At 69.2% G+C, this 55,360-nt stretch carries 52 protein-coding genes (1 of these 52 running past the window's edge); 12 read left to right on the top strand and 40 right to left on the bottom strand.

The genetic code is table 11. The features are described from left to right. The 6 genes from DER72_RS04165 to DER72_RS04140 all read right to left on the bottom strand — a co-directional run. Window positions 1-2,609 carry the 5' portion of a formate dehydrogenase subunit alpha gene (locus tag DER72_RS04165; protein ID WP_110068732.1) on the bottom strand. Its footprint begins 244 nt before the window's first position, so only the first 2,609 of its 2,853 coding nucleotides appear in the window; it begins with the start codon at window positions 2,607-2,609; its stop codon lies off the left edge, out of view. A gap of 31 nt (window positions 2,610-2,640) precedes the next feature. Continuing rightward, entirely contained in the window at window positions 2,641-2,844 is a 204-nt protein-coding gene (locus DER72_RS04160) for a twin-arginine translocation signal domain-containing protein (RefSeq protein ID WP_110068731.1), read from the bottom strand. Between the two features lie 76 nt (window positions 2,845-2,920). After that, window positions 2,921-3,553 carry a molecular chaperone gene (locus tag DER72_RS04155; RefSeq protein ID WP_110068730.1) on the bottom strand — a complete coding sequence of 211 codons (633 nt, stop codon included), beginning with the start codon at window positions 3,551-3,553 and terminating at the stop codon, window positions 2,921-2,923. Window positions 3,554-3,555: 2 nt separating this feature from the next. After that, complete coding sequence (locus DER72_RS04150) at window positions 3,556-5,265, bottom strand: 4Fe-4S dicluster domain-containing protein (RefSeq protein ID WP_110068729.1); 1,710 nt, start codon at window positions 5,263-5,265, stop codon at window positions 3,556-3,558. Window positions 5,266-5,299: 34 nt separating this feature from the next. Next, window positions 5,300-5,833 (bottom strand): DUF3306 domain-containing protein, encoded by a 534-nt coding sequence (locus DER72_RS04145; RefSeq protein WP_110068728.1) that lies wholly within the window; start codon window positions 5,831-5,833, stop codon window positions 5,300-5,302. Further along, the gene (locus DER72_RS04140) at window positions 5,830-6,261 is read right to left on the bottom strand and encodes a DUF3305 domain-containing protein (RefSeq protein WP_249322116.1); all 432 of its coding nucleotides are present in this window, start codon (window positions 6,259-6,261) and stop codon (window positions 5,830-5,832) included. The genes DER72_RS04145 and DER72_RS04140 overlap by 4 nt, the downstream gene beginning before the upstream one ends. Window positions 6,262-6,393: 132 nt before the next feature. On the opposite strand from DER72_RS04140, the gene DER72_RS04135 reads away from it, so the two are divergent. Continuing rightward, the gene (locus tag DER72_RS04135; protein WP_110068727.1) at window positions 6,394-7,245 is read left to right on the top strand and encodes a formate dehydrogenase accessory sulfurtransferase FdhD; all 852 of its coding nucleotides are present in this window, start codon (window positions 6,394-6,396) and stop codon (window positions 7,243-7,245) included. Between the two features lies 1 nt (window position 7,246). Here the strand turns inward: DER72_RS04135 and DER72_RS04130 are convergent, their stop codons facing one another. Both DER72_RS04130 and DER72_RS04125 read right to left on the bottom strand, forming a co-directional pair. Next, window positions 7,247-7,879 (bottom strand): helix-turn-helix domain-containing protein, encoded by a 633-nt coding sequence (locus tag DER72_RS04130; protein ID WP_110068726.1) that lies wholly within the window; start codon window positions 7,877-7,879, stop codon window positions 7,247-7,249. Window positions 7,880-8,003: 124 nt separating this feature from the next. Next, window positions 8,004-8,957 carry a histone deacetylase family protein gene (locus DER72_RS04125; RefSeq protein WP_110068725.1) on the bottom strand — a complete coding sequence of 318 codons (954 nt, stop codon included), beginning with the start codon at window positions 8,955-8,957 and terminating at the stop codon, window positions 8,004-8,006. 115 nt (window positions 8,958-9,072) lie between these two features. Between DER72_RS04125 and DER72_RS04120 the strand changes: the two genes are divergently transcribed. Next, window positions 9,073-11,820: a bifunctional acetate--CoA ligase family protein/GNAT family N-acetyltransferase gene (locus tag DER72_RS04120; protein ID WP_110068724.1), complete on the top strand. Its 2,748-nt coding sequence runs from the start codon at window positions 9,073-9,075 to the stop codon at window positions 11,818-11,820. A gap of 95 nt (window positions 11,821-11,915) precedes the next feature. Here the strand turns inward: DER72_RS04120 and pdxH are convergent, their stop codons facing one another. From pdxH to DER72_RS04105, 3 genes are all read right to left on the bottom strand, one after another. Then, window positions 11,916-12,557 carry a pyridoxamine 5'-phosphate oxidase gene (gene pdxH, locus DER72_RS04115; RefSeq protein ID WP_110068723.1) on the bottom strand — a complete coding sequence of 214 codons (642 nt, stop codon included), beginning with the start codon at window positions 12,555-12,557 and terminating at the stop codon, window positions 11,916-11,918. Window positions 12,558-12,666: 109 nt separating this feature from the next. Further along, window positions 12,667-13,014 (bottom strand): branched-chain amino acid transporter permease, encoded by a 348-nt coding sequence (locus DER72_RS04110; protein WP_110068722.1) that lies wholly within the window; start codon window positions 13,012-13,014, stop codon window positions 12,667-12,669. After that, window positions 13,011-13,715 carry an AzlC family ABC transporter permease gene (locus DER72_RS04105; protein WP_249322117.1) on the bottom strand — a complete coding sequence of 235 codons (705 nt, stop codon included), beginning with the start codon at window positions 13,713-13,715 and terminating at the stop codon, window positions 13,011-13,013. Before DER72_RS04105 ends, DER72_RS04110 begins: the two co-directional genes overlap by 4 nt. Window positions 13,716-13,841: 126 nt before the next feature. Here DER72_RS04105 and DER72_RS04100 point away from each other — a divergent pair, with 126 nt between their 5' ends. Beyond that, window positions 13,842-14,528, top strand: a complete 687-nt coding sequence (locus DER72_RS04100) for a cytochrome b/b6 domain-containing protein (protein WP_110068721.1) — start codon at window positions 13,842-13,844, stop codon at window positions 14,526-14,528. A 109-nt stretch (window positions 14,529-14,637) separates the two neighbouring features. Here the strand turns inward: DER72_RS04100 and DER72_RS04095 are convergent, their stop codons facing one another. From DER72_RS04095 to DER72_RS04080, 4 genes are all read right to left on the bottom strand, one after another. Then, window positions 14,638-15,030 (bottom strand): DUF2069 domain-containing protein, encoded by a 393-nt coding sequence (locus DER72_RS04095; RefSeq protein ID WP_110068720.1) that lies wholly within the window; start codon window positions 15,028-15,030, stop codon window positions 14,638-14,640. Then, window positions 15,030-15,653 carry an NAD(P)H:quinone oxidoreductase gene (gene wrbA / locus DER72_RS04090; protein WP_110068719.1) on the bottom strand — a complete coding sequence of 208 codons (624 nt, stop codon included), beginning with the start codon at window positions 15,651-15,653 and terminating at the stop codon, window positions 15,030-15,032. The genes DER72_RS04095 and wrbA overlap by 1 nt, the downstream gene beginning before the upstream one ends. A gap of 34 nt (window positions 15,654-15,687) precedes the next feature. After that, window positions 15,688-16,035: an arsenate reductase (glutaredoxin) gene (gene arsC, locus DER72_RS04085; protein ID WP_110068718.1), complete on the bottom strand. Its 348-nt coding sequence runs from the start codon at window positions 16,033-16,035 to the stop codon at window positions 15,688-15,690. An 83-nt stretch (window positions 16,036-16,118) separates the two neighbouring features. Next, on the bottom strand, window positions 16,119-16,562 hold the full coding sequence (locus DER72_RS04080; protein ID WP_110068717.1) for a gamma-glutamylcyclotransferase family protein: 444 nt from the start codon (window positions 16,560-16,562) through the stop codon (window positions 16,119-16,121). 117 nt (window positions 16,563-16,679) lie between these two features. Between DER72_RS04080 and smrA the strand changes: the two genes are divergently transcribed. Beyond that, window positions 16,680-17,294: a DNA endonuclease SmrA gene (gene smrA, locus DER72_RS04075; protein ID WP_375153257.1), complete on the top strand. Its 615-nt coding sequence runs from the start codon at window positions 16,680-16,682 to the stop codon at window positions 17,292-17,294. Window positions 17,295-17,561: 267 nt separating this feature from the next. Here smrA and DER72_RS04070 read toward each other — a convergent pair whose 3' ends face one another. From DER72_RS04070 to metH, 4 genes are all read right to left on the bottom strand, one after another. Next, the gene (locus DER72_RS04070) at window positions 17,562-18,110 is read right to left on the bottom strand and encodes a DUF934 domain-containing protein (protein WP_110068715.1); all 549 of its coding nucleotides are present in this window, start codon (window positions 18,108-18,110) and stop codon (window positions 17,562-17,564) included. After that, a complete protein-coding gene (locus tag DER72_RS04065; RefSeq protein WP_110068714.1) occupies window positions 18,103-19,755 on the bottom strand; it encodes a nitrite/sulfite reductase in 1,653 nt (550 codons plus the stop codon). Before DER72_RS04065 ends, DER72_RS04070 begins: the two co-directional genes overlap by 8 nt. A 136-nt stretch (window positions 19,756-19,891) precedes the next feature. Further along, window positions 19,892-21,220, bottom strand: coding sequence for an MATE family efflux transporter (locus DER72_RS04060; protein WP_110068713.1), 1,329 nt, complete (start codon window positions 21,218-21,220; stop codon window positions 19,892-19,894). A gap of 48 nt (window positions 21,221-21,268) precedes the next feature. Continuing rightward, the gene (gene metH, locus DER72_RS04055; RefSeq protein ID WP_110068712.1) at window positions 21,269-24,982 is read right to left on the bottom strand and encodes a methionine synthase; all 3,714 of its coding nucleotides are present in this window, start codon (window positions 24,980-24,982) and stop codon (window positions 21,269-21,271) included. A 299-nt stretch (window positions 24,983-25,281) separates the two neighbouring features. On the opposite strand from metH, the gene nfuA reads away from it, so the two are divergent. Beyond that, window positions 25,282-25,872, top strand: a complete 591-nt coding sequence (gene nfuA / locus DER72_RS04050) for a Fe-S biogenesis protein NfuA (RefSeq protein ID WP_110068711.1) — start codon at window positions 25,282-25,284, stop codon at window positions 25,870-25,872. A gap of 174 nt (window positions 25,873-26,046) precedes the next feature. Here the strand turns inward: nfuA and DER72_RS04045 are convergent, their stop codons facing one another. Further along, window positions 26,047-27,075, bottom strand: a complete 1,029-nt coding sequence (locus DER72_RS04045) for a DNA-binding protein (protein ID WP_110068710.1) — start codon at window positions 27,073-27,075, stop codon at window positions 26,047-26,049. A 238-nt stretch (window positions 27,076-27,313) separates the two neighbouring features. On the opposite strand from DER72_RS04045, the gene DER72_RS04040 reads away from it, so the two are divergent. After that, window positions 27,314-28,498, top strand: coding sequence for a tyrosine-type recombinase/integrase (locus DER72_RS04040; protein ID WP_375153256.1), 1,185 nt, complete (start codon window positions 27,314-27,316; stop codon window positions 28,496-28,498). A gap of 28 nt (window positions 28,499-28,526) precedes the next feature. Then, window positions 28,527-28,952 (top strand): SufE family protein, encoded by a 426-nt coding sequence (locus DER72_RS04035; protein ID WP_110068709.1) that lies wholly within the window; start codon window positions 28,527-28,529, stop codon window positions 28,950-28,952. Window positions 28,953-28,980: 28 nt separating this feature from the next. Here DER72_RS04035 and yidD read toward each other — a convergent pair whose 3' ends face one another. The 10 genes from yidD to gorA form a co-directional block, all read right to left on the bottom strand. Next, window positions 28,981-29,346 (bottom strand): membrane protein insertion efficiency factor YidD, encoded by a 366-nt coding sequence (yidD, locus tag DER72_RS04030; protein ID WP_110068708.1) that lies wholly within the window; start codon window positions 29,344-29,346, stop codon window positions 28,981-28,983. Between the two features lie 2 nt (window positions 29,347-29,348). After that, window positions 29,349-29,795, bottom strand: coding sequence for a phosphoribosyl-AMP cyclohydrolase (gene hisI / locus DER72_RS04025; protein WP_110068707.1), 447 nt, complete (start codon window positions 29,793-29,795; stop codon window positions 29,349-29,351). 44 nt (window positions 29,796-29,839) lie between these two features. After that, window positions 29,840-30,283 (bottom strand): transcriptional repressor, encoded by a 444-nt coding sequence (locus DER72_RS04020; protein ID WP_110068706.1) that lies wholly within the window; start codon window positions 30,281-30,283, stop codon window positions 29,840-29,842. Window positions 30,284-30,350: 67 nt separating this feature from the next. After that, window positions 30,351-31,349, bottom strand: a complete 999-nt coding sequence (locus DER72_RS04015) for an alpha-L-glutamate ligase-like protein (RefSeq protein ID WP_110068705.1) — start codon at window positions 31,347-31,349, stop codon at window positions 30,351-30,353. Continuing rightward, window positions 31,346-32,851 carry a UUP1 family membrane protein gene (locus DER72_RS04010; protein WP_110068704.1) on the bottom strand — a complete coding sequence of 502 codons (1,506 nt, stop codon included), beginning with the start codon at window positions 32,849-32,851 and terminating at the stop codon, window positions 31,346-31,348. The genes DER72_RS04015 and DER72_RS04010 overlap by 4 nt, the downstream gene beginning before the upstream one ends. 47 nt (window positions 32,852-32,898) lie before the next feature. Continuing rightward, window positions 32,899-33,738: an ATP-dependent zinc protease gene (locus DER72_RS04005; protein WP_110068703.1), complete on the bottom strand. Its 840-nt coding sequence runs from the start codon at window positions 33,736-33,738 to the stop codon at window positions 32,899-32,901. 336 nt (window positions 33,739-34,074) lie between these two features. Further along, a complete protein-coding gene (locus tag DER72_RS04000; protein ID WP_110068702.1) occupies window positions 34,075-34,470 on the bottom strand; it encodes an ectoine synthase in 396 nt (131 codons plus the stop codon). A gap of 88 nt (window positions 34,471-34,558) precedes the next feature. Continuing rightward, the gene (gene ectB, locus DER72_RS03995; protein WP_110068701.1) at window positions 34,559-35,824 is read right to left on the bottom strand and encodes a diaminobutyrate--2-oxoglutarate transaminase; all 1,266 of its coding nucleotides are present in this window, start codon (window positions 35,822-35,824) and stop codon (window positions 34,559-34,561) included. A 92-nt stretch (window positions 35,825-35,916) separates the two neighbouring features. Beyond that, the gene (gene ectA, locus DER72_RS03990; protein WP_110068700.1) at window positions 35,917-36,495 is read right to left on the bottom strand and encodes a diaminobutyrate acetyltransferase; all 579 of its coding nucleotides are present in this window, start codon (window positions 36,493-36,495) and stop codon (window positions 35,917-35,919) included. Between the two features lie 277 nt (window positions 36,496-36,772). Next, the gene (gorA, locus tag DER72_RS03985) at window positions 36,773-38,152 is read right to left on the bottom strand and encodes a glutathione-disulfide reductase (RefSeq protein ID WP_110068699.1); all 1,380 of its coding nucleotides are present in this window, start codon (window positions 38,150-38,152) and stop codon (window positions 36,773-36,775) included. 165 nt (window positions 38,153-38,317) lie between these two features. On the opposite strand from gorA, the gene can reads away from it, so the two are divergent. Beyond that, window positions 38,318-38,965 carry a carbonate dehydratase gene (can, locus tag DER72_RS03980; RefSeq protein WP_110068698.1) on the top strand — a complete coding sequence of 216 codons (648 nt, stop codon included), beginning with the start codon at window positions 38,318-38,320 and terminating at the stop codon, window positions 38,963-38,965. Here the strand turns inward: can and DER72_RS03975 are convergent. Beyond that, a complete protein-coding gene (locus DER72_RS03975) occupies window positions 38,962-39,447 on the bottom strand; it encodes a cytochrome c (protein WP_110068697.1) in 486 nt (161 codons plus the stop codon). The genes can and DER72_RS03975 overlap by 4 nt on opposite strands. Window positions 39,448-39,589: 142 nt before the next feature. Between DER72_RS03975 and pepQ the strand changes: the two genes are divergently transcribed. Continuing rightward, window positions 39,590-40,885, top strand: a complete 1,296-nt coding sequence (gene pepQ, locus DER72_RS03970; protein WP_110068696.1) for a Xaa-Pro dipeptidase — start codon at window positions 39,590-39,592, stop codon at window positions 40,883-40,885. A gap of 102 nt (window positions 40,886-40,987) precedes the next feature. On the opposite strand, the gene msrA is transcribed toward pepQ, so the two are convergent. Genes msrA through DER72_RS16570 form a run of 4 tightly spaced genes read right to left on the bottom strand, consistent with a single transcriptional unit; the run spans window position 40,988 to window position 48,368 of the window. After that, complete coding sequence (gene msrA, locus DER72_RS03965; RefSeq protein ID WP_110068695.1) at window positions 40,988-41,518, bottom strand: peptide-methionine (S)-S-oxide reductase MsrA; 531 nt, start codon at window positions 41,516-41,518, stop codon at window positions 40,988-40,990. 24 nt (window positions 41,519-41,542) lie between these two features. Then, on the bottom strand, window positions 41,543-45,565 hold the full coding sequence (locus tag DER72_RS03960; RefSeq protein ID WP_258306185.1) for a translocation/assembly module TamB domain-containing protein: 4,023 nt from the start codon (window positions 45,563-45,565) through the stop codon (window positions 41,543-41,545). Further along, window positions 45,529-47,400: an autotransporter assembly complex family protein gene (locus DER72_RS03955; RefSeq protein ID WP_110068694.1), complete on the bottom strand. Its 1,872-nt coding sequence runs from the start codon at window positions 47,398-47,400 to the stop codon at window positions 45,529-45,531. Before DER72_RS03955 ends, DER72_RS03960 begins: the two co-directional genes overlap by 37 nt. 56 nt (window positions 47,401-47,456) lie before the next feature. Further along, the gene (locus tag DER72_RS16570) at window positions 47,457-48,368 is read right to left on the bottom strand and encodes a hypothetical protein (protein WP_110068693.1); all 912 of its coding nucleotides are present in this window, start codon (window positions 48,366-48,368) and stop codon (window positions 47,457-47,459) included. Window positions 48,369-48,592: 224 nt separating this feature from the next. Between DER72_RS16570 and DER72_RS03945 the strand changes: the two genes are divergently transcribed. Continuing rightward, on the top strand, window positions 48,593-49,174 hold the full coding sequence (locus tag DER72_RS03945) for a superoxide dismutase (protein WP_110068692.1): 582 nt from the start codon (window positions 48,593-48,595) through the stop codon (window positions 49,172-49,174). Window positions 49,175-49,268: 94 nt separating this feature from the next. On the opposite strand, the gene DER72_RS03940 is transcribed toward DER72_RS03945, so the two are convergent. Continuing rightward, complete coding sequence (locus DER72_RS03940; protein WP_110068691.1) at window positions 49,269-50,570, bottom strand: UDP binding domain-containing protein; 1,302 nt, start codon at window positions 50,568-50,570, stop codon at window positions 49,269-49,271. A 4-nt stretch (window positions 50,571-50,574) separates the two neighbouring features. Beyond that, the gene (gene galU / locus DER72_RS03935) at window positions 50,575-51,465 is read right to left on the bottom strand and encodes a UTP--glucose-1-phosphate uridylyltransferase GalU (RefSeq protein WP_110068690.1); all 891 of its coding nucleotides are present in this window, start codon (window positions 51,463-51,465) and stop codon (window positions 50,575-50,577) included. Between the two features lie 230 nt (window positions 51,466-51,695). Here galU and ubiG point away from each other — a divergent pair, with 230 nt between their 5' ends. Continuing rightward, window positions 51,696-52,421, top strand: coding sequence for a bifunctional 2-polyprenyl-6-hydroxyphenol methylase/3-demethylubiquinol 3-O-methyltransferase UbiG (ubiG, locus tag DER72_RS03930; protein WP_110068689.1), 726 nt, complete (start codon window positions 51,696-51,698; stop codon window positions 52,419-52,421). Next, window positions 52,421-53,083, top strand: a complete 663-nt coding sequence (locus DER72_RS03925; protein WP_110068798.1) for an HAD-IA family hydrolase — start codon at window positions 52,421-52,423, stop codon at window positions 53,081-53,083. Before ubiG ends, DER72_RS03925 begins: the two co-directional genes overlap by 1 nt. A gap of 134 nt (window positions 53,084-53,217) precedes the next feature. On the opposite strand, the gene DER72_RS03920 is transcribed toward DER72_RS03925, so the two are convergent. The 3 genes from DER72_RS03920 to pal are packed head-to-tail and all read right to left on the bottom strand — an operon-like array spanning window position 53,218 to window position 55,355. Beyond that, the gene (locus DER72_RS03920) at window positions 53,218-53,982 is read right to left on the bottom strand and encodes a YciK family oxidoreductase (protein WP_110068688.1); all 765 of its coding nucleotides are present in this window, start codon (window positions 53,980-53,982) and stop codon (window positions 53,218-53,220) included. Between the two features lie 16 nt (window positions 53,983-53,998). Then, entirely contained in the window at window positions 53,999-54,775 is a 777-nt protein-coding gene (gene ybgF, locus DER72_RS03915; protein WP_110068687.1) for a tol-pal system protein YbgF, read from the bottom strand. 31 nt (window positions 54,776-54,806) lie between these two features. Further along, the gene (gene pal, locus DER72_RS03910; protein WP_110068686.1) at window positions 54,807-55,355 is read right to left on the bottom strand and encodes a peptidoglycan-associated lipoprotein Pal; all 549 of its coding nucleotides are present in this window, start codon (window positions 55,353-55,355) and stop codon (window positions 54,807-54,809) included. Window positions 55,356-55,360 lie beyond the last annotated feature (5 nt).

Here is a 55,360-nt window from a genome sequence, read left to right as displayed (position 1 = left end):
CCCTCGACCCAGACGGTGTCGCCGTCGCGAATGCCGATGTCGTTGGCATCCGCCGGATTGACCTCGACGAACATCTCCTGCTGCAACTCGGCCAGCCACGACATGGAGCGGGTCTCCTCGCCGCCGCCCTCGTACTCCACCAGGCGCCCCGAGGTGAGGATGATCGGATAGCGGTCGGAGTTGTCGTTCTCCTGGATGCTGCGATAGAGGGTGGGCAGCCGGAACAGTGAGCGAAAGTCGTCCCAGGTGGGGAACTGCTCGACCAGATCGCGACGGGTGGTGTAGAGCGGCTCGCGGTGCTTGGGCACCTGGTCCGGGAAGGTCCACACCACGGCACGCGCCTTGGCGTTGCCGTAGGGGGCGCAGCCGTGCTCGATGGCCACCCGCTGGATGCCCCCGGAGAGGTCCGTCTTCCAGTTCTCGCCCTCGGCGGCAGCCTTCTCCTCGTCGGTGAGGTCGTCCCACCAGCCCAAGTCCTTGAGCATCTGGTCGGTGAACTCGGGATAGCCATCGTCGAGCTCGCCGGCGACCGGGGCCGAGCCCTCGGCCAGCAGGTTCACGCCGTTGCGCTCGATGCCGAAGCGCGCCCGGAAGCCCATGCCGCCCTCCTTGACCGGCACGCTGGGGTCGTAGAGGTTGGGCGAGCCGGGGTGGGCGAACTCCGGCGTGCCCCAGCAGGGCCAGGGCAGGCCGTAATAGTCGCCGTCGGCGGGACCGCCCTCGGCGCGCAGGTTCTCGAAGCTGAAGGTATGCCAGTTCTTCTGGTGCTCCTTGAGTCGCTCCGGGCTCTGGCCGGTGTAGCCGATGGTCCAGGTGCCGCGGTTGATCTCACGCAGGATGTCCTCGATCAGCGGCTCCTTGCCATTGACCTGGATATGGCGAGTGAGCTCATCGGCGAAGCCGAACTTCTCGGCCAGCAGGTACATGATCTCGTGGTCGGGCTTGGACTCGAACAGCGGCTCGATCACCCTGTCGCGCCACTGCAGCGAGCGGTTGGTGGCCGTCACGCTGCCGGTGGTCTCGAACTGCGTGCAGGCGGGCAGCAGATAGACGCCGTCGGTCCGGTCATGCATGACCGCGGCCACCGTGGGGTAGGGGTCGACGATCACCATCATCTCGAGCTTCTGCATGGCGCGGCGCATCTCGGGACCGCGGGTCTGGGAGTTGACCGCATGGCCCCAGTAGAACATCGCCTTGAGTGCGGTGCGCTGCGAGATCGCCTCGTCCTCCTCGAGCACCCCGTCGACCCAGCGGGAGACCGTGATGCCGCTGCTGTTCATGGGCAGGCCGTCGTGGTACTCGGTCTGGTCGAAGCGGCTCTTGAGCCACTCGTAGTCGACGTCCCAGACCCGCGCCCAGTGCTGCCAGGCCCCCTCGGCCAGACCGTAGTAGGCCGGCAGGGAGCTGGAGTCGAGGCCCATGTCGGTGGCGCCCTGGACGTTGTCGTGGCCGCGCAGGATGTTCGCCCCGCCGCCGGACCTGCCGATGTTGCCGAGGGCCAGCTCGAGGATGCAGTAGGCGCGGGTGTTGTTGTTGCCGGTGGTGTGCTGGGTGCCGCCCATGCACCAGACGATGCAGCCCGGCTTCTTGGTGGCCAGGCGCTGGGCCACGTCGCGCATGGTCGCCTCCGGCACGCCGGTGACGTCCTCCACAACCGCCGGGGTGAAGGTCGCCACCTCGGCGCGTACCTCGTCCATGCCGTAGACGCGCTGCTGGATGTACTGGCGATCCTCCCAGCCGTTCTCGAAGATGTGCCACAGGAGGCCCCAGATGAAGGCGACATCGGAGCCGGGGCGGATGCGCACATGGGTATCGGCCTTGGCCGCGGTGCGGGTGAAGCGGGGGTCGGCAACGATGATGTCGCAGTTGTTGCGCTCCTTGGCGATCAGGAAGTGCTGCATCGCCACCGGGTGGGCCTCGGCGGGGTTGGAGCCGATGAACAGCATCGAGCGGCTGTTGTGCATGTCGTTGAGCGAGTTGGTCATCGCCCCGTAGCCCCAGGTGTTGGCCACCCCGGCGACGGTCGTGGAGTGGCAGATGCGCGCCTGGTGGTCGGTATTGTTGGTGCCCCACAGGGAGGCAAACTTGCGCAGCAGGTAGGCCTGCTCATTGTTGAACTTGGCCGAGCCGAGCCAGTAGATGCTGTCGGGGCCGTGGGCCTCGCGCAGGGCCAGGACCTTGTCGCCGATCTCCTCGATGGCTTCGTCCCAGCTCATCCGCTGCCACTGGCCGCCGACCAGCTTCATGGGGTACTTGAGGCGTCGGCTGGAGTGGCCATGCTGCCGCAGCGAGGCCCCCTTGGCGCAGTGGGCGCCGCGGTTGATGGGGTGGTCGAAGGCGGGCTCCTGGCGAGTCCAGATACCCTCCTGCACCTCGGCGTAGGTGCCGCAGCCCACCGAGCAGTGGGAGCAGATGGTGCGCTTGACCTCGACCGGGGAGTCGAGCACCGGTGTCTTGCCGCTTGCCTCGACGGGTCGCATCATCCCGTGGCCCATGAAGCCGGCGGCCGCCAGGCCCCCGGTGGCCGCGCCGCTGCGCTTGAGGAACTGGCGACGGGAGATGCCGAGCCCTGCCGGGCGCGAGGTGTCTTGCTTGCGTGTCAGACGCATGGTGTCTTACCTCCTGACCTGGGCGGGGCGCTCAGTCGCGCAGGGTGGCGTAGTAGGTGCGGATATGCTCGGTTTCCCGGTAGTTCCTCTCCGCCGGTTCGCGCTCAGGGGAAGGTGGGGCGTCTGCCTGGCTGAGGCTGACGTGGCCGATGACAGCGGTGGTGCCGGCCAGGGCGCCACCGGCTCCCAGGGTGCGGAGGAAGCGGCGACGCTGGGCGTCATGGGGTCGGTTCATGGCGTGTTTCCTCGAGTCAGGCAGTGGGACATGTTGTGGGTTGTTATTGGTCGGACCAGTCGCCGGTCTGGTGCGGCTAGCCGGCCGTCGGGTCGATCATGCGCATCGGCGACTCCGCGGCCATGGCCTCGAAGCGCTGCCGTTCCTGCGCCAGAAAGGCGAGGCCCAGGCGCCCACTACCAGCGTAGATAGGGGGGGGCACCCTCGCCAGGTCGCCCAGACAACGCTGGGCCCACGGAGCCAGGTGCCGCTGGAAGAAGGCCGCCTGGTCAGGCGAGCCGCCCTCCACCAGCAGCGCCATCACTTCGAGCAGGGCGCCCAGGTGGTCTTCGGGATCTCGGCTCGCCTCGGCCCGGGCGATGCCCAGCCGGCGCAGGTCGCGGCGCAGGGCCACCAGAGGCTCGTCCATCAGGGTGCCGTGCAGGTACCAGGAGGCGTAGGGCGTGATCTGTCCCTGGATCACCCCGACCAGCAGTTCGAAATGCGCCCGGGCGGCCACCTCGGGGGAGGACATCCGGGCGGCATCGGCCAGCTCCTGCCAGGCGGCGCTCATCTCGCCGCCGTCCTCGTCGGGCTCCAGATGGGCAAGAAAGTCGAGCAGCTCGCTATCCGGCGGCGCGAGCAGGAGACGGGCAAGCAGGCGGTAGATATCGGCACGCAGGGCCTCTCGCTCATCCACCGAGGCCACGGTCTGGCGGTTGTCATGCATGGCTACACCTTCAGCTGGCGTTCGGGGTCGCGGGCGAGCTCCTGCCAGACGTCCTGGACGCGGCAGTCCTCGCACATCTCGAGGCGTGCGCGGGCCTCGCCGGCGAAATAGGGGTGGTCGGCCAGCTTGCGCTGGATGCTGGCGATGGTGCTGGCGGAGGCGAAGGGCTTGCCGCAGCGGATGCAGGCGAAGGCCGGCTCCTCCTTGATCACACGGGTCTCGCACCGCTCGGGCGCGGCGAGGAACCCCGGCGCGAGGCGGATCGCCTGCTCCGGGCAGCCGGCCGCACACAGGCCGCACTGGATGCAGTCGGCCTCGCGGAAGGCCAGGCGCGGGGTGGTGTCGTCGCCGCCGGAGAGCGCCGGGGTGGGACAGAGCGACACGCAGCCCTGGCACAGCGTGCAGCGCTCGGTGTCCACCTCGATGGCGCCGAAGGACGCACCGGCGGGCAGGGCGTGGCTCTCGCCGCTCGGGGCCCCCTGGGCGGCCAGCCAGTCGAGGGTGGCGTTGAGGCGTTCGCGCTTGCCACTCGCAGCCTCGGCCCGGGGGCGCGCGACCAGCGCCGCCTCCCGGGGCAGGGCGTCGCGAGCGCTGCCGTCGTCCTCGATGGAGAGCCACGCCAGGCGCTCGGGGCGGTGCCCGAGAGCCGCGAGCAGCTCCCTGGCCTGGACAACCTGGGCCTCGAGCTGCTGCTGCAGGGTCGGAGGGGTCTCCGCATCACGCTGCAGGCGCACCTCGGCGGCGCCAGCCGCCAGGGCGGCGAGCCAGTGATCGAGCCCGGCGGCGCCGAGCTCCTCCAGCTCGATGTCGAGCACATGGCCGGCCGGCTCGGTGGCTTCACAGCGGCGCCGCGCCGCGGTGACGAAGCGCACCACCGGCTGTTCGCCGCCGGCCTCGGCATAGGCGCCGAGCAGGCCCGCGAGGTAGCCCTCCAGAGGCGCAGGGTGCGGCAGGCGGTACTCGATGGCCCCGGTGGGGCAGGCACTGGCACAGCTGCCCGCCCCGTGGCAGCGGTAAGGGTCGACCTCGATCCAGGCCTCGACCCGGCCCTGGCGGCTGGCCAGGGCATCGGCCGGGCAGGTCTCCAGACAGCGGGTGCAGCCGGGCAGGCCGCTGCGCTGGTGGGCGCAGAGCTCGGCGTTGATCTGAACGTGACGAGGGGCCTCGAAGACGCCGACGGAGGCGGCCAGCGTCTCCAGCGCCTGGTCGACCTCGGCGCTGCCCCAGCGCACGGCATGGTAGCCCGGCGGGGGCAGCTCCAGGGTCAGATGCGGCCGGGTGCCGAGGTCGAGGACCTGGTCGAAGCGGGGCCGCCCCAGGGTGGCCTGGGCCAGGTTCACACTCTCCCCGTCCAGCGCCAGGGTGGCCAGGAAGCGGCCCAGGTAGCCCTCGAGGCGCAGGGCGTCGGCGTTGGCGGCGGTATGGCAGGGCAGGGCGGCGGTAGCCTGCCAGATCTGCTCCAGCGCCGGGTCATCCTCGGCGCTGGAGCGCTCGGTCACCAGCAGGGCGATGCCCGGCAGCCGGTCGATCAGCGTGGCGGCGGCGCGCCGAGCGTCGAGTTCGCTGCCCAGGATCAGCAGATGGCCCTGGCTCTCGAACTCCACGGTCTCGGGAGCCAGGTTGGCCGGCCAGGAGATGCGGCGCCTGGCGGCGTCGCGGGCGGCACGGTTGCGCCGGTCATCCAGCGACGTGAGGGCGATGGGGGGGGGCATGAACACCTCTTGTTGTTGGGGGGTAGGGCTCCTCTCAGTCTTGTCGAGAATCGCTAATATGACCTATGCCACCTTGGTCGCGTCCGACCGGTGCCGCGTCCGGGGCGGGCTCGACCGGAGGGTGAGCCTCGTCGTCGGCGACCCGCGCCTGCTCCTCGTCAGGGGCGGCCTCCTCGATGGCTTCTTCGGGCTCGAGGGCCTCGTTGACCCGCCGGCTCCAGTGTCGCAGGCGTTCGGCGACCTCCCGGGTCATGGGCTCGAGCTGGCTGTAGTCGCCGTCGTAGTCGTCGAGGCCGTCGCGGACCTGGTAGTGGTCGGCCTGCCAGAGGCGGCGAAGGGCACGGCGGCGCAGCGCCTGGCTGACCCCCTCCTGCAGATAGCGGCTGACCTCGCTGCCGGGCGGCAGGCTCTCGGGGTCGGGGAGGGTATCGTCCAGCAGGGGGGGCGGGGCGTCCGGCTCGTCGCTGGCGGCCGCTGCCTCGTGCGGAGGTGGCACCGCCTCCGCCGAGGCGGCGGGCTCGGCCTCCAGGCCGCGCTTGCGGCGCGACCAACGCTCCAGGCGGTTCATGGCTGCGCCTCCCGGGCGCGTCCGGCGCCCTTGCGCTTCTTCTTGCGCTCCTCCACGGGCGCCTCGCCGTGGCGGGCCAGATAGGCCTCGATCCACACCTGGATGGCCAGGGGCATGGGGGCTTCGAGCACCTGCTGCTCGCCGTCCATCCAGGCGGCGGCCACGTCCTGGCTGGCGGTGATGGCGGCGGCGCTGGCGGGGCCGCCGGTAAAGCCGGCGCGCACGAAGAGGCGAGGGTTGCCCGAGGAGAGATTGAAGCGGTAGGCGGCGCGCTCGGTCATGGTGAGCTGCAGCCACAGGGTGGCATCGCCGCCCCGCTCCGGGGTCAGGTCCGCGATGTGCCACTGGGTAGCCCGGAAGCCGTTGATGGTGTGCTCACGGGCCGCCAGGGTGATGCCGACGGGGCGCAGATGGTGGGCGTCTGTCACGGCACGCTCCTGTTGTTGTGGATGGGGGGAGCCGAGGGCGGTGATGGCGGCGGTACTGGAGACAGTAAGGCGCCAGGGTGCCATGATGGTCAAGTCGCCGTCGGCACCCACCCACCACAGACGAGACGCCTCATGCCGTTCACCCGCAGCCATGCCCGCCTGCCCGCCACCCTGGAGATCGAGGTCCTCGACGAGTTCGGCGAGCCCCGTCGCCAGGCCATCGCCGCCGAGCGCGCGCTGACCCTCTATCTCAACAGACGCGAGATTGTCACCCTGATGACCCTGGGCGATGACCCCGAGGCGCTGGTGGTGGGCTACCTGCGCAACCAGGGGCTGCTGACCCGCGGCGACGATCTCGTGGCGGTGCACGTGGACTGGGAGGTCGAGGCCGCGGCGGTGGTGACCCGACACCTGCCGGAGGATCTCGAGGAGCGTCTGGGGCATCGCACCGTGACCACCGGCTGCGGCCAGGGCACGGTGTTCGGCCGACTGCTCGATGCGGTACCTCGCCGCCCCCTGGCCGAGACGCCGCTGCGCCAGTCGACCCTCTATGCGCTGCTGGAGAACCTCGGCGAGTACAACCAGACCTACCGCAGCGCCGGAGCGGTGCACGGCTGTGCGCTGTGCCATCAGGCCCGGGTGCTGGACTTCGTGGAGGACGTGGGCCGCCACAACGCCGTGGATACCCTGGCGGGGCGGCAGTGGCTGGCGGAGGCGGATTCGGGGCAGGCGGATATCTTCTACACCACCGGGCGGCTCACCTCGGAGATGGTGCTCAAGGTGGCCCAGATGGGCATCGGGGTGCTGGTGTCGCGCTCCGGGGTGACCCAGAAGGGGGTCGAGCTCGCCAGCCGTTTCGGGGTGATGCTGATCGCCCGCGCCAAGGGGCGCCACTTCCAGGCGATCCACGCCGGCGAGCGCCTGGTGCTGGATGCCATCCCTCAGCGCCGCCCGGGAGACCGGGCGGCCGGCGCCAGGGGCTGACTCAGGCGGCGTCGACGCGGGTGCAGACCGACAGCACCACGGCATCCTCATCGCTCACCGAGATCAGGGCGTGGCCCATGTCGCTGTCGAAGTAGATGCTGTCGCCCTGCTCGAGCCGCAGCGGCTCGTAGAACTCGGTGTAGAGCAGGATCTCGCCGTCGAGCACCATCAGGAACTCCTCGCCGTCGTGGCGCACCCACTCGCCGAACTCATCGAAGCTGCGCGCCCGCACAATGGTTTTGAAGGGAATCATGCGCTTCTGGGCCAGCTCGCAACTGAGCAGCTCGTGCTCATAGGTGGGGGTGGGGTGCTGCTGCCCGTGGCCGCGGCGGGTCAGGTCGCGGCGGCCCATGGTACGGCTCTGCTGGCGAGGCGGCGTGAGCAGCTGGGGCAGGTCGATACCGAGCCCGCCGATCAGCTTCTGCACGGCGGTGAAGGTGGGCGAGATCTGGTCGTTCTCGATCTTGGAGAGGGTGGAGCGGGCGAGCCCGGTGCGCTGGCTGACGTCTTCCAGGGTCCACTGGTTGGCCAGGCGGATCTCGCGCAGGCGATCGCCGAGGCGCAGCGGTTCGACGAGCGGCTTGCGGCCCGAGGCGATGCGCAGGGCGGCGTCCTGATCGGTGGTGGCGGTCATCGGCAGAAATTCACTATCGGAAACAGGTTTCCTCAAGCTTATCACAGCCCGTCGGCGATAACGTCGTTCTCAGGCCGCCCCGGCGCTGCTGTTGGCGGGGAACGTTTCCCGCCGACAGGAAACCTCAGGCCGAGGGTGCGGGGGCGTCGCCGAAGGGCTGGCCGAGCAGCGCCTTGAGGTGGGCCTCGACGCTGCGGCCCAGGGAGTCCAGGTGATAGCCGCCCTCGAGCACCGAGACCAGCCGGTTATCCGCGTAGAGGGCGGCGATCTCCATGGCCATATGGGTGATCCAGTAGAAGTCCTCCTCCTCTAGGCACAGCTCGGCCATCTCGTCCTCGCGGTGGGCATCGAAGCCCGAGGAGAGCAGCACAAGCTCCGGCTTGAAGCGGTGCAGAGCAGGCAGCCAGTCATCCTCGATGGCGCGGCGGAAGGCGGCGCCGTCGGTGCCGGCCTCCAGCGGGGTATTGACCACGTTCTGCCACTCGCTACGCAGGTAGCGCCAGGGGTAGAAGGGGTACTGAAAGCTGGTACAGACCAGCACATCGGGGTCATCCTTGAAGATGTCGATGGTGCCGTTGCACTGGTGCACGTCGAAGTCGAGGATGGCGATGCGCCGCACCCCGTACTTGGCGCGGGCGTGGGCGGCCCCCACCGCTACGTTGTTGTAGAAGCAGAAGCCCATGGCATCGGTGGCCTCGGCATGGTGGCCGGGGGGGCGCACCGCACAGAAAACGTTGTCGGCCTGCTGGCGAAAGACCTGGTCGACGCCGCGGATCACCGCCCCCGCGGCCACTCGGGCGGCGTTGAGGCTATCCGGGTTCATCATGGTGTCGCTGTCCAGGGTGACGATACCCTCTTCGGGCACGCACTTGTCCAGGGCGCGCAGGTGGCGCAGGGGGTGGACCCGCGCCAGCTCCTCCTCGGTGATCTCGCGGGCCTCGGACTGCATGGTCTGCTGCAGCAGCCCGGAAAGGGACAGCCTGGCGCGGATCGCCTCCAGCCGCAGCGGGCTCTCGGGGTGCTCGGGGCCCATGTGGTGGAGCTGGCAGTGGGGATGGGTGATGTAACCGGTGATCATCGGTGCCTCCAGGCTGACTGGCGTCACTTTACTTGGCCCAATCCCTTGCCAGACAGTGTCAATAGGTCGTACACAGTAGGCAGCCAATCCAGCCACCAGCCGTCGGGAGAGCGTCTTGAGCACCCGTTTCCTGCGTCACTTCTTCGAACCTCGCACCATCGCCGTGATCGGCGCCTCGGAAAAGGCCAGTTCCCTGGGCGGGTTGGTGATCCGTAACCTGCAGGAGGCTGGCTTTCCGGGCACCATCTGGGCGGTGAACCCCAAGGGGTACGAGAGCGTCTTCGGCCAGCCCGCCTTCGCGCGCATCGGCCAGCTTCCCGAGGCCCCGGACCTCGCCGTCATCTGCTCGCCGGTGGCCACGGTGCCGGGGCGCATCGCACGGCTGGGCAGCATCGGGGTGCGCGCCGCCCTGGTGCTCTCCGGTGGCTCCCATCTGGACGAGGTCCGCGACGGCAAGGCCTCGATCCGCCAGCGCATGCTCGATGCCGCTCGCCAGTCGGGGATCCGCGTGCTGGGGCCCGAGTGCATGGGGCTGATCGTGCCGGGCCGCAAGCTCAACGCCTCCTATGCCAACCGGCCGATCAAGGCCGGCAAGGTGGCCTACCTGGGCCAGTCGGGCATGCTCGGCACGGCGATGATCGACTGGGCGGCGGGGCGCGGCGTCGGCTTCTCACACCTGATCACCCTCGGCGACAGCGTCGATGTGATGCTTCCCGACCTGCTCGACTACATCAATCAGTTCTCGCCGACCCAGGCGATCCTGCTCCACCTGGAGAAGATCCACGACGCCCTGCACTTCATGACCGCGCTGCGCGACGCCTCGCGCAACCGCCTGGTGCTGGCCATCAAGAGCGGCCGCACGCCTCAGTCGGACCTTACCGGCCTGCCGCCCACGCCGGGGGTCGCCAACCGCGACCAGATCTTCGATGCGGCCTTCTCCCGGGCCGGGGTGGTGCGCGTCCACGACTCCGACGAGCTCTTCGATGCGCTGATGACCCTGTCGCGCATGAAACCGCTGCGCGGCGACCGCCTGGCGATCGTCTCCAACGGCCTGGGCCCCGCCATGCTGGCCATCGACAAGCTGATCCACGCCGGGGGCAAGCTGGCCTTGTTCACCGAGGAGACGCGCCGCGCCCTCAGGCAGGGCGACTTCGACATGAGCAAGCCAGGGGAGAACCCGGTGGACCTGGGCGGCAACGCCACCCCCGAGAAGTTCGTCGATGCCATCGAGATCGTGGCCGCCGACCCCGGCGTCGATGCCGTGCTGGTGGTGCATGCGCCGACCCGCCTGGCGCCCTCCCGGACCACCGCCGAGGCGGTGGTGGCCAACCGCAAGCGCTTTCGCCGCAACCTGCTGACCAGCTTCATGGGGCTCGAGGAGGCGCTCTCGGCGCGCCACGAGTGCAACCTGGCGGGGATTCCCACCTATGTCTCCCCCGAGAAGGCGATCAGCGCCTTCATGCACATGGTGGACTACCAGCGGGTGCAGGCGCTGCTGCAGGAGACGCCGCCCAGCCTGCCGTTTGCCACCACACCGGACATCCGCGCGCGCTGCCGTACCCTGATCCAGGAGGCCAAGGCCGAGGGGCGCGAGACGCTCTCCCACTCGGAGACCGCCCAGGTGCTGGAGGCCTACGGCATTCCGGTGGCCCAGAGTCGCTACGTGGCAACCCCCGAGGAGGGTGCCGAGGCGGCGGAGGCGTTCGATGGCGCCATGGCGCTCAAGGTGGTGCACGAGGGGAACTGCCGGCCGTTTCGCTATCGCAAGCATCCCCACCGGATCTCGGCGGGGCTGCTGCAGGACCTGAAGAGCCCCGAGCAGGTGGCCGAGGGGATCGCGCTGCTTGGCGAACAGGTGAGCGAGAAGTATCCCGCCTTCAGGGTTCGTGAGTACTGCCTGCAGCCCATGCAGCGCGGCAAGCACTCGCTGCAGGTGTGCGCCGGGGTCACCCGGGACCCGGTGTTCGGCCCGGTGATCGTCTTCGGTATCGGCGGCTACAAGGTCAATATCCTGGCCGACCGCCAGGTGGCGCTGCCCCCCCTCAACATGACCCTGGCCGAGGACATGGTGGACCGCACTCACGCGGCACGCCTGATCCACGAGCACTCCAGCGACCCGCAGCGCGACATCGACCGGCTCTGCCAGCTGCTGGTCAAGCTGTCGCAGATGGCAAGCGACCTGCTGGAGCTGCGCGGCATGGAGATCAACCCGCTGCTGCTCAACCGTGACGAGATGGTGGCGGTGGACTTCGCCATGGACCTGGGGCAGCCGGCGCGCTTCGCGATCATGCCCTACCCGGAGGAGCTGCGAGAGTGGGTGACCCTCAAGAACGGCTGGGAGGTAGAGGTGCGCCCCATCCGGGCCGAGGATGCCCCGCTGATCACCCGCTTCCACGAGCAGCTCTCCGAGGAGAGCATCCGCTTCCGCTACTTCCACAACAAGTCGGACCTGACCCAGCGCGACCTGTCGATGCTCTCGCACATCAATTACGACCGGCAGATGGCCTTCATCGCCGAACACCACCGGGAGGACGGCAGCAAGGAGATGCTTGGCGTGGTGCGGGTCTGGAACGACCCCGACAACATCCGCACCGAGTTCTCGATCATCATCCGCGACGACCTCCAGGGGCTGGGGATCGGCAGCCTGCTGATGAACAAGATGATCGACTACTGCCGCAGCATCGGCACCCTGGAGATGGTCGGCAAGATCATGGTGGACAACCACCCGATGCGCGCCCTGATGAAGCATCTGGGGTTCAGCCAGCGCTACAACATGGAGGAGCAGGTGGTGGATGCGGTGCTGCGCCTCAACGAGCCCCAGAGCGAATGGCAGCGCCATCGCCTGGAAAGCCTGCCCGACTGAGGGCGCCCGGCACGAACTGCCCCAACGCGAGACCCCCGCCGGTGGCGGGGGTCTCGCGTTGCCGATCAGCGGGCCCGTGTTGGCCGCCGGGTCGCTCAGGGGGCCATGCGGAAGTGCTGCCACTGGCCATCGCGGGCCTCGTAGCGGATGCGGTCGTGGAGGCGGCTGGGCTGGCCCTGCCAGAACTCGATCATGGTGGGTACCACGCGGTAGCCGCCCCAGTGCACGGGGCGCGGGATCTCCTGTCCCTCGTAGGCCTGCTCGAAGCGGCTCTGGCGCTCCTCAATCCAGGTGCGTCCGGGGATCACCACGCTCTGGGTGGCCACCCAGGCGCCCAGCTGACTGGCCCGCGGACGGCTGGCGAAATAGGCGTCGGACTCCTCGGCGCTGACCTGTTCGACGCTGCCCTCGACCCGCACCTGGCGCGCCAGGCTGGGCCACCAGAATACCAGGGCGGCATTCGGGACATTGGTGAGCTCGCTGCCCTTGTGGCTGTGGTAGTTGGTGTAGAAGACCAGGCCCTGGTCGTCGATGCCCTTGAGCAGGACGATGCGCGCGTGCGGCAGCCCCTGGCTGTCCACGGTGGCAAGGGTCATGGCGTTGCCGTCATCGCCCTCGCTCTCGAGCGCGAGTGCCAGCCACTCCTCGAACAGCTCCATGGGGTTCTCGGTGGCCTGGGCCTCGTCGAGCTGTCCCCCTTCATAGTCGCGGCGGATATCGGCGATGTTGCGTGTCATGGAAATCTCCTCGAAGTTTCTTGCATGGTCGCCTCTGCGCGCCTTCAGCTCAACACCCTTTACCTTTATCGGGCGGGTTTTGTGACCCTAAGCATATGACGATGCGCGCTCAAGGTGTCCAGCCCAGCTGCACCATGGCCATGTAGGCCGCGGTGCCGCCGATGATGGAGAGCAGGGCGTTGCGCCGCCACAGGTGCAGCGTGACCACCGCCAGGGAGGCCAGGATCATCGGCCAGCCATTGGCCGCGGCGTTGAGCTGGCCCTCGGCCAGCGGGCGGAAGTCGCGCAGCGCATAGATCACCAGGATCATCATCACCGTGGGGGGCAGATAGCGGCCCAGGTGCAGGATCAGCGGGTGCTCGGCCTGACGGGCCAGGGCCACGAAGGGGATCACCCGGGTGGCGAAGGTGGCCAGGGCGCACACCGCGATGAACAGCAGCAGGGTGGTGTGGCTCATGGGCGACTCTCCTGGGGCCGGGCCGGGCGCTGGAACCGGTAGTGGGCCAGCAGTACCAGGCTCGCCGCGCCGATCGCTCCAAGCAGCAGGTGGCGGTCGGGCACCAGCAGCAGGGCTCCGATGCCCGTTGCCAGGGCAATCACGAAGGGCAGCGCCTGGCGCAGCCGGCGCGCCTGCTCCAGGGTGAGCACGATGAAGAGCGCGGTGAGGGCGAACTCGATGCCGCGGCTGTCGAATGCCAGGGTGCTGCCGATCAGCGCCCCGGCCAGGGAGCCGAGCACCCACCAGGCCTGGTTCAGCAGGCCGATGCGAAAGGCCAGGGCATGGTCCCGGGCGCGCTCCGGCGGCAGGGTGGTCAACAGCGAGTAGGTCTCATCGGTGAGCGAGAAGATCAGGTAGGGCTTGCGCCAGCCGGCGCCCTTGAAGCGCCTGAGCAGCGAGAGCCCGTAGAACAGGTGCCGCGAGTTGAGCATCAGGGTGGCCACCGCCACCTCGACCAGGCCGGCACCGGCGGCAAGAAGCGCCACCGCCAGGAACTGGCCGGCCCCGGCGTAGATGGCCAGCGACATCAGCAGGGCGGCCCAGACCGGGATGCCCACCTCGATGGCCAGGATGCCGAAGGCGGCCCCCAGCGGCAGGTAGCCGAACATCACCGGCACGGTCAGCGTGCCGGCCTCGCGCCAGGCGTTGGGCGATGACAAGAGGTACACTCCTTCTGCGGGCCACCGGCATGGGGGTGGTGTCCATGGAATCGCTCATGGTAAGCCAAAAAACTGGCTTTGGCAGCCCCGGGCCGGAGAATCCACTGCAATCAGCAAGGAGGCAAGATGACGCGACTGAAAGTCTGGGATGTGCCGACACGGCTCTTTCACTGGGGGCTGGTCGGCTGCGTGGCGCTGGCGTTCTACACCATGAAGACTGACGGGGCGCCCTTCATCTTCCCGATCGATATCCACGCCCGGGGCGGCTACGTGCTGATCGGCCTGCTGCTGTTCCGCTGGCTGTGGGGCCTGGTGGGCAGCCATCACGCCCGCTTCGGCAGCTTCCTCTATTCGCCGGCCACCCTGTGGGGCTATGCCCGGCGCCTGATGAGCGGGCGTCTGCCCCTCTTCGCCGGCCACAATCCCCTGGGCGGCCTCATGGTGATGGTGATGCTGCTGTCGCTGACCTTCCAGGCCGTCAGCGGCCTCTTCCTGACCGACGACATCTTCTTCAATGCCCCCCTGCATGGCCTGGTGGACCGCAGCACCGCCCGCACCCTGGCCGGGCTGCATCACCTCAACGCCAACCTGCTGATGGGGCTGATCGCGGCGCACCTGCTGGCCCTGGTGGTGCATCGCCTGAAGGGCGAGCGCCTGGTGGGGGCGATGATCACCGGCCGCAAGTCGCTGGCGGGCGAGCCCGAGGACGCCCCGGCCACTGGCGCCCGGGGCCAGCGTCCCGCCCGTCCCTGGCTGGCCCTGGGGGTGATCGCCATCGCCGCGCTGCCGGTGCTCTGGCTCTGGAGCGCCTGATCGCCATCCGTGCGGCAAGGTCATGGCAGATGCAAAAAAGAGCGGGGCGGCACTTAGGCCGCCCCGCGCGATGTTGACGCCGCAACCGCAGCCGGGACCCTGTCTCATCTCAGTTCGCGCGCTGCTGGCGGCTGCGAAAGCGGGCATAGAAGGTGCAGCCGCCGAACAGCGCCAGCGCCGCCAGGGCGATCAGCCAGCCCAGCCAGCCGAGCCCGGGCAGGATCGCGACGTTCACCCCGATCATGAAGTAGAGCAGGCTGACGAAGGCCAGCCAGGCGTGCCCGCGGGGTCGCTTCGCCAGCAGGGAGGGCAGGAACAGCGCCAGTGGCAGCAGGAAGGCCAGCAGTGGACGCAGGTTGCCATCGTCGCGAGCCAGCAGAAGACCCCAGGCCAGCAGGGCCAGAACCAGGATCCCGTAGCTGCCCAGCACCCAGCGGCGCGACCGGTCGGTCAGGTGATCCAGCCCCTTCTCGGCCTCCAGGGTCTCGAGCCAGCGCCTCATCAGCGCTCCTCCCTGGACATCGCCGACAGCGCCAGGGCGAGCCTGGCCAGGCGGCGGCCCTGGGCGTGGGCCAGGTGGCGCTCCCGCTCGTCCAGGGGGCGGTCGCTGCGCTTGCCGGCCAGGTGGCTGGCCCCGTAGGGGGTGCCACCGCTGGTGGTCTCCACCAGCTCGGTCTCGCTGTAGGGCAGGCCTGCATAGAGCATGCCGTGGTGCAGCAGGGGCACCAGCATGGTCAGCAGGGTGCTCTCCTGGCCGCCGTGCAGGCTGGAGGTGGAGGTAAAGGCGGTGGCCGGCTTGTCGATCAGTGCCCCGCCGAGCCACAGCTCGCTGGTGCCGTCGAGGAAGTGCTTGAGGGGGGCGGCCATGTTGCCGAAGCGGGTCGGGCTGCCGATCGCCAGCCCCGCGCAGTGGCGCAGGTCGTCGAGGCTGGCGTAGATGGCCCCCTCGGCGGGAATCTCCGGGTCCACCGCCTCGCAGGTCGGCGAGACCGGCGGCACGCTGCGCAGCCGCGCCTCGATGCCGCGAACGGACTCGACGCCGGCAGCCAGCCGTTCGGCCATGGCGCGGGTGGCGCCGTGGCGGGAGTAGTAGAGGATCAGCACATAGGGCAGGGAGGCGCTCATCGGGGCTCCTGGGTCAGGGAGGGGTGGGAAGGGGTCACTCAAGCAAACGGAGCACGTCCTCGGGCGGGCGGCCGATCACGGCGCGCCGGCCGTCGTCGGCGATGGGGCGCTCCATGAGTCGCGGATGGGCGACGATCGCCGAGATCACCTGCTTGACGTCGCTGGCATCGGCATCCAGCGCCTTCCACTCGGGCTCCTTGGTGCGAATCAGGGCCGAATGGTCGCCGTCGAGGCGGGCGATCAGCGCGCGCAGCTCGTCGGCGTCGAGCGGCGCCTCCAGGTAGCGGCGTACCTCCACCGGCACGCCGCGCTCCTCGAGAAGGGCTAGCGCCTGGCGGGACTTCGAGCAGCGCGGATTGTGGAGGAGGGTGATGGCGGACATGGCGACTCCTTGTCGAGGGCAGTTCGCCGCCGGGACCGGCCCGGGGCGTGGCAGCGGCCATTGTATTCGGCGGCGTGGGGCGCTCACAACCGAGCCCCGTCGAGGGCCTCCTCGGGCAGGCGCCGGTAGACCCAGGCGTCGCTGCCGTCCGCCAGGGTGAGGCACACCCGTTCGTAGCGTAGGCCAAGGCGCTCGTAGCGATCGAGCCGGGCGAGCTCCTCGGCGCTCACCGTGATGACCTCGCCCTCGACGCGCTCACCGGGGGCCTCCTCCAGGTCGAGGGCGCTGCGGCGGAAGCCCTCGAGCGTGGCCGGTCGCGACTCGCCGGCGCGGCCAGTGACGATCCAGCGCACCAGCCCCGAGCGCAGGGTGCCATAGACGAAGACCTCATGAGGCCCCGCCTCGATGGGAGGCAGGTGGTCGGGACGGTCGTAGGTGAAGGGGCTGAGCATGGTGAGCCAGAGCCAGCCGACGAGGGCAAGGGGCAGGCCGAGCAGGGTGGCGAGCAGCAGATGTCGGCGTCGCATGGGGCTCCTTCCGAGAAGGGGGGCGTCCCATCCTGCCATGCCGCGAGGGCATTGTCCGGTCTTCGCCGCCGGGCGGCTTAAGCCGGGCCGAGGGCTCTGCTAGGATGGAGTCTCCCCATGACGATCGTGAGGTGCCCCATGACCCGGCAGGCGTGTTATGACCTCGACTTCCAGGCCCTGATGGGTGACGTACGCCCGCTCTCCCGGGACCTCAATCGCGCCGACCCCGGCCGCACGCGTCGCGCGCCCAGCGAGGCACAGCTGGCCAGGCGGGAAAGCGCCGCCGCTGCGCCAGCAGGCCATGGCTTTCTCTCCGATGATTTCGTCGACCTGGTGCCTCCCTTCGACCCCCTCGAGTACCGGCGCGACGGCATCCAGCAGGGGGTGGTGGACCGCCTGCGCCATGGCGGCTACGCGGACCAGGCGCGCCTGCACCTGCTGCGTCGCCCGCTGGAAGAGTGCCGGCGAGCGCTGCCGCCCTTCATCCACGAGGCCTTCGCCCACGACCTGCGCTCGGTGCTGATCGTCCATGGCCGCGGCCAGGCGATCGACAGCCCGGCCAACGTGCTGCGCTCCTACCTGGCCAAGTGGCTGCTGCAGTTTCCGGAGGTGCAGGCCTACGTCTCCGCCCAGCCATCGGACGGCGGCCTCGGCGCTACCTGGGTGATGCTGCGCAAGAGCGAGCGGGCGAAGGCGGCCAACCGCGAGCGGCAGCAGAAGCGAAGGGGGTAAGCGGGTAATGTAGGTGAGGTTGGTGATTGCGGGGCTTTCCCGGCGCCAGGCCTGTACGGGGGCGCTGTGAATACCTCCCTGTACGCTACTTTTTCCCTGCGGCGCTCTCGCATCCTGCTCCGCTTGCAGGGCCGGTGCTGGCCATCCTTGGCCAGCCCGTTCGGAGCAATGCTCCTCACCCCTGGAAAAAGACCCCCTTCAGGCCTGCCCCCGGCGCCCCGCCTCAAGCGTGAGCAAGCCCTTGCTGGCGACAGGCCCTGATGATGGTCAGGCGAAGGCAGCGGCCTCTTCGCGGGCCTGGGCCCACTCCCGCTCGCGGCGGCGGAACAGCGGCTCCGGCTGGTCCACGGCCGGTTGGTAGGCGCGGCTGAAGGCGCCCAGGGCGCGCTGGGCATCCTCCAGCCACTGGTCCTCGCGCAGCGAGAGGCCATCGAAGCCGCAGCGCGTCATGAAATAGAGCTGATCCACCAGCACGTCGCCCACCGCACGAATCTCGCCGCCAAATCCGTGGCGCTCTCGCAGCAGCCGCGCCAGGCTGTAGCCGCGCCCGTCGGTGAACTTCGGGAAGTCCACGGCGATCAGCGGCGCCTCGGCCAACCGCTCGGCCAGGGCGTCGGTCAACTCGGTGTCGGCCGGGAGCCAGGGGGCCAGGGTGGCGCTCGGTGCGGCCTCGAGCCAGTCGGCGAGGGGCACGATGGCGGCGGCACCGGCCGGCGCCTCGCCCTCGCGAACCAGGGTCCAGGCGTCCGCGGCGGGCTGGCCGCGGAACAGGTAGGGGCGTGACTCGGGGCGTGCGTTGGGGGCTTGATCAGGCATAGACCCGCTCCTTGAAGGGTTTGAGGCCGATACGGCGGTAGGTGTCGAGGAAGGTCTCGCCGTCACTGCGCTCGCCGACGTAGACCTTGAGCAGCTTGTCGATCACCTCGGGCACGCTTTCGCGGCTGAAGGAGGGACCGAGGATCTTGCCCAGCGAGGTGGCGTTGCCCTGGGCGCCGCCGAGCGAGATCTGGTACCACTCCTCGCCCTTCTTGTCGACGCCGAGGATGCCGATGTGCCCCACATGGTGGTGGCCACAGGCGTTCATGCAGCCCGAGATGTTCAGCTCCAGCGGGCCCAGGTCATAGAGGAAGTCGAGGTCATCGAAGCGTTCCTGGATCGCCTGAGCCACCGGGATGGACTTGGCATTGGCCAGGGCGCAGTAGTCGCCCCCCGGGCAGCAGATCAGGTCGGCCAGGGTGCCCACGGTGGGGTTGGCCAGGCCCAGGGCATCCAGGCGCTGCCATAGCTCGTGGAGGCGATCCACCGGCACGTCGGAGAGCACCAGGTTCTGCTCGTGGGTGACCCGTAGCTCGCCGAAGCTGTACTCGTCGGCGAGATCGGCGATCTGGTGCATCTGCTCGGCGGTCACGTCGCCGGGGGACTGACCGGCTCGCTTGAGCGACAGGGTCACCGCCTTGTAGCCGGGCACCTTGTGGCCGGTGACGTTGTTGGTCACGAAGCGGGCGAAGGCGCGATTCTCGCCGCGCAGCCGCTGGAAGGCCTCGATGGCCTCGGCGCTGACCGGGCGGCGTTCGGGGTCGACGAAGTGGCCGGCGACCGCCTCGACGGTTTCGTGGGTGAGGGTCTGGGGGCCATCCTTGAGGTGGGCCCACTCGGCGTCGACCCGGCGGCGGAACTCCTCGATGCCCAGCGCCTTGACCAGGATCTTGATGCGCGCCTTGAACTTGTTGTCGCGGCGACCGAACTGGTTGTAGACCCGCACCAGCGCCTCGAGGTAGGTCAGCAGGTGGCGCCAGGGGAGGTCCTCGCGCACCACGTCGCCGATCATCGGCGTGCGGCCCAGGCCCCCACCGGCCAGCACCCGAACGCGCACCTCGCCGCTGTCGTCGCGCCACAGGCGCAGGCCCACGTCATGGACCTGGATGGCCGCGCGATCCTCTGCGGCACCGGTGACGGCGATCTTGAACTTGCGCGGCAGGTAGGCGAACTCCGGGTGGAAGGTCGACCACTGGCGGATCAGCTCGCACCAGGGGCGCGGATCGACCTCCTCATCCTCGGCCACCCCGGCGAACTGGTCGGTGGTGGTGTTGCGGATGTCGTTGCCGCTGGTCTGGATCGCATGCATCTCCACGCTGGCCAGCTCCGCCAGCATGTCCGGCACCGTCTCGAGCTTCGGCCAGTTCAGCTGCAGGTTGGTGCGGGTGGTGAAGTGGCCATAGCCGCGATCATAGTCGCGTGCCAGGTCGCCGAGCTTGCGCAGCTGATAGGAGGCCAGCATCCCGTAGGGGATGGCGATACGCAGCATGGGGGCGTGACGCTGCACATAGAGCCCATTCTGCACGCGCAGCGGAAGGAACTCCTCCTCGCTGAGGCGGCCGGCCAGATAGCGCTCCATCTGGTCGCGGAACTGGGCGACGCGTTCATTGACGAGGGTCTGGTCGTGGGTGTCGTAGCGGTACATTCAGCCGTTCCTGCTGCAGTGAAGGGTGGCGGAGCCTGAAGGTGCACCATACGCGCCCCGCGTTATACTTGGAAAGAATAAATACTTATAGTTTTTATGCGAAAAGTAATTACCGGACCGCGGCAGGGGCGGCCCGTCACACCCTGAGGCGCTGCCAGCGACGGCGCTGCCAGATCACCGCGAACCAGGCGGAGTTGAGGCAGCGATAGCCGAGCTGCGCCCACCAGATGCCGAGCAGGCCCTGCTCGAGGCCCACGCCGATCCACCACGCCAGCGGCAGGAACACCAGCCACTGCAGGCCGAGGGTGGTGGTCATCACGGTGCGATTGGCGCCGGCGCCGAGCAGCGCCTGGGCCAGCACCAGGGCGGCGGCATCCAGCACGATCATCAGCGCGGTGAGCTGCAGGGGCAGCCGGCCCAGCTCGATCAGCGCCGGGTCATGCAGGAAGAGCCCCAGCACCGCCTCGGGAAACAGGGCCATGGGCAGCGCCAGGGCCGCGAGGCACAGCCAGGCCAGGTGCACCACCTCCCAGCCCCAGCGATGGGCATCGCCATGGGCCTCGCGGCCCAGCGCCTGGCCTACCAGGCTCATGGCGGCCATGCCGAGCCCAACCCCAGGCAGGATCAGCAGCAGCGAGAGGTTCACCAGCACGTGGCCCACGGCGACGCTGCGGGTATCGATCTGGCCGAGGATCCAGAACAGCACCGCGTAGCCGGCGGCGAACCACAGCTGCTGAAAGGAGTGGGGGGTCGCCAGGCGCAGGGTGGTCGCGAAGGTGAAGCGCCGTGGCAGGCCGGCGAGGAAGCCGCTGCCCCTGGCATGGCGCGCGCTGAGAAACGCCCAGATGGCCAGCCCCAGGAACAGCGACAGGCTGGTGCCGGCCCCGGCGCCGGCGGCTCCCATGGCCGGCAGGCCCAGGTAGCCGAAGATCAGCGCCAGGCTCGCCGCTACGTTGACGGCGTGCATCACTAGAATGATGCGCAGGTAGATGCCGGTCTGCTGGATACCGTTCCAGTAGCCGCGAAAGCAGAAGATCATCGCCACGGCGGTAAGCGACACTACCCGCCAGCGGAAGTACTCCACCGCCACGGCGTTAACCGCCGGGTCCTGGTTGATCAGCGCCAGCAGCCGCGGCGCCTGCCACAGGCAGAGCAGCGTGATGGGCAGCGATGCGATGAGCGCGATCACCAGCCCCGCATTGAGCGGCACCGCGCGCCGCTCCCAGGCCTCCTCGCCGTGACGCCGGGCAGTCTGGGCCTGAACCCCGGAGGAGAGGCCGAACACCAGGGCGGTGATCAGGAACATGGCATAGCCGCCGATGCCGACGCCGGCCAGGGGCACCTCGCCCAGCGACCCCACCATGGCGGCGTCGATCAGGTTGATCAGGCTCTGGGAGAGCATGCCGGCGATGATCGGCAGGGCGAGGCGCAGGATCGTCTTGCGGCGAGTGGGCTCGGGCAGCATGGGGGTCCGTCGAGTCAGGGCCCGCAAAGCGGGCCCCTGGGCGGCTGATCAGGCTGGGTCGTAGGAGAGCACCGGCGAGAGCCAGCGCTCCAACTCGTCCAGGGCCATGCCCTTGCGGCTGGCCAGTGCCTCGACCTGGTCGCGGGTGATCTTGCCGGTGGAGAAGTACTTCGACTGGGGATGCGAGAAGTACCAGCCGGCCACCGCAGCGGCGGGCCACATGGCGTAGCTCTCGGTGAGCGTAAGGCCGCTGTTGGCCTCGGCGTCGAGAAGCCGGAAGAGGGTCGCCTTCTCGGTGTGGTCCGGACAGGCCGGGTAGCCGGGGGCGGGGCGGATGCCCTGGTACTTCTCGGCGATCAGCGCCTCGTTGTCCAGCGCCTCCTCCGGCACGTAGCCCCAGATCTCCTTGCGCACCCGCTCGTGCAGGCGCTCGGCGAAGGCCTCGGCCAGGCGGTCGGTGAGCGCCTGGACCATGATAGCGTTGTAGTCGTCACCGGCGGCCTTGTAGCGCTCGGCCAGCTCCTCCACGCCATGCCCGGCGGTGACCGCGAAGCCGCCGATCCAGTCGGGCTTGCCGCTCTCCTTCGGGGCGATGAAGTCGGCCAGGCTGTAGCAGACCCCGTCGCGATTCTTGGTGGTCTGCTGGCGGATATGGTGAAGCCGCTCGATCACCACCTGGCGCGACTCGTCGGCGTAGACCTCGATGACGTCGTCGTCGACGCTGTTGGCCGGCCAGATACCGATCACCCCGCGGGCCTGCACCAGCTTCTCGTCGATCAGCCGGGCGAGCATCGCCTGGGCGTCGCGGAACAGGTTGCGCGCGGCCTCGCCCACCACCGCGTCGTCGAGGATCTTCGGGTACTTGCCGGCCAGCTGCCAGCTCATGAAGAAGGGGGTCCAGTCGATGCGCTCGACCAGCTCCGCGAGATCGTACTCCTCGAACACCGTGAGGCCGGTGACGGCAGGCCGAGGCGGGGTGTAGCTGGTCCAGTCGATGACGAACTTGCGCGCGCGGGCCTCGGCATAGCCGAGATCGGCGGCCTTGGGACGACGCTTGGCGTTGCGCTCGCGGACCTGCTCGTATTCGCTGCGGATCTCGGCCACATAGGCCTCCTTGAGGCCGGGAGAGAGCAGCTTGCCGGCCACGCCCACGGCGCGGGAGGCATCGGGCACATAGACCACCGGGTGCTCGTAGCTGGGCTCGATCTTGACCGCGGTGTGGGCCTTGGAAGTGGTGGCGCCGCCGATCAGCAGCGGGAGGCTGAAGCCCTGGCGCTGCATCTCCTTGGCCACGTGCACCATCTCGTCAAGCGACGGGGTGATCAGCCCGGAGAGGCCGATGATGTCGGCATTTACCTCCCTGGCGGTCTGCAGGATCTTCTCCGCGGGCACCATCACGCCGAGGTCGATCACCTCGTAGTTGTTGCACTGGAGCACCACGCCGACGATGTTCTTGCCGATGTCGTGGACGTCGCCCTTGACCGTGGCCATGACGATCCTGCCCTTGGCCTGGCCGTCGCCCTGGGCCAGCTCGCGCTTCTCCGCCTCGATGTAGGGAATCAGGTAGGCCACCGCCTGCTTCATCACCCGGGCCGACTTGACCACCTGGGGCAGGAACATCTTGCCGGCGCCGAACAGGTCTCCGACCACGTTCATGCCGTCCATCAGGGGGCCCTCGATCACCTCGATGGGGCGTGCCGCGGCGGCTCGGGCCTCCTCGGTGTCCTCCTCAATGTAGGCGGTGATGCCCTTGACCAGAGCATGCTCGATGCGCTTGTTGACCGGCCAGGAGCGCCACTCGAGGTCCTCCTTCTTGGCGCCGCTGGAACCGTCGCCCTTGTACTTGTCGGCCAGATCCACCAGACGTTCGGTACCGTCGGGACGCCGGTTGAGGACCACGTCTTCCACCGCCTCGCGCAGCTCTTCCGGCAGGTCGTCGTAGACCGCCAGCTGGCCGGCGTTGACGATGCCCATGGTCAGGCCGGCGCGGATGGCGTGGTAGAGGAACACCGAGTGGATCGCCTCGCGCACCGGGTTGTTGCCGCGGAAGGAGAAGGAGACGTTGGAGACGCCGCCGGAGACCAGGGCATGGGGCAGGTGTTCACGGATCCAGCGGGTCGCTTCGATGAAGTCGACGGCGTAGTTGTCATGCTCCTCGATGCCGGTGGCGATGGCGAAGATATTGGGGTCGAAGATGATGTCTTCCGGCGGGAAGTCGAGCTCATCGACGAGGATGCGATAAGCGCGCTCGCAGATCTCGGTCTTGCGGGCGAAGGTGTCCGCCTGGCCGACCTCGTCGAAGGCCATCACCACCACGGCGGCACCGTGCCGCCGGCAGATGGTGGCCTGCTCGCGGAAGGCGTCCTCGCCCTCCTTGAGGGAGATGGAGTTGACCACCGCCTTGCCCTGGACGCACTTGAGCCCCGCCTCGATGATCTCCCACTTGGAGGAGTCGATCATGATCGGCACCCGGGCGATGTCCGGTTCGCCGGCGATCAGGTTGAGGAAGCGCACCATCGCCTCCTGGGACTCGAGCATGCCCTCGTCCATGTTGATGTCGATCACCTGGGCGCCGTTCTCCACCTGCTCCAGGGCCACCTCCAGGGCGGTGGTGTAGTCCTCCTCCACGATCAGCCGCTTGAAGCGGGCCGAGCCGGTGACATTGGTGCGCTCGCCGACGTTGACGAACAGCGAGTCCGCCTCGATGTTGAAGGGCTCGAGGCCCGAGAGGCGGCAGGCCCTGGCGATCTCTGGCACCCGGCGCGGTGCCACGCCGTGGATGGCCCGGTGGATGGCCGCGATATGCTCGGGCGTCGAGCCGCAGCAGCCGCCGATGATATTGACCAGGCCACTGGCCGCGAATTCGGCGACGATGGCCGCCATCTCCTCGGGGGTCTGGTCGTATTCGCCGAACTCGTTGGGCAGGCCGGCGTTGGGGTGGGCGGAGACGAAGGTGTCGGCCTTGTTGGAGAGCTCCTCCACATAGGGGCGCAGCTCCTCGGCGCCGAGGGCGCAGTTGAGGCCCACCGAGAGCGGCCGGGCATGGCGGATCGAGTTCCAGAAGGCCTCGGTGGTCTGGCCGGAGAGGGTGCGGCCGGACGCATCGGTGATGGTGCCGGAGATCATCACCGGCAGGCGCTCCCCGCGATCCTCGAACAGCTCCTCCAGGGCGTAGATCGCCGCCTTGGCGTTGAGCGTGTCGAAGATGGTCTCGATCATGATCAGGTCGCTGCCGCCCTCGATCAGCGCCTCGGCCGCCTCGTAGTAATTCTCGCGCAGGGTATCGAAGGTGACGTTGCGCTTGGCCGGGTCGTTGACGTCCGGCGAGAGCGAGGCGGTGCGCGAGGTAGGGCCGAGCACCCCGGCCACGTAGCGGGGCACGCCGGTCTCGGCGGCCACCGCGTCACAAACCTGGCGCGCCAGGCGGGCCGCCTCGCGGTTGAGCTCGACCACCAGCGCTTCCATGCCGTAGTCCGCCTGGGAGAGCCGGGTGCTGTTGAAGGTGTTGGTCTCGACGATGTCGGCACCAGCCTCGAGATACTCGCGATGGATGCGCGCGACCAGCTCCGGGCAGGTGAGCACCAGCAGGTCGTTGTTGCCCTTGAGGTCGGAGGGCCAGTCGATGAAGCGCTCGCCGCGGAAATCGGCTTCGGACAGGCCGGCATTCTGCAGCATGGTGCCCATGCCGCCATCGAGCATGAGGATGCGCTCGTTGAGGCTGTCGATGAGGGAAGCGGTCTGGGCGGTGGGAAGGGCAGCCATGGGCAGGTCTTGTCTCCAGCGAAAGTCGCATCCAGGGGCAGGGCCGCACGGACGCCTCGGGGCGTCTTCTGCCTGCTGCAGCGCTCCGGCAGAGCCGGCGGTGTCAGTCAGGGGCGGCCAGGGATGGCGGCCCATGTTACCAAAAGGCGCGCCCAAAGGCAGGCCGTTGCGCAAAGACCAACCAATTCACTCGGGATTGTCAGTTCCGGCCCGCTGTCTTACCATGGGAGACAGTCAACCCCCGACGCGTGGCCTGCCGAGGGAACGCACCAGGCCGCAGCCCGACCAGCGAGAACATCATGAGCAACCCGATCCAGATCACCGACAGTGCCCAGGACTACCTTGCCGAGCTGCTCGAAAAGCAGAACGTCGAGGGCATCGCCGTGCGCATCTTCATCACGCAGCCCGGCACCCCCTATGCCGAGACCTGCCTGGCCTACTGCCGCCCCGGTGAGGAGGAGCCGACGGATGAGCGTCTCGAGCTGCCGAAACTCGCGGTCTACCTGGACAAGAACAGCCTGCCGTTTCTCGAGGAGGCGGTGGTCGACTTCAACAAGGATCGCATGGGCGGCCAGCTCACCATCAAGGCGCCCAACGCCAAGATGCCCAAGGTCAACGCCGACAGCCCGCTGGAGGACCGCATCAATTACATCCTCTACAGCGAAATCAACCCCGGCCTTGCCGCCCACGGCGGCGAGATCAAGCTGATCGAGCTCACCGAGGAGCAGGTGGCGGTGCTGGCCTTCGGCGGTGGCTGTCAGGGCTGCGCCGCGGTGGACCTGACCCTCAAGGAGGGTGTCGAGAAGACCCTCATGGAGCGCATTCCGGAGCTGGCCGGCATCCGCGACGTGACCGACCATACCGACACCACCAACGCCTACTACCGCTAGGCTCTGCCCGAAAACTGGCTGCGCTCGACCATACGGCGTTAAAAATCAGCTCAAAGTACTCATTTACACCCCGTAAACTCCGTCTTTTCGCTGATTTTTGCCTTGTCTGACCTTCGCTCGCCGACGTTTCAGGCAAAGCCTAGGCAGGCCGGGCGGGCAGGCGCCCGCCCTCGGCTATTTCTCTGAAGGCTCCGCCATGGCGGGGCCTTCGTCGTTGTCGACCTCCTCCTTGCCATCAGGCGTCGGTGGGGTCTGCCACAGGCAGCGATGGAGCTGCTGCTCCAGGTCGCGCAGGCGGCGGGCCTGCTCCTCCAGCAGGCGCTTCTGCTCGTCGATGCGCGCCTGCTGCAGGGCCTGCTCGTGCTGGCGGGTATCGGCCAGGGTCTCGGCCTGGCGGCGCGCCCAGTCGGTCTCCCGGTGCTGCTTCTCCTCCTCGGCCAGGCGCCCGCGGGCCTCCTGCAGCTGCTGCTCCAGGCGCTCCAGGCGGACCGCGACCTGCTTCTCCCGATCCGCGGCGGCCTTCTCGCCGGCCAGGCGTTCCTGGCGCGCCTCGTCCAGCAGCCCCATCAGCCGCGCTTCGGCGCTCTCGTGGCGCTGCTCCTCCCGGGCCAGGCGCTCGCGCTGCGCCGCCTCCAGGGTCTCCATGGCCTGCTGGTGCTCCCGGCCCTGCTGGGCCATCTCGCCGCGGATCCGCTCGAGCAGCCCCTCAAGCTCGGCGTGGCGGGTCTCCAGGCGGTGACCCTTCTCGATGAGCTGTTCCCGCTGCGCCTCGCTGCGGGCCAGGGCCGTGCTGCGCTCCTCCAGGCGCTGCTCGGTGCTGGCCAGGTGGGCCGCCAGGGCCGATTCCCGCTGCTCGGCGTCCTCGGCCTGGCGGCGCGCCTCGGCCACCGCCTCGTCGGCCGCCGCGATGCGACGGTCTGCCTCCTCCCGGTAGTGGGCGAGGGCCTCGTTGGCACTCTCCTGGGCCCTGTGCCACAGCGCCTCTGCCAGCTCCTGCAGGGCCGCCGGCATGCCGCGGGGCGGCGGCACGTCGCGGTTCTCGTCGCGCCGCTGGCGCCACTCGCGCAGATGATCGCTGATGGTGGTGAAGCTGCCGGTGCCCAGCACCTCGCGCACCTTCTGCACGCTGGGCGCCTCGCCCCGTGCCAGCAGGTCATCGATCGCCCGCTGCACGTCCTCGTACTGCACGCCGGTGCGCGCCATATCGCCTCTCCTTGCTCTGCTCTCGCCTGTGGGCCACCTCGAGATGGGGCGCGGCCGCAAGCGCCGATGGGGCGCAGCATATCCCGTGGAGGGGTGAAAGGGAAGATAATTACATAATACGTTATACGTAATTTATGATATGAAATAGGTGATAAAAGCAAGATTACGCGGATTATCTTGATTTTATGTGCATGGAGTCGGGATACTAGGGCGCAAGGACTAGCAGAAGGGGAAAGGGGTGGATCGCCAGACCCGTGACGAGACGAGCAGCGAGCTCCTGCCCGCGCCGGCAGGAGAGCTGCTTCCCGCCGCGCCCCCCGTGCGCAGCGCCCATATCAGTGCGCGCAGCGACGCCGAGGCGGTGGGGCTGTGGCTTGCCGAGTACCGCGCGAGCCCTCGCACGCAGCGCGCCTACCGCCGCGAGGCGCAGCGGCTGTTGCTGTGGCTGGCGGAGCAGGGGCTCAGCCTTGGCGAGGTGCGGCGCGACCATCTGGATGCCTTTGAGGCCTTCCTGGCCGACCCGCGCCCGCGAAAGCGCTGGGTTGGGCCACCCAGGCCGCGCCAGGATGAGGCGTGGCGCCCCTTCCGTGGCCCGCTGGCCCCCGCCAGCCGACGCCAGAGCCTGGTGATCCTGCAGGGGATGTTCGCCTGGCTGGTGGAGGCGGGCTGGGTGGCCCACAACCCCTTCCGACTGATGCGCGACAAGCGCCGACGCCTCGACAACCGCCAGGGAGGGGTCGAGCGCTACCTGGAGCGCCCGCTATGGGAGTGGTTCTGGGCCTGGCTCGGCCGGCCGGTGGAGGAGGGCACTTCGCCCAGGCAGCACTACGAGTGGCAGCGTCGCCGCCTGGCATTCGGCTTCGCCTACCTGTTGGCCCCGCGGATCGGCGAGATGAGCGCGGCCCGCATGGGAGACTTTCACCGCCGCGAGGGGCGCTGGTGGTGGCGAGTGACGGGCAAGGGCAGCAAGACGGCGACCATTCCGGTGCCGCCCGACATGGTCACGCTGCTCACCGAGTGGCGCCGGACACTGGGGCTCGCCGCCGAACCGCTGCCGGACGACGCCACACCGGTGCTGCGCGCCCTGGACGGCCGGCGCGGCCTCGGCGACAACCGGCTTTATCGGCTTATCCGCGAGGCGTTCGGCGAGGCCGCGGAGGCGCTGGAGGCTGAGCAGGGGGAGGAGGGCAGGCCATGGGCCATGCGGCTGCGCGCCGCCACCCCCCACTGGCTACGCCACACCGCACTGACCCACCAGGCCCAGGCCGGGGTGGAGCTGCGCTACCTGGCCGCCACCGCGCGCCATTCGCGGCTGGATACCACGGCGCGCTACCTGCATGCCGAGGACGAGGCCTGGCACCGCCAGCAGTCGGCCCATCGCCTGGCCACAGGGGCGGACGAGGACAGCAACCAGCCGGTATAATCAGCGCGAAAATGACCAAGGAGCCCCCATGACGACCGAAGCCACCACCGAGCAGGCACAACAGGCGCTACTCGAAGAGTTCGAGATGTTCGACAACTGGATGGATCGCTACCAGTACATCATCGACATGGGCAAGGCGCTGCCGGAGTTTCCCGAGGCGTGGAAGAGCGACGAGCTGAAGATCCAGGGGTGCCAGTCCAACGTCTGGATGCGCCATGAGCGCGAAGGAGAGCGGATCCACTTCGACGCCATCTCCGATGCCGCCATCGTCTCCGGGCTGATCGCCGTGCTGATGCGCATCTACAACGACCGGCCAGCCGCCGAGATCCGCGCCACCAGCCCGCACTTCCTCACGGACCTGGGTCTCGACAAGCACCTCTCGCCGACCCGCAGCAACGGCCTTCACGCCATGCTCAAGCGCATCTACGAGGTGGCCGAGCAGGAGGCGGCCTGACACCGGGCTGGCTAGTCAGGCAGGGGACTCACTCTGCCTTCTTCCGCTCCCGCGCCGGATCCGCGGAGTCCCGGGGGCGGAACTGCTCATCCAGCTCCGGGTCCTCACGGCACAGTCGTTCGCTGGGCCCGCCCGGCACCGGGTCGATGCCACCCTCGCAACCGGGGTGACAGCGCACGATGCGCCGCGCGGCCAGTAGCCCGCCCCGCAAGGGGCCATGCACCTGGATCGCCTCCACCGTGTAGTGGGAGCAGCTCGGCCAGTAGCGGCAGCGCGGCCCCAGCAGCGGGCTCAGGGTGACCTGGTAGACCCGCACCAGCGCGACCATCAGCCAGGCCATGCCCCGGCGCAGGGCGCGCAGCAGGCGGACCAGCCAGGCGGTGGGGTAGGGCATCGCTATCCCTTGCCGTTGCCATAGAGGGTGTCGGGATCGATCAGCGGTTCCGCGGTGATGCACGCCTCGTTGTTCTCCAGAGCCACATAGAAGCAGCTGCGCCTGCCGGTGTGGCAGGCCGGACCGGTCTGCTCCACCTGCAGCAGCAGGGTATCGCCGTCGCAGTCCAGGGCGGCGCTCTTCAGGTGCTGCTGCTGGCCGGAGCTCTCGCCCTTGCGCCACAGTTTGCCCCGCGAGCGAGACCAGTAGCAGACCCGGCCGGTGCGCAGGGTCTCCTCCAGCGCCTCACGATTCATCCAGGCCATCATCAGCACCTCGCCGGAATCATGCTGCTGGGCGATGGCGGGAATCAGTCCGTCGGCATTGAAGCCCGCGGCATCGAGGAGCTCGGCCAGGGGGTAGCGGCTATCGTGGGGGGCCCGCTCGAGGGCCTTGAAGGGTTCGCTCATGGTCGGTCCGGCTGGCAGTGGTGGAAAGGGGCAGGGTGGTCGGCTCAAGACGTGGTGTGGCACGCCTCGCAGTGGCCCAGCAGTTCGATGGTCTGGCGCTCCACGCGAAAGCCCAGGTCGCGGGCCCGCCGCGAAAGCTGAGCGTTGACGTCGTCAAGATGCAGCTCCTCGACCCGCCCGCAGAGCCGGCAGATCAGCAGCTGGAAGCCATGGGCGTGCTCCGGGCAGGGGCAGGCCACGTAGGCGTTGAGCGATTCGATGCGGTGCACCAGGCCCTGTTCGATCAGGAAATCCAGGGCACGGTAGACGGTGGGTGGGCGGGCGGCGGCATGCTCCTCGGCCAGGCGGTCGAGCAGGTCATAGGCCTTGAGGCCGCCGGAGGCCTCGGCGATCATCTCCAGCACCCGTCGCCGGATCGGGGTGAAGCGCACGCCGCGCTGCTGGCACTGCTGGGCGGCCTGGTCGAGCAGGGCGCGGGAGTCTGACATGACGACCGTCGTGTGGCGAAATGGAAGGCCTATTCTACGCGCCGCACCGCGGCCCGGCCAGCCGCTGTCAGACGGCCTCGGCCGTCGTCTCGGCGGTGGGCTCGAGTTCGCTGCGTCTGGCGAAGTGGCGTTGGGCGAAGGCCACACGCGCCTCGGGGGAGGCGCCCGGGGCCTGGCGCTCGATCAGGTCGAGCCGGCGGCGCAGCCCCTCGCCGTTGGCCATCTGGATGGCGAGCCCCGGGCGGGCGTTGAGCTCCAGCAGCATGGGCCCCTGGTCGCGGTCCAGCACCATATCGGTGCCGAGGTAGCCAAGCCCGGTCATTTCAAAGCAGCCGGCGGCCAGCAGCAGCAGGGTGCGCCAGTCGGGGATATGCAGGCTGGCCAGTTCGTGGCCGGTATCCGGGTGGTCGACTCGGATGCGATCGAACTGCACGCCGCGGATGGCGGTGCCGGTGGCGATGTCCAGCCCCACCCCCACGGCCCCCTGATGGAGGTTGGCCTTGCCATCCGAGGCCGCGGTGGAGAGCCGCATCATCGCCATCACCGGGTAGCCCAGGAAGACGATGACGCGGATATCGGGCACCCCCTCGTAGGTGTACTCTGAGAGCCGCTCGTCGAAGTTGATCAGCGCCTCGACCACCGCCACGTCGGGCGAGCCGCCCAGGGAGTAGAGCCCCGAGAGGATATTGGAGGTGTGGCGCTCGATGTCCTCCAGGGTGAGCCGGGCGCCACTCGGCTTGACGAAGGCGCCGCCGTCGACGTGGTCGATCACCAGGATCCCCTTGCCACCGCTGCCCTTGGCCGGCTTGATCACGAAGCCGTTGTGGCCGCGCAGCATCTCGTCGAGGTGCTTGACCCCGAACTGGGTCGTCACCGTGCCGATCAGCGCCGGCGTGGTGATGCCGTGCTTCTGGGCCAGCAGCTTGGTCTTGAGCTTGTCGTCCACCAGCGGGTAGAGGCGCCGATCGTTGTAGCGGCCGATGTAGCGGATGTTGCGCCGATTCATGCCGACGATGCCCTTCAGGCGCAGCTTTTCCGGGGTGGTCCAGTTCAACATGGCGCTCAATCCTCGGTCACGGGCTTGAAGCGGCGCAGCTCGAGCAGCCGGTAGCCGGTGTAGTTGCCGAGCAGCAGGATCAGCGCCATCAGGATCAGCTGCACCCCCAGGAAATTGAAGGTGATGTGACGCACCCAGGGGTTGTTCATGGCCAGGTAGGCGAGCACCGCGGTGAGCAGGCTGCCGCCGCCCTGAATCAGCACCTCCTTGGGACCCTCCTCCTCCCAGAGGATCGACATGCGCTCGATGGTCCAGGAGAGGATGATCATGGGGAAGAAGGTGATGGTCAGGCCCGCGTTGAGGCCGAAGCGGTAGGAGAGCACCGAGAAGAGCGAGATGATGGCGATCACCGTGATGATCACCGCCGAGACCCTCGCCACCAGCAGCAGGTTGAGGTAGGAGAGGTAGTTGCGGATCACCAGGCCCACCGCCACCACCAGAAGGAAACCCACCAGCCCGGTGATCAGGGAGGTCTGGATGAAGGCCAGCGCGATCAGCACCGGCATGAAGGTGCCGGAGGTCTTGATGCCCACCAGAATGCGCAGCACCACCACCACCAGGGCACCGATGGGGATCAGCAGAATGGTCTGGAACAGTGCCTGCTCCTCCAGCGGCAGGCTGTGGATGGAGAAGTTGAGCAGGGTGTCCTCGGCCATCTGGCTGCGCACCGCGGCCGCCGCCGGCTGATTGCGGTTGAGCATCGAGAAGGTGACCCGGGAGTTGGTGCCACCCTGGACCTCCAGTACCGCCTGGCCGGAGGACTCCCATAGCAGCAGGTTGTCAGGGCGACCCTGCTCGCCGGTGATGGGGTTGAACAGGCTCCAGCGGTCGCCGTCGAACACCTGGACCCACTGGCTGAGGGACTGGCGGCGACGGCCATCCTCCAGCAGCAGGCCGCTGACCTCCCGGGCCGGCACACCGGCCTGGTTGAGCAGGCGCACCAGCAGCGGGCCGCGCTCGAACTGGGTCAGCAGCAGGCGCGAATTCTCGCCCTGGCGCTCGTCGCCGAAGTCGCGGATCAGCTCCCGGGCGAAGGTGAAGGCATCGGCGCTGCGGTTCCAGGCGCGTTCGATCACCTGGGTCGCCGCGGTGTCGTAGGGGCGCTCCCAGACGATGTCGCGGCGTAGTTCAGGCGGCTCGAGCTTGGTAGGGGCGGCATTCGGGGTCGCCAGTATCTGGGCGGTGTAGTAGAGCTGCTGGGGCCCGGAGGCCTCGCGAATCGACCACTGGGCGCGACGGCCGCCGTTCTCCTCCAGGAAGGCCAGGCCGTAGCCGGGGGACGCGGTGTGTTCGGTGAGCAGCCGATACGCCTGTTGATTCGACGGCAGTGCCATGTTGACCAGCACCGGCCCTCCCTGGGCGGTGAAGCTGACCAGCGCCTCGACCTCCCATACCTCACGCTGTTCGCCGGGGGTCCAGGGGACTTCGAGGGTGATATGACGGTGTACGCTGAGGCCGATGCCGGTCACCAGCAGCAGGCCGACCAGCAGATAGAAGGGGAGTCGTGACATGGGGCTTCCTTGGCGAGTTCAGGACGAGACGGGGCGGACAGGGCGCCTCAGCGCTCCTCGTCTTCCCGATCGTTCTCGTCGGCTTCGGCCTCGTCGGCCGGGCGGCCGCCGGGAAACTCGGGGCGCTCGTGCAGGTAGGTCTCCGCGACATCGATCATCGCGATGTCCATCAGGAAGCGCCGGCCGAGCAGCACCGGGTAGTTGAGGTGCGTACGGTCGTTGAGGGTGAACTCCACGGACTCGCGGATCGGCCCCAGGGTCATCATCAGGCTGACCACCGGGCGAGTTCCCTCGCCGAAGGCCTGCACGATCCGCACCCGGCGCTCCACCGGCGCCTCGATCCACTCGTCGCGCACGCCGTCGACCACCACGTCATCGTCGGTGAGCCCCAGCTTGAAGCGCACCCAGCTGGCGCCGTCGCGCTCGAACCGGGTGATCTCGCTGGCCGAGAGCGACGAGGTGTTGGCGCCGGAATCGACGCGCGCCTTCAGGTAGGTGCCCACATCGGGCAGGCCGATCCACTCGCTGCGACCGACCACGGTCTTGCCGCCCATGGCAGGCTCGACGGTGGCGCACTCCTGGGGAATCAGGGTCGGCTCGCCATCGGTGCGCTCCAGGCGCTCGATATCGGCGCGCAGGTGGCGCACCAGGCTGCCGACCTCACGCACGTCGGCCACCAGGGTGTCCTGGCGGCGGGCGTGCTCACCGAACTGCGCCTGCTGCAGCTCGCAGCGGGCCGCCAGTTCCGACTCGAGTCGGTCGATGCGCAGCGCGAACTCCTCCGGGCCCAGCACGGGCTCCGGTTCCGGCGACTGATGGGTCAGGGCGCAGCCGGAGAGCAACAGGCCGAGGGAGAGGGCTCCGGTGAACAGCAGGGGTCGGGACATGGGGCAGGAGTATTCCTTGTAGCGGTCGCGTGATGATAAGGAGTCGCCGGCCGGCTTGTCCAACCGGGGAGGGCCAAAGGGGGTGAAGATTTCGGCCACAGGAGCGAAAAAGTACCACCGAGGACGGGATGGATCCCCCCGGGAGCTACTGCATTTAACATAATATACATTATGCGCACTTAAAGATGCCGAGGGCGAGTTGACCCTCTCACTCCGGCGTCTCCTCTGGCCGCCGGAGGACCCTCCCGGGGCTAGGATGACAATACCTCTACCAAACGCCCCCGACACCTGAGGTGCCGGGGGCGTCATCATGCGGCCGGGCGCGCAGGCCCCGGCTCAGCCTTCGTCGGCCGGCGCGTAGGAGCCATCCTCGCGGTGGACCTCCTTGCCGGTCAGGCCCGGCGTGAACACACAGGCGAGGTGCATGGTCTTGTGGGCGCGCAGCAGGTGCTCGTCGTGCTGGTCGAGGATATAGATGTCGCCCGGCTTGATCGGCCAGATCTTGCCGTCGGCCAGGGTCTCCACCTCGCCTTCCCCTTCGATGCAGTAGACTGCCTCGAAGTGGTGCTTGTAGTGGATATGGGTCTCGGTGCCTTCGAAGATCCGCGTGATATGGAAGGAGCAGTTGCCACCGTCGTCAGCCAGGCTCAGGCGGGTGCTGTCCCAGTTGCCATTCTCAGCCTTGACCAGGCGGTCGGTCTTGCGGCACTCCTCGAGATTGCGAACGATCATATGATGTCTCCGTAATAGATCCTGTCCGGTCGGGCGCTCTTTCGCCCGAGCCGGTGTCAGCTGCGCGGCTCCCCCGCAGCGCAGCCTATCAGCTCAGCGCCTGTCGCGCGCTCTCCTCGAGGATGGACAGTCCCTGCTCCAGGTCCTCGTCGGTGATGGTCAGCGGGCAGAGGCACTTGACCACTTCGCCATCCTGGCCGCTGGTCTCGATGACTAGGCCGTTCTTGAAGGCCTGGTGGGTGATCTTGTCGGCGATCTCGCCGCTGCCCACGTCGATGCCGCGCATCAGGCCGCGACCGCGCTCGGAGGCCTCGATGCCCTGCTCGCTAATCCATCCGGCAATCTTCTGGAAGCGCTCGGCGACGATTTCGCCCTTGCGCTGCACGTCCTTCGCGAAGCTGTCGTCGCGCCAGTAGTGGTTCAGGGCGGCGGCGGCGGTGGTGAAAGCCAGGGCGAAGCCGCGGAAGGTGCCGTTGTACTGGCCCGGCTTCCAGGCGTCGAGCTCCGGGCGCATCAGCACCTGGGCGAACGGCAGGCCGAGGCCCGAGAGGGACTTGGAGTTGGTGACGATGTCAGGCACTACGCCGGCGTGCTCGAAGCTGAAGAACTTGCCGGTGCGGCCGCAGCCCGCTTGGATGTCGTCGACGATCAGCAGGATGTCGTGGGCGCGGCAGATCTGCTCCAGGCGCTTGAGCCATTCGGGGCTGCAGGCGTTGATGCCGCCCTCCCCCTGCACGGTCTCGACGATCACACCGGCCGGCACGTCGAGGCCGCCGGACTTGTCGGTTAGCAGCTTCTCGAAGTAGTCCAGGGTGTCGGTGCCGTCACCCAGGTAGCCGTCGTAGGGCAGGAAGGTGCCGCCCACCGTCGGCACGCCGCCGGTAGCCTCGCGGAACTTGCGGTTGCCGGTGGTGGCCAGCGCCCCCATGGTCACGCCGTGGAAGCCGTTAGTGAAGGCGACGATGTTGTGACGACCCTTGGCGTTGCGCGCCAGGCGGATGGCCGCCTCCACGGCGTTGGTGCCGGTGGGCCCGGGGAACTGCACCTTGTAGTCCAGCCCGCGGGGCTTGAGGATCACCTCTTCCAGGGTCTCGAGGTAGTGGCGCTTGGCCTCGGTCCAGAAGTCCAGGCCGTGGATGATGTTGTCCTCGGCCAGGTAGTCGAGCAGGGCCTGCTTGATCCGGGGATTGTTGTGGCCATAGTTGAGGGTGCCGGCACCGGCCAGGAAGTCGATGTACTCGCGGCCATTCTCGTCGGTGAGGCGCGCATTCCTGGCCCGGGTGAAGACCACCGGGAAGGAGCGTGAATAGGTACGAACGTCGGACTCCATGCGCTCGAGGATCTGGGTCTGCATTGGCGACCTCCTGTCGGTAGGTGGATAGCGGGGAAAAAAGGCGTGCCCATGCCGTGACCGGTCAGGGGACCGGCCAGGCGTCACGGTGGGGGTCAGATGCGATCGGTCTGGAAGGGGCCGATGCGCACCAGGTTCTCCGGGTCGTGCTCCCCGCCGAGCTGGTCGGTGGAGAAGTACTCGCGACTGTTGAGCGGCGCCTGCCAGCGATCGGCGAGGCGGCGGAACAGCCCCCAGGAAGCCTGGTTGTCGGGAGTGATGGTGGTCTCGAGGTGATGCACGTCGGCCAGTTCGGGGCGTGACATGACGGCCTCGACCAGGCGGCGGGCCAGCCCGGTGCCGCGGGCCTTCTCGCCCACCGCCACCTGCCACAGGAAGTAGGTGTCCGGGGCGTTGCTCTTCACGTAGCCGGAGACGAAGCCGACGATCTCGCCCTCCTCGTCGGTGGCCACCGCGCAGCTGTCGCGGAACTGGGTGGCCAGCAGCAGGTAGGCATAGGCGGAGTTGACGTCCAGCGGGGGGCAGGACTTGACCAGCTCGTAGATGCCCCAGCCATCATCGGGATTGGGCTTGCGGATGAAGAGCGAGGTGCTCTCGGCGCCGACCACGGCATCGGCCACGCTTGGGCGGGCCAGGTCGGCGGAGGGAGTGAAGGGCTCGGTTGTTGTCATCATGGGCAGGTTCGCTGTGCGAATTTGGGAATGATTATACCAGCGGCGGGCGATAATTCAAATTTGGGGTTATTTTCCATGCCATTATCTATAATAAAAAATTATGCAATGTACGCTGTCGACAGCGAAACCGCCTGCCGGGGCCAGAGGAGTCGTGCCCTTCCGCCTATCGCCCTCCTCCGCAGCCTAGTTCAGCCTGCTGTGTTCGGGGCCGCCATCCAAACGCCATCGGGCCACCCGAAGGTGGCCCGATGGGTAGGTACCGTGTAAGGAGGAAGACTCAGCGCCGCGTCAGCGTACGCAGGGTGACGAACTCCTCGGCCCCGGTGGGGTGGATGCCAACGGTGGCGTCGAAATCGGCCTTGGTGAGGCCTGCCCGCACGGCGATGGCGATGCCCTGGATCACCTCCCCGGCCTCCTCGCCCACCATATGGGCGCCCACCACCACGTCGCTTGCGTCATCCACCACCAGTTTCATCAGGCAGCGCTCCTGGCTCCCCGAGAGGGTGTGCTTCATGGGGCGGAAGTCGGTGACGTAGACGCGAATCTCGCCGCACTGCTCGCGGGCCTGCTCCTCGGAGAGCCCCACGGTGCCGATATTCGGGTGGCAGAACACCGCGGTGGCAATGTTGCGGTAGTCCAGGGGGGCCGCCGGCGGGGTGTCGCTGAAGTGGTGGGCCACCAGGTGCATCGCCTCGGCCAGGGCCACCGGGGTCAGTTCGAGGCCGCCGGTGACGTCGCCGATCGCCAGGATCGAGGGCACCGAGCTCTCGAAGCGGTCGTTGACCCTCACATGGCCGCTCTCGGCGAGTTCGACCCCCAGGGCATCGAGACCGAGCCCCGCCAGGTGCGGTCGGCGACCGGTGGCGGCCAGCACGGCGTCCACCTCCAGTACCTCGCCGCTGGTCAGGGTCACCGCCAGGCCGCCTTCGCTGCGCTCGATGCGCTCGATATTGACCTCGAAGCGCAGGTCGACACCCTTGGCGGCCATCTGGTCGCGGGTGAACTCACGCACCTCGCGGTCGAAGCCACGCAGGAACAGCTCGCCGCGGTAGACTAGATGGGTCTGGCTGCCCAGGCCGTTGAAGATACTGGCGAACTCCACGGCGATGTAGCCGCCCCCCAGCACCAGGAAGCGCTCGGGGAAGGCATCGAGATCGAACACCTCGTTGGAGGTCAGGGCCAGCTCGCTGCCCGGGAACTCCGGTACGAAGGGCCAGCCGCCCACCGCCACCAGGATCTTCTCGGCACGGTGGGTCTCGCCGGCTACCTCGACGGTGTGGGCATCAAGGATCCGCGCACGCCCGTTGATCAGGCGGACCCCGGCGCCCTCCAGCAGGCGTCCGTAGATGCCGTTGAGGCGCTTGATCTCGCCGACCTTGTTGTCGCGCAGGGTGGCCCAGTCGAACCGTGGCGCCACGTCGAGCTGCCAGCCGAAGCCGGCGGCGTCCTCGAAGGCGTCATGGAAGTGGGCGGCATAGGAGTAGAGTTTCTTGGGCACACAACCCACGTTCACGCAGGTGCCGCCGAGATAGCGATCCTCGGCCACGGCGACCCGGGCACCAGTGGCCGCGGCGGTACGCGCCGCCCGTACGCCGCCGGAGCCGGCGCCGATGACAAAGAGGTCCCAGTCATAGTGGGAGTCGGTAGGCTCGGACACGAGATTCTCCTGTTGCTTGGGGCCTGGGCCCGATACGATCGTGGCGGCATGATAGCAGCCGACTCCCGGCCCCGGCAGGCGGCGATTTGACCCAGCGCGTCTCGACCGGGTAAAACCCTCCGCCAACGGTCGTACGGCCCCCGCCCCATGATAAGAGCCCCCGCCATGAAGAAGGAAATCCACGGCCTGCTGGAGAACAACCGCCTCTGGGCAGAGAAGGTCTGCCGCGACGACCCGGAGTTCTTTGCCCGCCTCTCTCGGCAGCAGAAGCCCGACTATCTGTGGATCGGCTGCTCCGACAGCCGCGTGCCGGCCAACCAGATCATCTCGCTGCCGCCAGGCGAGGTCTTCGTGCACCGCAACGTCGCCAACCTGGTGCACCACAACGACCTCAACGCCCTCTCGGTGCTGCAGTATGCCATCGATGTGCTGGGCGTGCGCCATATCATGGTGGTGGGCCACTACAGCTGTGGCGGGGTGAAGGCCGCGGTCACCGGTGGCGACCACGGCATGGTGGACATCTGGCTGCACACGGTGCGCGAGCTCTACAGCCGCCACCGTGAGGCGCTGGCGTCGCTCTCCCTTGACGACCAGGTGGACCGCATGTGCGAACTCAACGTCGAGGCCCAGGTGATGAACCTGTGCCGCACCAAGATTATCCAGCACGCCTGGCAGCGTGGCCAGGAGGTCTCGGTGCACGGCTGGGTGTACGGGCTGGCGGATGGCCGGGTCAAGGACCTCGGCTGCAGCCTCTCAGGCCTCGACCAGATCGAGACCCTCTACCACCTCGAGGGCCTCACCCCGGCCGGCTAGTAGCGGTAGCGCCGGTGGCAGCTGCGGCAGGTCAGGCTGAGATCGGACAGCTCCCGGGTCGCCAGGCGGTAGTCCTCCGCCTCGGCGGCCTCGCGCAGGGCCGCGACCCGCTCCTCCAGGGCCGTGAACCCCGCCTCGAACTGCTCCCACTCCTCCCAGATGCGCGCGCGGGCCTCGGAGCCCCGTCCGTGGCTGCCCTCGATGAAGGCGGGCAGCAGGTGTGCGCCGCTGGCGACCTCGGCGAGTTCCGCCAGGCGCGGCGCGGCGCCCCGGGCGTCCTGGTTGTTGACCAGGTCGAAGCGCAGCTGGCGCACCAGCCGCTCGATGCCCTTGAACTCCTCGCGGCGCCAGGTGACGGCCTCGCGCGGATCCTCGAAGCGGGGTCCCTCCCCGTTCGGCGACTCGGCCTGCAGCGGACCGGCCAGCGCCAGGGCCACGCCTGTCGCCAGGACGGCCATCAGCGATTTCCACAGCCTCTGCATCGTGATCCTCCCCGTGTGACTCATGCGCTGCGCATGATGCCAGCCGAACCGTGCCCTGTCTGCCCTGCCCGTCATACCTAAGGAGGGCTACAATGCGACTAGGCAGCGCATCGGCTCACCCACCCGCCAGGATTCCGACCCCATGACCGAACGTGATCGCCAGCAGCACGCTCATCTGAGCGCCCTGACCCAGGCCTACGCCGAAGTGCTGGCGGCCCAGGGGTTCGATGGCGTGCTGCTCTACAGCGGCCGGCCGGCCCGCCATTTCGGCGATGACCAGCATGCCAGCTTCGCCGCCTACGGCCATTTCGTGCACTGGAGCAGCCAGGCGCAGCTCGCCCACAGCTGGCTGCTGATCCGCCCGGGCGAGCCGCCGACCCTCTATCTGCATGCCCCTCAGGACTTCTGGCACCTCCCCGCCGAGCTGCCCGAGGAGCCCTGGGTCACGCGCTTTCGGGTGGTGCGGCGCGAGACGCGCGAGGCGCCGGCGCTGCCCCCCGGGCGCTTCGCGGTGCTGGGGGATCTCGACTGCGGGATGGCAAGGGCGCTGGGCGCCGAAGCCAATCCCCCGGGCCTTGTGGCCGCGCTCGATGAGCTACGCGTGCGCAAGAGCGACTACGAGGTGAGCTGCCTGCGCGAGGCCAACCGCCGCGCCCTGGCCGGCCACCTGGCCGCGCGGGAGGCGTTCGAGGCAGGCGGCGCTGAGTTCGATATCCAGCTGGCGTACCTGGCCGCGGCCCGCCAGCGTGAGAGCGAGCTGCCCTACCCCAACATCGTCGGGCTCAACGCCCACGCCGGGGTGCTCCACTACCAGCACTACGATACGGCGCCGCCACCGGTACGGCACAGCCTGCTACTGGATGGCGGCAGGCGCTTCCGGGGCTACTGCGCCGACATCACCCGCACCTGGGCCGGCCCCGCGGCGGCGCCCGAGTTCGCGCCGCTGATCGAGGGCGTCACCGCGCTGCAGCAGCGGCTGATCGCCGGGCTCGCCCCCGGGGTGAGCTACGTGGGTCTGCACCAGCGGATGCACGAGGAGCTCGCGGCCCTGCTGGTCTTCCACGACCTGGTGGCGGCCTCGCCGGAGGCGGTGCTGGCCAGCGGCCTGACCCGCGCTTTTTGCCCCCACGGGCTCGGCCACCTGCTCGGCGTGCAGGTCCACGACGTGGCCGGCCGGGTGAGTGCCGAGGGCGCGCCGCTACCGCCCCCCGCCGAGCACCCGGCGCTGCGCCTCACCCGGGAACTGGAAGCCGGCATGGTGGTCACCATGGAGCCGGGGCTCTATGTCATCCCCATGCTGCTGGAGGCCCATCGCCACCGGACCGAGGTGAACTGGGGACGGGTGGAGCGCCTGGCGGACCACGGCGGCATCCGCATCGAGGACAACGTGCTGGTGACCGCCGAGGGCCCGGACAACCTCACTCCCCAGGAGGCGTGAGCCCGCCATGACCGGTCAGCTGCATCGCGCTGACTTCGTCCCTCCCGCGGGGCTGCCCAACCGCCACGTCCAGGCCCTGCTGCCCCAGGGCGAGGGTGGCCCTCAGCCCTTGAGCCGGTGGCCGAAGTGCTGGGCCAGCTTCTGGCGCTTGGGGGGAATCACGAACTGGCAGTAGGCATTGCCGGGGTTCTTCGTGAAGTAGTCCTGGTGATAGTCCTCGGCGGGATAGAACACCGCCAGGGGGGCCACCTCGGTGACGATGGGGGCCGCGTAGTCGACCGCCAGCGCATCGATCATCTCCCGAGCCTCCCGGGCCTGCTCCTCGTCCAGGGTGTAGATCACCGAGCGGTACTGGGTACCCACGTCATTGCCCTGGCGGTTTGGCGTGGTGGGGTCATGCAGGGCGAAGAAGATCATCAGCAGGTCGCGAAATCCGATCACCGCCGGGTCATAGGTCAGCTCGACCACCTCGGCGTGGCCGGTGGTGCCGCGGCAGACCGCCTCGTAGGTCGGCGCCGGGTCATCGCCCCCGGCATAGCCACACACCACCTGCTCCACGCCCTCCACCAGGCGGAAGCTGGCATCCAGGCACCAGAAGCAGCCGCCGCCCAGCACGCAGGTTTCCATCGCCATCGTCTCGTCCCTCCCGGGTTGTCGCTATCGGTCTTGCTCGGAGATCCTCGGCGGATCTCCGGGACGGCTGAAGGCGTAGACCAGGTCCACCGCCTGGGCCGCCCCGGAGATCGCCTCCAAGTAGAGGTTGCGCCACAGGGTATAGCGTAGCGTCAGCTCGGCGATCGGCGAGAAGACCCCGACCCCGTAGCTGATGCGCAGGTCATCGGTGAGCTGCCCGGCCACCACCACCTGGCTCTCGTCGCCGGTACCGGCGGTCTCAAGGGCGAGATCGGAGATGCCGAAGGCCTCGCCGATGGCGCCCACGGCACCACCGGTCTGGCCCAGGGTCAGGCCGATCAGGGCCTGGGTCAGGGCGCCGTCGGTATCGCCGCCGTCCGGGGCGCGCCCACGCAACAGGTAGGAGAGCGCCCGCGCCTCGTCCATGGCCGGCTCGGAGAAGACCCGCAGCTGCGGCTCCGCGGCGGTGCCGGTGACGCGCAGCCCGGCGATCACGCCGTCCTGGGTGACGTTGGGGTTGCGGATCGCCTCGAAGCTGAGCAGCGGCTGGTCCGGCGGGCCGCTGAACAGCAGTTGCCCCTCGCGAATCAGCAGGTCCTGGCCGTAGGCCCGGAAGCGGCCGTCCACCAGGCTGACATCGCCGAACAGCTGCACCGGCCCGCTCTGCTGGCGTACCTCCAGGGTGCCGGAGAGGCCGGACTCCAGGCCATAGGCCGACAGCTGCATATCGGGGCCCAGGCGCAGGTTCAGCTGTACATCGACCGCCATGCCGGCGCGGGCCAGGGCCTCGGCGGCCTCCTCACCGGGTTCGCCCGCGGCCGCCTCGGCGGCCCGCTGGGCCTGGCGCCGCGCGCGCTCCTCGTCGCGGCGGGTGATGATGATCTCGTCCGGGCTCGGCGACACGGCGGAGGGCGGCAGCTCGCTCACCTCCAGCCTCGCCCAGGGCACCCGTACCTCGCCACGCACCTGCAGCAGCGAGGGCGTCACCAGCACGGTCACGTCCGGGGCCAGGCGTAGGCGGCCGAAGGCCGGCAGTACCGCCAGCAGCGGCTGGTCGCGGCCATCCAGGGCGATGCTAATGCGCCAGTCGTCGGCGCTGGGCCAGGCGGCATCGCCGCGAATGGCCAGGCGCCCCTCCTCGGCGGCGATGAAGCCGTCGATGCGGCCCTGGTCGCCGCTGAGCGTGATCGCCACCTCCCCGTCGCGGACCTCCACCGGCACATCGGCCCCGCGCAGGCGCAGCCCGGCCAGGTCGATGCGACCGTCCAGGGAGGGCACCTGGGTGGTGCCGGTAATGGCCACCTGGCCGTTCAGGCGCCCCTCCAGGGTCTCCATGCCCGCCACCAGGGTGCGATAGCGATCGAGGCGCAGGTCGTCCAGGCGCAACTGGCCGTCGAGTCGTCCCGCCCCCGCCGGATCGTCGATGGTCAGCGCCAGGCCCACCTGCCCCGCCTCGGCCACGTTCAGGTCGAGGTCCACCTCGGCCCGCGCCTGGGTGGCGGAGATCCGAGCCGTCAGGTGTGAGGCCGGCAGCGACCAGGGCTGGCCGTAGGCATCGAGCCCCTCGACGGCCAGGTCGCTCTCAAGGCGTAGGTCGGCTTGCCAGGCGCTCCCGCCCTGGCGCCACTCGGCCACCAGGTCGAGCTCGCTTCCGCCCTTGAGGGTCCACTCCTCCGGCACCCACTCGTCGAGCAGCGACATGGGCAGGTCACGCAGGGTCAGCGCGGTGCGCCCGCGGCCGGCAGAGGCCTCGAGCGTCTCGACGAGGCAGAGCTCGCCGCCCTGCTCGCGACGCAGGCAGAAGGGCTCGGCTCTGACGCTGCCGGCGGGCAGGTTGGCCTCGAAGGCGATCGCCTCCGCCAGGCGGATGTCGCCGAACTCGGTATCGACCTCCAGCGGCATGAGCGCGCCGCGATAGCGTTCCCGGGCCCCATCGAGCCCACCCTCGAGGGCAAGGGCCGCACGCGACAGGGGCATGCCGCGTGCGGCTTGGGCCACCACGGTCAGGCGATGGTCGGAGAGGCGGCCGTCGACCCCCAGGGTGATCTCGCTGAAGCGCTGGCCGGCGGCGTTGAGGCGCTCGAGCTCGAGGCTCACGTCGAGGGCAGGGTCCTCGATGCCGCTGATATCGGCACTAAGGCGCAGCGAGTCCACCCGATGCTGGGCGAAGGCCAGGTCGTCGCCGCCGAGCTCGAGGTCGAGCTGGGGCGCCTCGAGGCTGCCACCGGCGGCAAAGCGCCCGGCCAGGGTGCCGGAGAGCTCGTCGTGGAGGCTCCGGAGGTTGGGCATGTCCAACTCGCCGGCCAGGTCGATGAGGGCCTCGCTGACCCGGCCGGCGGCATTGAGGCGATTCTCCCCCTGACGGAAGTCGAGGGTGTCGATCTCCCAGCGCATGTCGCTGTTGCCGCTCAGGCGTGCATCGAGGGCCAGTGGCAGCTCCTGGAGAACGCCGCTGATGGAGAGGGTCGGGATGGCCAGCTGCCAGCCCTCTGCCGACTGGGTGAAGCTCGCCGCGATGTCGCCGTCGAGGCGCCCGTCGAGCCCCTCCACGAAGCGCCCGGGCTTCACGCGATCCAGGCGCGCCACGGCCTCCACCGCCAGCTCCTCGGCCCAGTCGACGCGCCCGCGGGTCACCAGGGAGCCGCCGGCGAGGCTAATCGAGAGCGGGGTCCAGGCGAAGTGCTCGAGATCGCCGCTGCCGGCCAGCGCCACCCGGGTGAAGGGGACCTCGGGGCCCTCCACCATCAGCGAGGCGGCCAGCCGGTAGCCGGTCAGGCGACCCTCGGCGCGCAGCGCCAGCTCCTCCACCAGCCAGGGCTCGGGGGCGGCCTCCTCCTCCGACATGGCGCCGGGCAGCGGCCACTGCACCAGGTCGCTGGCCAGGGAGGCGCTGAAGGGCAGCGTCGGCTCCAGCGCATCCAGGCGCGCATCCAGGGCGGCGTTGACTGGCCCCTCCAGCTGCAGCCGCACCAGCAGCTCGGCCAAGCTGCCGTCCAGGGCCAGGTCGATGCGCTGGCCGGCAAGCTCAGGAAGGCGGTCCGGCAACCACAGGGCGCTCTGCAGTCGCGCCTTAAGCGGGTAGTCATCGCGCAGCGAGACCCGCGCCTGGAGGCGGGCATCGGCGTCGCGGCTGCTCACCTCCAGGGGGTGGAGCTCCACGTCGTGACCGCTGGCGGAGAGCGTCAGGGCCAGGCGCCGTATGCCGTACTCCACGGCGCCTTCCACGGCGCTGTCCTCCACCAGCAGCTCCGGGACCTCCAGGCGCAGCGGCAGGTGGATCTCGGGCAGCGCGCGGCGGGGCTGCTCGGCAAGCGGCGTGGCGGCGAGCCCCTCGAGCTCCGCGGCCACTTCCGCCGGCAGCGGCGAGCGCACGGCGATGGCGGCATCGATAGCGGCGGCGGCGATGCGCGGCCCCTCGTGCTCGGCCTCGCTTAGGGCGAGCAGGGCGCCCGGCGACAGGGGCAGCAGCAGCCGCATGCCGGCCAGGCGCGTGGGGCGCAGGGTGACGCTCTGCTCCTCGGCCAGCGCCCCGCTGGTGAAGGTGTCCCAGCGCAGCCGGGTGCCGTCGGCCAGCATCACCTCCACATCGTTGAAGGCCAGGGTGCGCAGTTCCACCGGAAACGGCAGACGGATCTCCTCCAGGGGCTCGCCGGCGAGCGCCGGGTCGTCGTCGCCCTCCTCGCCCGCCCCGACTCGGATCCGAGCGCCGTCCACCGCCAGGGTGTCCAGGCAGAGCCGCCCCTGCAGCAGGCAGTCGTCGGCCCAGGCGAGCTCGAGGCGCTCGAGCGCCACGCGGGCCGGACCGGCCTCGAGCTTGAACCCGTGCAGCACCAGGCGATCGAGCGGCGCGCCCTCATGGCTCTCCAGCTGGTAGACCCCCTGGCGCGCCCCGGCATCCAGCAGCAGCCCCGTGCCCCAGGGGGAGAGCGCCAGGCCCAGGGCCAGGATGGCCAGCCCCAGCAGGGTGAGCGGCAGCAGGATCAGCAGGCGAAACAGGGCCCAGAGCAGGCTCAGAACTCTGGACCGATGGCGAAGTGGATGCGCCACGCATTGTCCTCGTCGTCTAAGGGGTGAGCGATGTCGAAACGGATGGGGCCCACCGGAGAGATCCAGCGAACGCCGAGGCCGGCACCGGTGTTGAGGTCATCGGGCCCCCACTCCTCGAAGGCGTCGCCAGCGTCGACGAAGGCGGCGCCCCACCAGTCGCCGGTCAGCCGTCGCTGCAGCTCCACGCTGGCGGTCAACAGCTGCTGGCCACCGGTCAGCTTGCCCTCCTCGTTGCGGGGCGAGAGGCTCTCGTAGCCATAGCCGCGCACGCTGCGGTCACCGCCGGCGAAGAAGCGCAGCGAGGGGGGGATCTTGCTGAAGTCGTCGGTCTCGATGGCGCCGATGCCCATGCCGGTCACCAGGCGCATGTCGTCGCCTAACAGGCGGATCCACTGGGTCTCACCGGTCATGCGCAGGAAGTCGGCGTCGGAGCCCCAGGCGCCGTCGGAGACCTCGAAGGCGATGCGCTGGCGATCCCCCCAGGTGGGGAAGGTGGGATTGCGGGTCCGGGTCCGCGACCAGCTGACGCCGGGGTAGAAGATCACCACCTGCTCGTCGTCGCCGCCCTGGGCGAAGTCCTCGAAGGTGCTGCGCACGTAGATCGTCTGCACCCAGCGGTTCTCGAACTCCCAGCGCCGCGCGCCCTCGAGGGTCGCCTCCAGCGAGCGAGTATCCTGGTTGTCGCGATGCCGAAAGCCGTACTGGAAGCGGTAGCTGTCGCGCAGCGGATCATCCAGCGGCATGCTGTAGACCCCGGAGAAGCGCTGCTCCGGCGCCGAGATGAAGAGGTCGTGGTCCAGCCCATGGCCATAGCGGTTGATCCACGGCTGGTCCCATGAGAAGCGCAACCGCGGCCCCACGTCAGTGGCGAAGCCCACCCCCACCTCGAACTGGTGACGATCGGCCGGTGTGAGGGTGACGTCGACCGGCACTTCGGGGGGGCCGCGACGCCCCACCGCGGTGGCCGCGTCGACCGCGGCCATGGTCAGGGTCGGTGTCCCGACCTCCGGGGGTGAGGCCTCAAGCTCGCCCCACCAGCCGTCTGCCTCGGCTGACGCGGCGTCGGCGTCACGAAACAGCGCCTCGCCCTCGAGCAGCCGGGGGCGCACGGTGATCGAGCCGAACCAGCGGGTCTGGCCGAGGCGCTGGTTGTAGCGAGCCAGCTCGCCGGCCAGGTAGGGGTCACCGGGGGCGAAGGTCAGCATGTTGCGCAGGCGCTCGGGCTCGATATGGCTGCCGTTCAAGGTGACGTTGCCGAAGCGATAGCGGGGCCCGCTGTCCAGGGCGAGGTAGAGTCGAGCGCTCTCGGCGAAGGGGCGTACCTCCATGCGGCGGTCGATGAAGCGCCAGTCGAAGTAGCCCCGCTCCAGGGAGAGGTTGGCCAGCCGGGCTCGCAGGTGGTCGTAAGGGGCATGCACCAGGGGGTCGCCCACGGCCAGGGGAAAGGCGTCGATGGCCTCCTGGAAGGGAGGGTCCTCGCGGGCATCGCCGGCCAGGCGAAAGGAGAGGCGCTCGATGGTGACGCGGGGGCCGGGGTCGATGGCCAGCTCGACGTGGCGCGGAGGATCGCGCTCGTCGAGGCGCAGCCGGATATCAGGCGCGTAGTAGCCGTAAACCCGCATCGCCTCGCGGGTGCGGCGCTGGGCCTCGCCCTCGACCCGGGCGCGGCTGAACTGCTCGGGGTCCAGCCCGTCCAGGTAGTGGCGGATGTTCTCGGCCACGTTGCCGTCGATGCCGTCGATGCGAACATCCAGGGCAAGGGCCCCGCCCGGCATCAGGGCAAGGGCCGCCACCAGAGTCGCGGCTCCCAGGCGTTTTCCCACATGATCTCCCATCTCTAGACGCCTTCGCTCCATGCGACTCGTGTTCCCGCCCCCATGGCAAGTCGCCATCAGGGACGCAGGGCCTCCAGGCGCGCACTCAGCGCAAGCTGGCTGCGCCGCAGCTCTCCGACTTCCACCGCCAGGGCCGCGAGGCGGGCCGCCAGGGCCTCCTGCGCGCTGACCTCATCATCCCTTGCCGCGGCGAGGGCTTCAACCTCCCTTCCCAAGGCGGCCAACCGCTCGTCGAGGCTCTGACGCTGACGCTCGGCGGCCTCCTCGGCCTCGGCGAGGCGCTCGGCCAGGGCCTGCTGGTCGGCCTCGAGGCGCGCCACGGCCTCGTCCTGGCCGCTCTCGACGGCAAGCTGGCCGAGCCGCTCTTCCAGCGCGTCCAGGCGCCGGCGCTCGCTGGCCTGGGCCTCGACCAGGTCGTCCAGCTGGCCGCGCTGGGCCTCGAGGGCATCGCCCAGGGCGCCCCGCCCCTCGGTTCCGGCGCGCTCCAGGGCATCCAGGGAGAGCTGGGTCGCCGCCAGCATCGCCTCGCGGGTGGCGGCGGCCTCGGCGATGCGTACGAGGCGCTGCTGAAGGGCGTCGTGGCGGGCCTCCTGGGCCTCCAGCCCCGCGGCAAGGTCCTCCTCGAGTACCGCCAGCAGCCCGTCGTGAGCTTCGTCGCGACGCACGAGGGCCGTCAGGCGTGCCTCGATGTCGGTGAGCGCCTCGCCCTCGCCGAGGGCCGCGTCGAAGCGCGCATGGACATTGGAGAGCTCCCCGGAAAGCCGGGCCACTTCGGCATCGAGGCGCGCACGCTCCTCCCAGGCCAGATAGCCCGCCCCGCCCCCGGCGGCGGCCAGCCCCAGGACCAGCAGCCACAGCGGCCATACCCGGGGCGGCGGCGGTCTCCGCCAGCGCCGGGAGGCGAGGCTGGCCTCGGGATCGGGGACGATGGAGGCGGCATGACGGCGGTCCTCATGGCGATCAGCCATGGTCAACTCCTTCTCTGGCGGTGGGCGGGGGGCACAATTGGCGCCCCCTGCGACGGGTGCTATGATGCCGCGGCACCCTGTACAGCGTCGCCGTAGTGTAAGGTTTTTTTGCCCCACGGCGCACGGGGTCCGGCCAACGGAGCGGCCCCCTTGAAGTCCAGGCAAGGAATACCCACCATGGACGATCGCTGTGACTCATTGTGACGACCCGAGGAGAAACCTGAATGGCATTTGAACTGCCCGCCCTGCCGTACGACAAGAACGCTCTGGAGCCGCACATCTCCGCCGAGACCCTCGAGTACCACTACGGCAAGCACCACCAGGCCTACGTGACCAAGCTCAACGAGCTGACCGAAGGCACCGCTGATGCCAGCAAGTCTCTGGAAGAGATCATCAAGTCCTCCTCCGGCGGCCTCTTCAACCAGGCGGCCCAGGTGTGGAACCACACCTTCTACTGGCACTGCCTGGCGCCCAACGGCGGCGGCGAACCCTCAGGCGCCCTGGCCGACGCCATCAACGCCAAGTTCGGCTCCTTCGAGAAGTTCAAGGAGACCTTCAACGCCAACGCCGTGGCCAACTTCGGCTCCGGCTGGACCTGGCTGATCAAGACCGAGGACGGCGGCGTCGACATCGTCAACACCAGCAACGCCGACACCCCGATCGCCCATGGCCAGACCCCGCTGATGACCATCGACGTGTGGGAGCATGCCTACTACATCGACTATCGCAACGCCCGTCCGAAGTACCTGGAGAGCGTGTGGAACGTGCTGAACTGGGAGTTCGTCGCCCAGAACTTCGCCGGCTGATCGGCAAGCACGTCAGGCGTCGCTGACGCCCGATGGAGACGAGCGGCCCCGCCATTGGCGGGGCCGCTTGCTGTGGTGGGAAGGCCCGAGGCGGTCAGGGATCCGCGCGACGTCCGATGCCCCGATAGTGCAGGCCCTGGGCGGCCACCCAGCCCGGGTCGAAGATGTTGCGGCCATCCAGCAGCAGGCCCTCCCCCAGCAGGCCCTCCCCCAGCAGGCCGGCGAGCCGTTCCCAGTCGGGGTTCCAGTAGGCCTTCCATTCGGTCACCAGCATCAGCGCGCAGGCGCCCTCGCAGGCGACGTGGGGATCGCCGTCGAACACCTCCAACAGCGGCTGCTCACCCACCTCCTCCAGCAGTGCCGGAATCGCCGCGGGATCGTGGAGCCGGACCCGCACCCCCTCCGCCCACAGCGCCCGCAGCAGGCGCAGCACCGGGGCATGGTCGATGCGCGCCGTGCCGGGCTTGAACGCCGCACCCCAGATGGCCACGGTGCGCCCCTCGAGGCGACCATGGAAGTGGGACCACAGCTTGCGGAACAGCGTCTCCTTCTTGTGCTCGTTGATGTCGAGCACCTGCTCGAGCAGCGCCGAGCGGCGACCGCTGGCGGACTGGACGTCGGCCAGGCGCATCAGGTCCCGGGAGAAGTTGGGGCCGCCGAAGCCGCAGCCGGGATAGAGATACTCGTAGCCGATGCGGGAATCCGCCCCCATGCCCCGGCGCACGTACTCGACGTCGACGCCCAGGCTGTCGGCCAGGCCGGCCATCTCGTTCATGTAGCTGATGCGGGTGGCCAGCATGCCGTTGATGGCGAACTTGGTGAGCTCGGCGGCGCGGCGCGGCATGCGCTGGATCACCTCGCTGCGGCGGTTGAAGGCCCGCAGCAGCTCACGCATCTGCGCCTCGGCGGTGGCATCGTCGCTGCCGAGCAGCCAGCGCCCGGGGCGCGTGAAGGTGTCCCAGGCGCGCCCCTCCTCCAGCAGGTCCGGCAGGGAGACCGTCCGGCCGCGGCCCTCGAGCTGGGCCTCCAGGCGCTCGGTTTCGCCCACCGGGAAGGTGGAGTTGTTGACCACCAGCAGGGTCGCGGCGCCGCCGGCAAGGGCGGCCAGCAGGGGGGCCAGGTCGCCGCGCTGCCCGGGGGAGACCGCCAGCCAGAGCACCTCCTGGTCGGCGGGGCGCGCCGCCTCGAGGGTCTCGACAAGCCGCAGGCTGCCGCCCTGGCGGCTCTCCTCCAGCTGGGCCAGCAGCCGGGGCTCGCGGCGCAGCCAGTCGGCGTGCTCGAGCTCTGCCCAGGGCGTCTCGGGATGGGGAAGCCAGGTGACGCGATGGCCCACCGAGGAGAGCGCGGCGGCGGCGGTGGCCGCGGCCAGTTCACTGCCATGGATCAGCACACGCATGGCGTCAGGCCTCGTCGGCGTAGCGGGTGAGCAGCTCGCGGAATCCCTCGCCGTAGCGGGCATGGCGGCGTCCGTAGGCGAGGATCGCTTCCAGGTAGCCGAGCTGGTGACCGCAGTCATAGGTCTTGCCGCGCATGCGGAAGGCATCGACGCCCTCGCGCTGGCGGAGGGTCTCGATGGCGTCGGTGAGCTGGATCTCGCCCCCGGCCCCCGGGGCCGTCTCGGCCAGCAGCTGGAAGATGCTGCCGGGCAGCGCGTAGCGGCCGATCACCGCCAGGTTGGAGGGTGCCTCCTCCACCGGCGGCTTCTCCACCACGCCGGCCAGCGGGTGCGACTCGCCGGGTGCGGGTGTCTCGCCCCCGGTATCGACGATGCCGTACTTGTAGGTCAGCTCGCGGGGCACCTCCTCCACCATCAGCTGGGCGCGGCCGCTGGCGTCGAAGGCGCCGAGCATGCAGGCCAGGTCGTTGCGTTCGAGGCCCTCGGCATCCACCAGCACGTCGGGGAGCAGCACCGCGAAGGGCTCGTTGTCACCCACCACCGGGCGGGCGCAGAGCACGGCATGGCCGAGCCCCAGGGGCTCGGGCTGGCGCACGCTGATGATATTGACGTCCTCCGGCACGATGCTGCGCAGCTCGGCGAGCAGCTCGTGCTTGCCCTTGGCCTCGAGGCTCGCCTCCAGCTCGAAGTGCTTGTCGAAGTGGTTCTCGATGGCCGACTTGCTGCCATGGGTCACCAGCACGATATCGCGGATGCCGGCGGCGACCGCCTCCTCGACCACGTACTGGATCACCGGACGGTCAACGATGGTGATCATCTCCTTGGGAATTGCCTTGGAGGCCGGCAGGCAGCGGGTACCGAAGCCGGCGACGGGAAGCACGGCCTTCTTGATCATGGTGAAATCCTTGTCCGTAACGTCATCGTCAGTGAATGGCCACGACGCGGCCGGACCCTGAGAGCCCCGCCGCGTCGCGCCAGGCGACTCCCGCCCCTGGCCATGGGAATGCGGCCTCAAGAGCGGGTAGAATGGTGCCATGATACCGGACGAGCCTGGCCCTGCCACTGTGCCGGCCAGGCAACATCCATGGTTAGGACTGCATCGTGAATCCTGAACGGAGAGCTCAGATGGGCGCAAGTCAGACGCAAGCGGGCAACGTCGACCCCGGCGAGATTGCCAAGTTCGAGGCCCTGGCCAGCCGCTGGTGGGACCCGGAGAGCGAGTTCAAGCCGCTCCATGAGATCAACCCGCTGCGCCTGGACTTCATCGATGCCCGCGCGGGCCTGGCCGGCAAGCGAGTGGTGGACGTGGGCTGCGGCGGCGGCATCCTGGCCGAGGCGATGGCGCACCGCGGCGCCCGGGTCACCGGCATCGATCTCGGCGAGGCGCCCCTGGCGGTGGCCAGGCTGCATGCCGAGGAGAGCGGCGTCGAGGTCGACTATCGCCGCATCAGCGTGGAGGCGCTGGCCGAGGAAAGGCCCGGCGAGTTCGACGTGGTGACCTGCCTGGAGATGCTCGAGCACGTGCCCGATCCGGCTTCGGTGGTGCGCGCCTGCGCCACCCTGGTCAAGCCCGGCGGCCAGCTCTTCTTCTCCACCCTCAACCGCAACCCCAAGGCCTATGCCCTGGCGATCCTCGGTGCGGAATACCTGCTGCGCCTGCTGCCCCGCGGGACCCACGACTACGAGAAGTTCATCCGCCCGGCGGAGCTGGCCGGCTGGTGCCGCGCGGCACACCTCGAGATCCAGGAGCAGAGCGGCCTGGTCTACAACCCGCTGACCCGGCGCTACCGCCTGCACCCCACCGACGTCTCGGTGAACTACCTGATGCACTGCCGCCGGGAGGCCGAGTGATCACCGCGACGCGTCCGGCCGCCCTGCTCTTCGACCTCGACGGCACCCTGGTGGATACCGCGCCGGACCTGGCCCGGGCCACCAATGCCCTGCGCGCCCACCATGGGCTCGCCCCCCTGCCCTATCCGGTGATCCGCGCCCAGGTCTCCAATGGCGGCAGCGCCCTGGTGACCCTGGCACTCGGACTCGCCAGGGAGGCCGAGGGCCACGACGAGGCGCGCACCTTCCTGCTCGCCGCGTACGGCGAGGCGGTGGCCGACGAGAGCCGCGTCTTCCCGCCGCTGGTGCGGCTGCTGGAGCAGTGGGAGGGTGCCGAGCGCCCCTGGGGCATCGTCACCAACAAGCCGCGGGCCTATGCCGAGCCTCTGGTGGCTGCCCTGGGGCTGGCCCCGGGGGCGCTGCTGTGTGCCGACGACCTGCCGGTGAAGAAGCCGGACCCAGCCCCGCTGCTGGAGGCCGCCCGCCGTCTTGCGGTGGCGCCCCAGGCCTGCTGGTACCTGGGCGACCACCTGCGCGACATCCAGGCCGCCCGCGCTGCCGGCATGGCGGCCGTGGCGGTGGGCTGGGGCTATGTGGAGGAAGGCGACGACTATCGCGCCTGGCCCGCCGATCTCTGGTTCGAGAGCGGCGAGGCGCTGGTGGCCGCGCTGCTGCAAGGATGACGGGAAACAGTGTGAGTGGCGCCGGGACAGGCCCGGTCGCCACGGGCGCAGACCCCGACCCGGCCACCAGGCCCACCGTGGTGGGCCTGGTCGACACCGCACAGGCCTGACCCCATGAGCCTGTTGTCGGGCGGTTACTCCTTCGGCGGCTGAGCGTCGAATGTCTCGCCGTTGTGGCCGCGGCTCTCCGCGCCCATCAGCCACAGGTAGGTGGGCATGATCTCCTCCGGGGTACGCAGGCTCTCGGCCAGCTCGCCGGGGTAGGCCTGCTTGCGCATCTGGGTGCGCGTCGCCCCCGGGTTCAAGCTGTTGACGCGGACGTTCCCCAGGTGCTCCAGCTCGTCGGCCAGCACCTCCACGAAGCCCTCGGTGGCGAACTTGGAGACGGCGTAGGCCCCCCAGTAGGCCCGCCCCTTGCGCCCCACGCCGGACGAAGTGAAGACCACCGAGGCATCCTCGGCGCTCTTGAGCAGCGGCAGCAGCGCCTGGGTCATCCAGATCGGCCCGTTGATATTGACCTGCATCACCTGGTCCCACAGCTCCGGATTGTACTGCTCGAAGGGCGTGATGCGCCCCAGCAGGCCGGCGTTGTGCAGGATACCGTCGAGGCGGCCGAACTCCCGGTCCAGGGTCTCGGCCATGTCGTGGTAGTCCTTGAGGGTGGCGCCCTCGAAGTTGAGCGGGAAGATCGCCGGCTGAGGGCCGCCGGCGGCCTCGATCTCGTCGTAGACCTTCTCCAGCTTGGCGATGGTGCGGCCCAGCAGGATCACCGTGGCCCCGTAACGGGCAAAGGTCAGGGCTGCGGCCCGGCCGATCCCGTCGCCCGCGCCCGTTACCAGGATGATGCGGTCCTTGAGCAGGTCCGCAGGGGCCTGATAGTCGATCTTGCAGGTCGTCATGGGGTCTCCTTGGTGATCAGTTGCCGGACTGGCGCAGGAAGTCGTTGGCCAGGCCCGCCGCGGTGGTGTCCGGGTAGTCTTCGCGCACCCGCTCGAGCAGCTCGCGGCTGGCCTGGGGGTCGCCCTGGCGCGCCTTGAGCAGGCCCAGCTTGTAGAGGGAGTCGGGCACCTTGTTGCTCTGCGGGAAGTCGTCGAGCACGGTGCGGAACTCGCGCTCGGCCGCCTCGAGGTCGCCCTCCGCGGCGTGCAGCTCCCCCAGCCAGTAGTAGGCATTGGCGGTCAGGCTGTTGTCGGGGTGCTGGGCCACGAAGCGTTCGAAGGCGCCGATGGCCTCGCTGAACTCCCGGGCCTGGACCCTGGCGAAGGCCTGCTGATAGGCCTGCTGGGCCTCGGGGCTCGCGCCGCTGGGCGACGGTGCCTGGGCCACCTGGCGTGCGGCCTCGTCATCGACCTGAGCGCTCGCATCCCCGCCGACGCCGACCGGCGCCGTGGCGAGCCTGTCCTCGAGGTCCAGGTACTGGTCGCGAGTCTGGCGGCGCAGCTGCTCGAGCTGGTGCCGAAGCTCCTCGACCTGGCCGCGCAGCTGGCGGATCTCCTCCTCGTGCTGCTGGACCTGATTGAAGATCACCAGGCTGCCGCCCGCGGCCTCGCGGGTTTCCGTCTGCTGGTAGAAGGTGCGCGGCTGGGAGGTGAGGTCTTCGACCACCGGCTGCTGCGCGACTGCGGGGAGCCATACGGACAGCGGGAGCACCAGGGCTCCCGCGCCGCACAGTCCTTTCAGACCGTGTTTCATGCGTGTCTCCATCGACGCGGGTGCCGACGACTCAGTAGGCGAAGACGACCCGACGGTTCTGGGCGTAGGCGTCCTCGTTCTGGCCACGGGCGGCCGGGCGCTCCTCACCGTAGCTCACCACCTCGACCTGGGAGGGCGACACGCCCTGCACGGAGAGGAAGCGCTCCACGGAGCGGGCACGGCGCTCGCCCAGTGCCATGTTGTACTCGCGGGTGCCACGCTCATCGGTATGGCCCTGCAGGACCACGCGGGAGTTGCCGTTCTCGCGCAGGTAGCGGGCGTGGGCGGCCAGCACCGGCTCGAACTCGCTGCGGATGCGGTCGCTGTCGAACTCGAAGTAGATGGTGCGCTGCTGGGGGATGCGGCCATCGGCCTCCTGGCCTGCGGTGCCGCTGCCGAAACCGGTGCCGCCTACCTGGCTACCGGAGACGCCGCTGCCGGCCACGCCGTTGCCGGTGCGGGAACTGTCCATGGACCCGTCCTGGGTCCCGCCACTGCTGGAACAACCTGCCACGAAGGCCAGGGACAGAGCGACCGCCAGGGTCCTGGCATAGGGCTTGAGACCGCGCTTGAGTTGCATTGTGT

Source organism: Halomonas sp. A11-A (assembly GCF_003182195.1).
Lineage (GTDB): Bacteria > Pseudomonadota > Gammaproteobacteria > Pseudomonadales > Halomonadaceae > Halomonas > Halomonas alkalicola.
This window is presented reverse-complemented; position numbering and strand designations above follow the sequence as displayed.

Bases quoted from the DNA above. Each gene is read 5' to 3' on its own strand.
- DER72_RS04135 (WP_110068727.1), top strand. From the start codon at position 6,394: ATGCCGTTCACCCGCAGCCATGCCCGCCTGCCCGCCACCCTGGAGATC.
- pdxH (WP_110068723.1), bottom strand. From the start codon at position 12,557: ATGACACGCAACATCGCCGATATCCGCCGCGACTATGAAGGGGGACAG.
- DER72_RS04010 (WP_110068704.1), bottom strand. From the start codon at position 32,851: ATGTCACGACTCCCCTTCTATCTGCTGGTCGGCCTGCTGCTGGTGACC.
- DER72_RS03940 (WP_110068691.1), bottom strand. From the start codon at position 50,570: ATGCGTGTGCTGATCCATGGCAGTGAACTGGCCGCGGCCACCGCCGCC.
- DER72_RS04070 (WP_110068715.1), bottom strand. From the start codon at position 18,110: ATGCCTGATCAAGCCCCCAACGCACGCCCCGAGTCACGCCCCTACCTG.
- DER72_RS04000 (WP_110068702.1), bottom strand. From the start codon at position 34,470: ATGATCGTTCGCAATCTCGAGGAGTGCCGCAAGACCGACCGCCTGGTC.
- DER72_RS04110 (WP_110068722.1), bottom strand. From the start codon at position 13,014: ATGAGCCACACCACCCTGCTGCTGTTCATCGCGGTGTGCGCCCTGGCC.
- DER72_RS04065 (WP_110068714.1), bottom strand. From the start codon at position 19,755: ATGTACCGCTACGACACCCACGACCAGACCCTCGTCAATGAACGCGTC.
- DER72_RS04130 (WP_110068726.1), bottom strand. From the start codon at position 7,879: ATGACCGCCACCACCGATCAGGACGCCGCCCTGCGCATCGCCTCGGGC.
- DER72_RS04160 (WP_110068731.1), bottom strand. From the start codon at position 2,844: ATGAACCGACCCCATGACGCCCAGCGTCGCCGCTTCCTCCGCACCCTG.
- wrbA (WP_110068719.1), bottom strand. From the start codon at position 15,653: ATGAGCGCCTCCCTGCCCTATGTGCTGATCCTCTACTACTCCCGCCAC.
- DER72_RS03945 (WP_110068692.1), top strand. From the start codon at position 48,593: ATGGCATTTGAACTGCCCGCCCTGCCGTACGACAAGAACGCTCTGGAG.
- ybgF (WP_110068687.1), bottom strand. From the start codon at position 54,775: ATGAAACACGGTCTGAAAGGACTGTGCGGCGCGGGAGCCCTGGTGCTC.
- pal (WP_110068686.1), bottom strand. From the start codon at position 55,355: ATGCAACTCAAGCGCGGTCTCAAGCCCTATGCCAGGACCCTGGCGGTC.
- DER72_RS04060 (WP_110068713.1), bottom strand. From the start codon at position 21,220: ATGCTGCCCGAGCCCACTCGCCGCAAGACGATCCTGCGCCTCGCCCTG.
- ectA (WP_110068700.1), bottom strand. From the start codon at position 36,495: ATGATGACAACAACCGAGCCCTTCACTCCCTCCGCCGACCTGGCCCGC.
- DER72_RS04045 (WP_110068710.1), bottom strand. From the start codon at position 27,075: ATGGCGCGCACCGGCGTGCAGTACGAGGACGTGCAGCGGGCGATCGAT.
- DER72_RS03955 (WP_110068694.1), bottom strand. From the start codon at position 47,400: ATGGGAGATCATGTGGGAAAACGCCTGGGAGCCGCGACTCTGGTGGCG.
- DER72_RS04095 (WP_110068720.1), bottom strand. From the start codon at position 15,030: ATGAGGCGCTGGCTCGAGACCCTGGAGGCCGAGAAGGGGCTGGATCAC.
- ubiG (WP_110068689.1), top strand. From the start codon at position 51,696: ATGGGCGCAAGTCAGACGCAAGCGGGCAACGTCGACCCCGGCGAGATT.
- msrA (WP_110068695.1), bottom strand. From the start codon at position 41,518: ATGGCGATGGAAACCTGCGTGCTGGGCGGCGGCTGCTTCTGGTGCCTG.
- arsC (WP_110068718.1), bottom strand. From the start codon at position 16,035: ATGTCCGCCATCACCCTCCTCCACAATCCGCGCTGCTCGAAGTCCCGC.
- DER72_RS16570 (WP_110068693.1), bottom strand. From the start codon at position 48,368: ATGGCTGATCGCCATGAGGACCGCCGTCATGCCGCCTCCATCGTCCCC.
- DER72_RS04080 (WP_110068717.1), bottom strand. From the start codon at position 16,562: ATGCGACGCCGACATCTGCTGCTCGCCACCCTGCTCGGCCTGCCCCTT.
- DER72_RS04125 (WP_110068725.1), bottom strand. From the start codon at position 8,957: ATGATCACCGGTTACATCACCCATCCCCACTGCCAGCTCCACCACATG.
- nfuA (WP_110068711.1), top strand. From the start codon at position 25,282: ATGAGCAACCCGATCCAGATCACCGACAGTGCCCAGGACTACCTTGCC.
- galU (WP_110068690.1), bottom strand. From the start codon at position 51,465: ATGATCAAGAAGGCCGTGCTTCCCGTCGCCGGCTTCGGTACCCGCTGC.
- ectB (WP_110068701.1), bottom strand. From the start codon at position 35,824: ATGCAGACCCAGATCCTCGAGCGCATGGAGTCCGACGTTCGTACCTAT.
- yidD (WP_110068708.1), bottom strand. From the start codon at position 29,346: ATGCCCTACCCCACCGCCTGGCTGGTCCGCCTGCTGCGCGCCCTGCGC.
- DER72_RS04005 (WP_110068703.1), bottom strand. From the start codon at position 33,738: ATGTCCCGACCCCTGCTGTTCACCGGAGCCCTCTCCCTCGGCCTGTTG.
- smrA (WP_375153257.1), top strand. From the start codon at position 16,680: ATGACGATCGTGAGGTGCCCCATGACCCGGCAGGCGTGTTATGACCTC.
- DER72_RS04150 (WP_110068729.1), bottom strand. From the start codon at position 5,265: ATGCCCCCCCCCATCGCCCTCACGTCGCTGGATGACCGGCGCAACCGT.
- can (WP_110068698.1), top strand. From the start codon at position 38,318: ATGAAGAAGGAAATCCACGGCCTGCTGGAGAACAACCGCCTCTGGGCA.
- DER72_RS04155 (WP_110068730.1), bottom strand. From the start codon at position 3,553: ATGCATGACAACCGCCAGACCGTGGCCTCGGTGGATGAGCGAGAGGCC.
- DER72_RS04145 (WP_110068728.1), bottom strand. From the start codon at position 5,833: ATGAACCGCCTGGAGCGTTGGTCGCGCCGCAAGCGCGGCCTGGAGGCC.
- DER72_RS03975 (WP_110068697.1), bottom strand. From the start codon at position 39,447: ATGCAGAGGCTGTGGAAATCGCTGATGGCCGTCCTGGCGACAGGCGTG.
- DER72_RS04020 (WP_110068706.1), bottom strand. From the start codon at position 30,283: ATGTCAGACTCCCGCGCCCTGCTCGACCAGGCCGCCCAGCAGTGCCAG.
- DER72_RS04100 (WP_110068721.1), top strand. From the start codon at position 13,842: ATGACGCGACTGAAAGTCTGGGATGTGCCGACACGGCTCTTTCACTGG.
- metH (WP_110068712.1), bottom strand. From the start codon at position 24,982: ATGGCTGCCCTTCCCACCGCCCAGACCGCTTCCCTCATCGACAGCCTC.
- hisI (WP_110068707.1), bottom strand. From the start codon at position 29,795: ATGAGCGAACCCTTCAAGGCCCTCGAGCGGGCCCCCCACGATAGCCGC.
- DER72_RS03920 (WP_110068688.1), bottom strand. From the start codon at position 53,982: ATGACGACCTGCAAGATCGACTATCAGGCCCCTGCGGACCTGCTCAAG.
- pepQ (WP_110068696.1), top strand. From the start codon at position 39,590: ATGACCGAACGTGATCGCCAGCAGCACGCTCATCTGAGCGCCCTGACC.
- DER72_RS04035 (WP_110068709.1), top strand. From the start codon at position 28,527: ATGACGACCGAAGCCACCACCGAGCAGGCACAACAGGCGCTACTCGAA.